Annotated in this window: 49 protein-coding genes, 1 tRNA gene and 1 other RNA gene (2 of these 51 cut by a window edge); 32 read left to right on the forward strand and 19 right to left on the reverse strand. The window is 71.1% G+C overall.

Features of this window, described 5'->3' with window-relative positions; genetic code table 11:
- The 5 genes in view from AC4D2O_RS00800 to AC4D2O_RS00820 are tightly spaced (at most 58 nt apart) and all read left to right on the forward strand, a layout consistent with a single transcriptional unit that may run on beyond the window.
- Positions 1-4,230, forward strand: partial view of an Lhr family helicase gene (locus tag AC4D2O_RS00800; RefSeq protein WP_490904606.1) — the 3' portion only. Its footprint begins 732 nt before the window's first position; only the last 4,230 of its 4,962 coding nucleotides appear in the window; its start codon lies off the left edge, out of view; its stop codon occupies positions 4,228-4,230.
- Entirely contained in the window at positions 4,223-5,041 is an 819-nt protein-coding gene (locus AC4D2O_RS00805; protein WP_490904607.1) for an Fpg/Nei family DNA glycosylase, read from the forward strand. Before AC4D2O_RS00800 ends, AC4D2O_RS00805 begins: the two co-directional genes overlap by 8 nt.
- Positions 5,042-5,080: 39 nt before the next feature.
- Positions 5,081-5,989: a pseudouridine synthase gene (locus AC4D2O_RS00810; RefSeq protein ID WP_490904608.1), complete on the forward strand. Its 909-nt coding sequence runs from the start codon at positions 5,081-5,083 to the stop codon at positions 5,987-5,989.
- A 58-nt stretch (positions 5,990-6,047) separates the two neighbouring features.
- A complete protein-coding gene (locus AC4D2O_RS00815) occupies positions 6,048-6,683 on the forward strand; it encodes a DedA family protein (RefSeq protein ID WP_490904609.1) in 636 nt (211 codons plus the stop codon).
- Positions 6,646-8,073 carry a TspO/MBR family protein gene (locus tag AC4D2O_RS00820; protein WP_490904610.1) on the forward strand — a complete coding sequence of 476 codons (1,428 nt, stop codon included), beginning with the start codon at positions 6,646-6,648 and terminating at the stop codon, positions 8,071-8,073. Before AC4D2O_RS00815 ends, AC4D2O_RS00820 begins: the two co-directional genes overlap by 38 nt.
- Positions 8,074-8,125: 52 nt before the next feature.
- On the opposite strand, the gene AC4D2O_RS00825 is transcribed toward AC4D2O_RS00820, so the two are convergent.
- The 4 genes from AC4D2O_RS00825 to AC4D2O_RS00840 form a co-directional block, all read right to left on the reverse strand.
- Entirely contained in the window at positions 8,126-9,058 is a 933-nt protein-coding gene (locus AC4D2O_RS00825) for an NADP-dependent oxidoreductase (protein WP_490904611.1), read from the reverse strand.
- A 128-nt stretch (positions 9,059-9,186) separates the two neighbouring features.
- On the reverse strand, positions 9,187-12,024 hold the full coding sequence (gene ppc, locus AC4D2O_RS00830; protein WP_490905160.1) for a phosphoenolpyruvate carboxylase: 2,838 nt from the start codon (positions 12,022-12,024) through the stop codon (positions 9,187-9,189).
- A gap of 160 nt (positions 12,025-12,184) precedes the next feature.
- A complete protein-coding gene (locus tag AC4D2O_RS00835) occupies positions 12,185-13,348 on the reverse strand; it encodes an acyl-CoA dehydrogenase family protein (RefSeq protein WP_490904612.1) in 1,164 nt (387 codons plus the stop codon).
- A 50-nt stretch (positions 13,349-13,398) separates the two neighbouring features.
- Positions 13,399-14,184: an SDR family NAD(P)-dependent oxidoreductase gene (locus tag AC4D2O_RS00840; RefSeq protein WP_490904613.1), complete on the reverse strand. Its 786-nt coding sequence runs from the start codon at positions 14,182-14,184 to the stop codon at positions 13,399-13,401.
- A 143-nt stretch (positions 14,185-14,327) separates the two neighbouring features.
- Here AC4D2O_RS00840 and AC4D2O_RS00845 point away from each other — a divergent pair, with 143 nt between their 5' ends.
- Complete coding sequence (locus tag AC4D2O_RS00845) at positions 14,328-15,338, forward strand: glycoside hydrolase family 76 protein (protein WP_490904615.1); 1,011 nt, start codon at positions 14,328-14,330, stop codon at positions 15,336-15,338.
- Here AC4D2O_RS00845 and AC4D2O_RS00850 read toward each other — a convergent pair.
- On the reverse strand, positions 15,335-15,928 hold the full coding sequence (locus AC4D2O_RS00850; RefSeq protein WP_490904616.1) for a YdeI/OmpD-associated family protein: 594 nt from the start codon (positions 15,926-15,928) through the stop codon (positions 15,335-15,337). The genes AC4D2O_RS00845 and AC4D2O_RS00850 overlap by 4 nt on opposite strands.
- Before the next feature lie 200 nt (positions 15,929-16,128).
- Here AC4D2O_RS00850 and AC4D2O_RS00855 point away from each other — a divergent pair, with 200 nt between their 5' ends.
- From AC4D2O_RS00855 to AC4D2O_RS00895, 9 genes are all read left to right on the forward strand, one after another.
- A complete protein-coding gene (locus AC4D2O_RS00855; protein ID WP_490904618.1) occupies positions 16,129-16,851 on the forward strand; it encodes a VOC family protein in 723 nt (240 codons plus the stop codon).
- Between the two features lie 29 nt (positions 16,852-16,880).
- Positions 16,881-17,420 carry an NUDIX hydrolase family protein gene (locus AC4D2O_RS00860; RefSeq protein ID WP_490904620.1) on the forward strand — a complete coding sequence of 180 codons (540 nt, stop codon included), beginning with the start codon at positions 16,881-16,883 and terminating at the stop codon, positions 17,418-17,420.
- Between the two features lie 100 nt (positions 17,421-17,520).
- On the forward strand, positions 17,521-18,381 hold the full coding sequence (locus tag AC4D2O_RS00865; RefSeq protein ID WP_490904621.1) for a DUF6707 family protein: 861 nt from the start codon (positions 17,521-17,523) through the stop codon (positions 18,379-18,381).
- 96 nt (positions 18,382-18,477) lie between these two features.
- Entirely contained in the window at positions 18,478-19,740 is a 1,263-nt protein-coding gene (gene tgt / locus AC4D2O_RS00870) for a tRNA guanosine(34) transglycosylase Tgt (protein WP_490904623.1), read from the forward strand.
- 92 nt (positions 19,741-19,832) lie between these two features.
- Positions 19,833-20,498 (forward strand): TetR/AcrR family transcriptional regulator, encoded by a 666-nt coding sequence (locus AC4D2O_RS00875; protein ID WP_490904625.1) that lies wholly within the window; start codon positions 19,833-19,835, stop codon positions 20,496-20,498.
- The gene (locus AC4D2O_RS00880; protein ID WP_490904626.1) at positions 20,495-20,947 is read left to right on the forward strand and encodes a hypothetical protein; all 453 of its coding nucleotides are present in this window, start codon (positions 20,495-20,497) and stop codon (positions 20,945-20,947) included. The genes AC4D2O_RS00875 and AC4D2O_RS00880 overlap by 4 nt, the downstream gene beginning before the upstream one ends.
- Positions 20,931-21,914 (forward strand): TIGR01777 family oxidoreductase, encoded by a 984-nt coding sequence (locus AC4D2O_RS00885; RefSeq protein WP_490904628.1) that lies wholly within the window; start codon positions 20,931-20,933, stop codon positions 21,912-21,914. Before AC4D2O_RS00880 ends, AC4D2O_RS00885 begins: the two co-directional genes overlap by 17 nt.
- A gap of 4 nt (positions 21,915-21,918) precedes the next feature.
- On the forward strand, positions 21,919-22,740 hold the full coding sequence (gene thiD, locus AC4D2O_RS00890) for a bifunctional hydroxymethylpyrimidine kinase/phosphomethylpyrimidine kinase (protein WP_490904630.1): 822 nt from the start codon (positions 21,919-21,921) through the stop codon (positions 22,738-22,740).
- A gap of 18 nt (positions 22,741-22,758) precedes the next feature.
- Positions 22,759-23,370 carry a DUF6328 family protein gene (locus tag AC4D2O_RS00895; protein WP_490904631.1) on the forward strand — a complete coding sequence of 204 codons (612 nt, stop codon included), beginning with the start codon at positions 22,759-22,761 and terminating at the stop codon, positions 23,368-23,370.
- A 36-nt stretch (positions 23,371-23,406) separates the two neighbouring features.
- Here the strand turns inward: AC4D2O_RS00895 and AC4D2O_RS00900 are convergent, their stop codons facing one another.
- The 3 genes from AC4D2O_RS00900 to AC4D2O_RS00910 all read right to left on the reverse strand — a co-directional run bounded on the left by AC4D2O_RS00900 (position 23,407) and on the right by AC4D2O_RS00910 (position 25,436).
- Complete coding sequence (locus tag AC4D2O_RS00900) at positions 23,407-24,114, reverse strand: LytR C-terminal domain-containing protein (protein WP_490904633.1); 708 nt, start codon at positions 24,112-24,114, stop codon at positions 23,407-23,409.
- Positions 24,107-24,406 carry a type II toxin-antitoxin system VapB family antitoxin gene (locus tag AC4D2O_RS00905; RefSeq protein ID WP_490904635.1) on the reverse strand — a complete coding sequence of 100 codons (300 nt, stop codon included), beginning with the start codon at positions 24,404-24,406 and terminating at the stop codon, positions 24,107-24,109. The genes AC4D2O_RS00900 and AC4D2O_RS00905 overlap by 8 nt, the downstream gene beginning before the upstream one ends.
- A 106-nt stretch (positions 24,407-24,512) precedes the next feature.
- Positions 24,513-25,436: a ribokinase gene (locus AC4D2O_RS00910; protein ID WP_490904636.1), complete on the reverse strand. Its 924-nt coding sequence runs from the start codon at positions 25,434-25,436 to the stop codon at positions 24,513-24,515.
- Positions 25,437-25,544: 108 nt separating this feature from the next.
- On the opposite strand from AC4D2O_RS00910, the gene AC4D2O_RS00915 reads away from it, so the two are divergent.
- Positions 25,545-26,465: a Cof-type HAD-IIB family hydrolase gene (locus AC4D2O_RS00915; protein ID WP_490904637.1), complete on the forward strand. Its 921-nt coding sequence runs from the start codon at positions 25,545-25,547 to the stop codon at positions 26,463-26,465.
- A gap of 12 nt (positions 26,466-26,477) precedes the next feature.
- Here AC4D2O_RS00915 and AC4D2O_RS00920 read toward each other — a convergent pair whose 3' ends face one another.
- Complete coding sequence (locus AC4D2O_RS00920) at positions 26,478-26,981, reverse strand: glutathione peroxidase (RefSeq protein WP_490904639.1); 504 nt, start codon at positions 26,979-26,981, stop codon at positions 26,478-26,480.
- Between the two features lie 168 nt (positions 26,982-27,149).
- Here AC4D2O_RS00920 and AC4D2O_RS00925 point away from each other — a divergent pair, with 168 nt between their 5' ends.
- On the forward strand, positions 27,150-28,067 hold the full coding sequence (locus AC4D2O_RS00925; protein WP_490904640.1) for an oxygenase MpaB family protein: 918 nt from the start codon (positions 27,150-27,152) through the stop codon (positions 28,065-28,067).
- Positions 28,068-28,116: 49 nt separating this feature from the next.
- Here the strand turns inward: AC4D2O_RS00925 and AC4D2O_RS00930 are convergent.
- Positions 28,117-28,201: transfer RNA gene (locus AC4D2O_RS00930), tRNA-Ser, on the reverse strand.
- Between the two features lie 125 nt (positions 28,202-28,326).
- Here AC4D2O_RS00930 and ffs point away from each other — a divergent pair.
- From ffs to recR, 4 genes are all read left to right on the forward strand, one after another.
- Positions 28,327-28,422: signal recognition particle sRNA small type (gene ffs / locus AC4D2O_RS00935), an RNA gene on the forward strand.
- A gap of 27 nt (positions 28,423-28,449) precedes the next feature.
- The gene (gluQRS, locus tag AC4D2O_RS00940; protein ID WP_490904642.1) at positions 28,450-29,415 is read left to right on the forward strand and encodes a tRNA glutamyl-Q(34) synthetase GluQRS; all 966 of its coding nucleotides are present in this window, start codon (positions 28,450-28,452) and stop codon (positions 29,413-29,415) included.
- Positions 29,412-33,002 carry a DNA polymerase III subunit gamma and tau gene (locus AC4D2O_RS00945; RefSeq protein ID WP_490904644.1) on the forward strand — a complete coding sequence of 1,197 codons (3,591 nt, stop codon included), beginning with the start codon at positions 29,412-29,414 and terminating at the stop codon, positions 33,000-33,002. Before gluQRS ends, AC4D2O_RS00945 begins: the two co-directional genes overlap by 4 nt.
- 174 nt (positions 33,003-33,176) lie before the next feature.
- Positions 33,177-33,773 carry a recombination mediator RecR gene (recR, locus tag AC4D2O_RS00950; protein WP_334208587.1) on the forward strand — a complete coding sequence of 199 codons (597 nt, stop codon included), beginning with the start codon at positions 33,177-33,179 and terminating at the stop codon, positions 33,771-33,773.
- 118 nt (positions 33,774-33,891) lie between these two features.
- Here the strand turns inward: recR and AC4D2O_RS00955 are convergent, their stop codons facing one another.
- The gene (locus AC4D2O_RS00955) at positions 33,892-35,022 is read right to left on the reverse strand and encodes an ABC transporter permease (protein WP_490904646.1); all 1,131 of its coding nucleotides are present in this window, start codon (positions 35,020-35,022) and stop codon (positions 33,892-33,894) included.
- Complete coding sequence (locus tag AC4D2O_RS00960) at positions 35,019-35,951, reverse strand: ABC transporter ATP-binding protein (protein WP_490904647.1); 933 nt, start codon at positions 35,949-35,951, stop codon at positions 35,019-35,021. The genes AC4D2O_RS00955 and AC4D2O_RS00960 overlap by 4 nt, the downstream gene beginning before the upstream one ends.
- Positions 35,952-36,179: 228 nt before the next feature.
- Here AC4D2O_RS00960 and AC4D2O_RS00965 point away from each other — a divergent pair, with 228 nt between their 5' ends.
- Positions 36,180-37,466 carry an aspartate kinase gene (locus AC4D2O_RS00965; RefSeq protein WP_490904648.1) on the forward strand — a complete coding sequence of 429 codons (1,287 nt, stop codon included), beginning with the start codon at positions 36,180-36,182 and terminating at the stop codon, positions 37,464-37,466.
- Positions 37,467-37,679: 213 nt separating this feature from the next.
- On the opposite strand, the gene AC4D2O_RS00970 is transcribed toward AC4D2O_RS00965, so the two are convergent.
- Positions 37,680-40,865, reverse strand: coding sequence for a S8 family peptidase (locus tag AC4D2O_RS00970; RefSeq protein ID WP_490904649.1), 3,186 nt, complete (start codon positions 40,863-40,865; stop codon positions 37,680-37,682).
- A gap of 218 nt (positions 40,866-41,083) precedes the next feature.
- On the opposite strand from AC4D2O_RS00970, the gene AC4D2O_RS00975 reads away from it, so the two are divergent.
- Positions 41,084-41,965, forward strand: coding sequence for a 3-methyladenine DNA glycosylase (locus AC4D2O_RS00975; protein ID WP_490904650.1), 882 nt, complete (start codon positions 41,084-41,086; stop codon positions 41,963-41,965).
- Between the two features lie 94 nt (positions 41,966-42,059).
- Positions 42,060-42,650 carry an SSI family serine proteinase inhibitor gene (locus tag AC4D2O_RS00980; protein ID WP_490904651.1) on the forward strand — a complete coding sequence of 197 codons (591 nt, stop codon included), beginning with the start codon at positions 42,060-42,062 and terminating at the stop codon, positions 42,648-42,650.
- A 34-nt stretch (positions 42,651-42,684) separates the two neighbouring features.
- Here AC4D2O_RS00980 and AC4D2O_RS00985 read toward each other — a convergent pair whose 3' ends face one another.
- Positions 42,685-43,179, reverse strand: a complete 495-nt coding sequence (locus AC4D2O_RS00985; protein ID WP_490904652.1) for a hypothetical protein — start codon at positions 43,177-43,179, stop codon at positions 42,685-42,687.
- Between the two features lie 182 nt (positions 43,180-43,361).
- Here AC4D2O_RS00985 and purS point away from each other — a divergent pair, with 182 nt between their 5' ends.
- From purS to purL, 3 genes are read left to right on the forward strand one after another with little or no spacing between them, the layout of a single operon-like run.
- Positions 43,362-43,622 carry a phosphoribosylformylglycinamidine synthase subunit PurS gene (gene purS, locus AC4D2O_RS00990; RefSeq protein WP_490904653.1) on the forward strand — a complete coding sequence of 87 codons (261 nt, stop codon included), beginning with the start codon at positions 43,362-43,364 and terminating at the stop codon, positions 43,620-43,622.
- 17 nt (positions 43,623-43,639) lie between these two features.
- On the forward strand, positions 43,640-44,407 hold the full coding sequence (gene purQ, locus AC4D2O_RS00995) for a phosphoribosylformylglycinamidine synthase subunit PurQ (RefSeq protein WP_490905161.1): 768 nt from the start codon (positions 43,640-43,642) through the stop codon (positions 44,405-44,407).
- Positions 44,408-46,708, forward strand: a complete 2,301-nt coding sequence (gene purL / locus AC4D2O_RS01000; RefSeq protein WP_490904655.1) for a phosphoribosylformylglycinamidine synthase subunit PurL — start codon at positions 44,408-44,410, stop codon at positions 46,706-46,708.
- Between the two features lie 101 nt (positions 46,709-46,809).
- Here purL and AC4D2O_RS01005 read toward each other — a convergent pair whose 3' ends face one another.
- The 3 genes from AC4D2O_RS01005 to AC4D2O_RS01015 all read right to left on the reverse strand — a co-directional run bounded on the left by AC4D2O_RS01005 (position 46,810) and on the right by AC4D2O_RS01015 (position 49,413).
- Positions 46,810-47,520, reverse strand: a complete 711-nt coding sequence (locus AC4D2O_RS01005; RefSeq protein ID WP_490904656.1) for a class F sortase — start codon at positions 47,518-47,520, stop codon at positions 46,810-46,812.
- 93 nt (positions 47,521-47,613) lie between these two features.
- Complete coding sequence (locus tag AC4D2O_RS01010; protein ID WP_490904658.1) at positions 47,614-48,570, reverse strand: hypothetical protein; 957 nt, start codon at positions 48,568-48,570, stop codon at positions 47,614-47,616.
- 276 nt (positions 48,571-48,846) lie between these two features.
- Positions 48,847-49,413, reverse strand: a complete 567-nt coding sequence (locus tag AC4D2O_RS01015) for a DUF1990 domain-containing protein (protein WP_490904659.1) — start codon at positions 49,411-49,413, stop codon at positions 48,847-48,849.
- A 135-nt stretch (positions 49,414-49,548) separates the two neighbouring features.
- On the opposite strand from AC4D2O_RS01015, the gene AC4D2O_RS01020 reads away from it, so the two are divergent.
- The gene (locus AC4D2O_RS01020) at positions 49,549-50,442 is read left to right on the forward strand and encodes a DUF1206 domain-containing protein (protein ID WP_490904660.1); all 894 of its coding nucleotides are present in this window, start codon (positions 49,549-49,551) and stop codon (positions 50,440-50,442) included.
- Positions 50,443-50,470: 28 nt separating this feature from the next.
- Here AC4D2O_RS01020 and AC4D2O_RS01025 read toward each other — a convergent pair whose 3' ends face one another.
- Entirely contained in the window at positions 50,471-50,887 is a 417-nt protein-coding gene (locus tag AC4D2O_RS01025; protein ID WP_490904662.1) for a CoA-binding protein, read from the reverse strand.
- Positions 50,888-51,169: 282 nt separating this feature from the next.
- Between AC4D2O_RS01025 and AC4D2O_RS01030 the strand changes: the two genes are divergently transcribed.
- From AC4D2O_RS01030 to acs, 4 genes are all read left to right on the forward strand, one after another.
- Positions 51,170-51,982 (forward strand): ABC transporter ATP-binding protein, encoded by an 813-nt coding sequence (locus AC4D2O_RS01030; protein WP_490904664.1) that lies wholly within the window; start codon positions 51,170-51,172, stop codon positions 51,980-51,982.
- Between the two features lie 100 nt (positions 51,983-52,082).
- Positions 52,083-53,120 (forward strand): aliphatic sulfonate ABC transporter substrate-binding protein, encoded by a 1,038-nt coding sequence (locus AC4D2O_RS01035; protein ID WP_490904666.1) that lies wholly within the window; start codon positions 52,083-52,085, stop codon positions 53,118-53,120.
- On the forward strand, positions 53,117-53,995 hold the full coding sequence (locus AC4D2O_RS01040) for an ABC transporter permease (protein WP_490904668.1): 879 nt from the start codon (positions 53,117-53,119) through the stop codon (positions 53,993-53,995). The genes AC4D2O_RS01035 and AC4D2O_RS01040 overlap by 4 nt, the downstream gene beginning before the upstream one ends.
- 35 nt (positions 53,996-54,030) lie before the next feature.
- Entirely contained in the window at positions 54,031-55,932 is a 1,902-nt protein-coding gene (gene acs / locus AC4D2O_RS01045; RefSeq protein ID WP_490905162.1) for an acetate--CoA ligase, read from the forward strand.
- Positions 55,933-56,037: 105 nt separating this feature from the next.
- Here acs and AC4D2O_RS01050 read toward each other — a convergent pair whose 3' ends face one another.
- Positions 56,038-56,593, reverse strand: the 3' portion of a protein-coding gene (locus AC4D2O_RS01050) for a LysM peptidoglycan-binding domain-containing protein (protein ID WP_490904669.1). 440 nt of this gene lie beyond the right edge of the window; only the last 556 of its 996 coding nucleotides appear in the window; the start codon falls outside the window, past its right edge — the gene reads right to left on this strand; it ends in the stop codon at positions 56,038-56,040.

Here is a 56,593-nt window from a genome sequence, read left to right on the forward strand (position 1 = left end):
ATCGTGGCCCCGCCGTCCGAGAAGAAGTGGGATCTCACCGTCACCGTGCCCGTGGAGGACATGACGGAGCTCGGCGGGGCGGCCTCGAACACCGAGGACGACGGCGATCCGGTGCCGCAGGCGAGCATCTGGCCGCACGTCGAGGAGAAGATCGTCGACCTGATCGAGCAGAACCGGTCCACGATCGTGTTCGCGAACTCGCGCCGGCTCGCTGAACGCCTGACCGCGCGGCTGAACGAGATCCACGCGGAGCGCCGCGAGCGCGACGCGGTGTGGGCCGCGGGCGGCAACCCGGCCGCCGTCGAACCCACGGCCGCGCCGTCGTTCGCCCACACCACGGCGACCCCTGCCCAGATGATGGCGCAGGCCGGGCAGACCAGCGGCGCCGAGCCGCTTCTCGCGCGGGCGCATCACGGCTCGGTGTCCAAGGACCAGCGCGCGCTCATCGAGGACGATCTCAAATCAGGGCGGCTGCGCTGCGTCGTCGCGACGAGTTCGCTGGAGCTGGGCATCGACATGGGCGCGGTGGACCTCGTGGTGCAGGTCGAGTCGCCGCACTCCGTGGCGAGCGGCCTCCAGCGCGTGGGCCGCGCCGGCCACCAGGTGGGCGAGGTCTCGCAGGGCGTGCTGTTCCCCAAGCACCGCGGCGACCTCGTCAACACCACGGTCACGGTGGAGCGCATGCTCGCCGGGCAGATCGAACCCCTCTACATCCCCACCAACCCGCTGGACATCCTGGCGCAGCAGACCGTCGCGGCCGCCGCGCTCGGCACCATCGACGTCGAGGAGTGGTTCGACGTCGTCCGCGCCTCCGCGCCGTTCGCCACCCTGCCGCGGTCCGCGTTCGACGCGACCCTCGATCTCCTCGCCGGCCTGTACCCGTCCGACGAGTTCGCCGAGCTGCGCCCGCGCATCATCTGGGACCGCGTGGAGGGAACCATCACGGGCCGACCCGGGGCGCAGCGTCTGGCGGTCACCTCCGGCGGTACCATCCCCGACCGCGGGCTGTTCGGGGTGTTCCTCGTCGGGTCCGAGGGCGAGGGCCCGCGCGCGGGCGGCCGCCGCGTCGGCGAGCTCGACGAGGAGATGGTGTACGAATCGCGCGTGGGCGATGTCTTCGCCCTCGGCGCCACCAGTTGGCGGATCGAGGAGATCACCCACGATCGCGTGCTGGTCTCCCCCGCCTTCGGCCAGCCCGGCAAGCTCCCGTTCTGGAAGGGCGACTCCCTCGGCCGGCCCGTGGAGCTCGGCCGCGCCCTCGGCGCGTTCAACCGCGAGATGTCGGGGTCCACGCCGGAGAAGGCGCAGGAGCGGTGCGAGAGGATCGGCCTGGACGCGTGGGCGTCCGGCAATCTCATCACCTACCTGACGGAGCAGCGCGAGGCCACCGAGGTGGTGCCGAGCGACCGGACACTCGTGGTCGAGCGGTTCCACGACGAACTCGGCGACTGGCGCGTGGTGCTGCACAGCCCCTTCGGTATGCCCGTGCACGCGCCCTGGGCGCTCGCCGTCGGCGCCCGGCTCGAGCAGCGGTACGGCATGGACGGCGCGGCGATGGCATCCGACGACGGCATCGTGCTGCGGGTGCCGCTCATGGAGGACGAGCCCCCCGGCGCCGACCTCTTCCTGTTCGACCCCGAGGAGCTCGACGGCATCGTCACCGCCGAGGTCGGCGGTTCCGCGCTCTTCGCGTCCCGGTTCCGCGAGTGCGCCGCCCGCGCCCTGCTCCTGCCACGGCAGAACCCGAGCAAGCGCACGCCCCTGTGGCAGCAGCGGCAACGGTCGGCGCAGCTGCTCGACGTCGCCAAGAAGTATCCGACGTTCCCGATCGTGCTCGAGACGGTGCGCGAATGCCTGCAGGACGTCTACGACCTGCCCGCGCTGAAGGAGCTCGCCGCGTCCATCGAGCGCCGGGAACTGCGCATCGTCGAGGTCACCACGCAGCAGCCCTCACCCTTCGCGCGGTCCATGCTGTTCGGCTACGTGGCGTCCTTCCTGTACGAGGGCGATTCACCGCTGGCCGAACGGCGGGCCGCGGCGCTCTCGCTCGACCCGACGCTCCTCAACGAACTGCTCGGCCGGGCCGAGCTGCGGGAACTGCTGGATGCCCGGGTCATCGCCGAGACGGAACTCGAGCTGCAGCGCCTCCGGCCCGACCGCCTGGCGCGGGGGCTCGAGGGCGTCGCGGACCTGTTGCGCCTGCTCGGACCGCTCACCGTCGAGGAGATCGCCGAGCGGCTCGAGGCCCCCACGGACGAGCAGCCCGTGACCGTCGATGCCGCCACGCGTCCGGGCACCGAGTCCCCCGACGCTTCCCCGGACGGGGATGCCTCCGACGAGGCGCTGATGGCCGGCTCCCCGGCCCCGGCCCGCGGCCGCGCGTCCCTCGAGGTGGTGGGCCGCCATGTAGCGGCACTCGTGAAGGCGAACCGTGCCCTGACCGTGCACATCGCCGGCGCCGAGCGGATCTCGGCCGTCGAGGACGCGGCCCGCCTGCGCGACGCCCTCGGCGTCCCGCTGCCCATGGGTATCCCGCTGGCGTTCATCGAACCCGTCGACGACCCGCTCGGGGACCTCGTGGGCCGCTACGCGCGCACGCACGGTCCGTTCACCGCCGCCGAGGCCGCGGCCCGCCTGGGCCTCGGCGTCGCCGTCGTCGCCGGCGCGCTGCAGCGCCTCGCCGGCGCAGGGCGCGTGGTGGAGGGCGAGTTCCGCCCCGCAGAGTCCGTGCCCGTCCTCGACATCTCGGCAGCCTCGGGTGCCGCCCCGGGCACCATCACCGTGCATGCGCCCGCAGCGAGCGAGTGGTGCGACGCCGAGGTGCTCCGCCGCCTGCGCCGCCGGTCGCTCGCCGCGCTCCGGCAGGAGGTGGAGCCCGTCGACCCGGCCGCGTACGGCCGGTTCCTGCCCGCCTGGCAGCACATCGGCTTCGGCCTGCGCGGCCTCGACGGCGTGATCACGGTCATCGACCAGCTCTCCGGCGTCCCGATCCCCGCCTCGGCGTGGGAACCGCTCATCCTCGCGCAGCGCGTGGCCAACTACGCACCGGCGATGCTCGACGAGCTGACGGCGACCGGGGAGGTGCTGTGGTCCGGTGCCGGGTCACTGGCCGGCAACGACGGCTGGATCGCGCTGCACCTCGCCGAGAACGCACCCCTGACCCTGCGGCCGGATCCGGCGTTCGAGCCGACCGCCCTGCACACGGCGCTGCTGGACCTGCTGGCCGGCGGCGGCGGCTACTTCCTGCGGCAGCTCACCAACCTCCTCGACGTGCAGGAGGCGACCCCCGACACCGCCGTCGTCACCGCCCTCTGGGACCTGGTGTGGGCCGGCCGGATCAGCAACGACACCTTCACGCCCGTCCGTGCACTGCTCGCGCACGGCAAGACGGCGCACAAGCAGAAACCGGTCCCGGCCCGGGCCCGGACGTCACGGGCGGGGCGGCTGGGCCGCGCACCCGGCAAGTCCCTCACCGGGGCGTCGATGCGCCTGAGCGCCGCGGCGGACGACGGCGGCAGCTACCAGCGGCCCACCCCTCCCCTGGCCGCCGGCCGCTGGAACATGCTGCCCGGGGTGGAGGCCGAGACGACGCTGCACGCCCACGCCACGGCGGAGCTGCTCCTCGACCGGTACGGGGTCGTCACGCGCGGCGCCGTGGGACAGGAGGGCATCCCCGGAGGGTTCGGCCTCATGTACAAGGTGCTGGCACGCCTCGAGGAGATGGGCCGGTGCCGGCGTGGCTACTTCATCGAGCATCTCGGTGCCGCCCAGTTCGCGGTGCCCGCCACGGTGGACCGGTTGCGCTCGTTCAGCGCCGACAACCAGTTGCCCACGGCACAGGACGTACTGGGCGGCGAGGCCCCTCCCCTGAAGGCCGTCGCGCTCGCGGCCACCGATCCCGCCAATCCCTACGGTGCCGCGCTGAGCTGGCCTCAGGCCGACGGCGGACACCGGGCGGGGCGGAAGGCGGGCGCCCTCGTGGTGCTCGTGGACGGAGCGCTCGCCCTCTATGTGGAGCGCGGCGGGAAGACCTTGCTGACCTTCACGGAGGACGCCGATGTCCTGCGCGCCGCCGCCCTGTCCCTGGTCACGATCATCCGCCGGGGCGCCGCGGACAAGATGGCCCTCGAGAAGGTGAACGGCGGGGAGATCCTGGACACGGACATCGGCCGCGCACTGGCCGCCGCCGGCTTCCATTCCACACCGAAAGGGCTGAGGATCCGTGCCTGAGGGGGATACCGTCTGGCGGGCCGCCCGCGAGCTGCACCGCGCCCTTGCGGGGAAGGTGCTCACGCGCTGCGACATCCGCGTTCCCCGCTTCGCCACGGTGGACTTCACCGGCGACACCGTGCAGGAGGCCGTGGCCCGGGGAAAACACCTGCTCATCCGCGGCGGGGGCGACGACGGCTGGGACATCCACTCGCACCTCAAGATGGAGGGCCTCTGGCACGTCTACGCCCACGGTGAGAAGTGGCGGCGTCCCGCGTTCAAGGCGCGGTGCATCCTGGAGACGGAGGACGCCGTCGTCGTGGGGTTCGAGCTCGGGTTCCTGCGGGTCATCCCGCGCGCCGAGGAGGAGGGCGCCGTCGGCTACCTCGGACCCGACCTCCTGGGGCCCGACTGGGACCCGGACGAGGCGCTGCGCCGGCTGCTGGAGCAGCCCGAACGGCCCATCGGCCTGGCGCTGCTCGACCAGCGGAACCTCGCCGGGATCGGCAACGTGTACCGGTGCGAGCTGTGCTTCCTCGCCGGGGTGCATCCGCTCACGCCCACGGGCGAGGTGCCGAACCTGCCGCGCATCGTCGAGCTGTCGAAGAAGCTCCTCGAGGCGAACAAGGCGCGCAGTACCCGGGCCACCACGGGGCAGCTGCGCGGCAACACGCTCTGGGTCTACGGGCGGTCCCGTCGCGGATGCCTGCGCTGCGGGACGCCCGTGGCCCTCGAGCAGCTCGGCGACCGGGAGACCGAACTGCGCGAGCTCTACTACTGCCCGCACTGCCAGCCGCGATTGGGAACCCCGGCCGGGGCGGCACTACCCTGACGGGGTGGACGGCGACGGGCGGGTGATGCGGTGATGGCGATGCGCTCACCCCTGCCCGTCCGCAACGGCGTCAACGCGACCCGGCTCAGGCTACCCACCGAGGGTCCCTGGGAGACGGCGCTCGAGTACATCCTGGACCGGTTCGACCACGTGGATCCCGAGGGCATCGGCGAGCGCTTCGACCGCGGCGAGGTGGTCGCGCTCGGCGGCGAGGTCCTCACGCGCACCACACCGCTGGGCGAGCACACCTTCGTCTGGTACTACCGGGAGCTCCCGGTGGAGGAGCGGCTCCCGGTCGAGCTGACCGTGCTGCACAGGGACGGGCACCTGCTCGTCGTCGACAAGCCGCATTTCCTGCCCACCACCCCGGGCGGGATGTACGTCGCGGAGTCCGCCCTCGTCCGGCTGCGCGTGGAGTTCGGCCTCCCGGACCTCATCCCCATGCACCGCCTGGACCGCATGACGGCGGGCATCCTCATGTTCTCCGTCGATCCCGAGACGCGCGGCGCGTACCAGCTGCTCTTCGAGAACCGGCGCATCAGCAAGGAGTACCGTGCGGTGGCGCCCGTACGGCCCGAACTGCACCTGGACACAGAGCCGCTCGACGTGCGGAGCCGGATCGTGAAGTCGCGCACCTACCTCCTGGCGCAGGAGGTGGAGGGGCCCGCGAACACGCACACCACCGTCAGCCTGCTCGAGCAGCGCAAGGACCGGGGACTGTACCGGTTGCAGCCGCACACGGGCAAGACGCACCAGCTGAGGCTGCACATGGCCTCGCTCGGGCTCGGCATAATCAACGACCCGTTCTACCCCGTGCTCCACCCGCAGGCACCGGACGACTACACGCGGCCGCTGCAGCTGCTCGCGCACAGCATCGCGTTCCGCGACCCGCTGACCGGCGCGGACCGGCAGTTCGAGTCCGGCCTCGCCCTCAGCGAGTTCACCTGACCACCCTGACCCCGGGCAGCCCGGGACCGAGGTAGTGACCGGGCGGTAGATTTGCAGGGTGGACCTGCCCGGCACGGACATCCCAGCACCGCTCTACCTCCTCGTCATGTTCGCCGTCATCGTCGTCGACGTCGTGCTTCCCGTCGTGCCCTCGGAACTCCTCGTGATCGGCGCCGGCACCATGTCCGCCCACAGCGGGCTCCTGCTCCCCTTCGCCGTCCTCACCACGTTCGCCGGGAGCTGGCTCGGCGACGTGGCGATCTTCCTGCTGTTCCGGCGCCGGCTCACCCACTTCCTCGACCGCTTCCGGTGGGGCCGCGCGATCCATCGTGGGCTGCGCAACGCCATCGAGAAGGCCGGCACCTCACCCACCTACGCCGCCGTCGTCGCCGTCCGTTTCCTCCCCGGCGGACGGACCGCGAGCGTGGCAGCGGCGGGCATCGCCGAACTGCCCGTCCGCCCGTTCATGCTCGCCGCCGCCGGTGGTGGCGTGCTGTGGACCGCCTGGCTCATCGGGCTCGGCTTCGTCGCGGGCGCATCCACCGGGCTGCCCGCGGGCGTCAGTGCCCTGCTCGGGATGGCGGTCGGTACGCTGGTAGGAGCCATCACGGCGGCAATCCTCGCCGTGAAGAAGCACCGGAAGGCCCCCACAGCGCATGAGCACCCCGAAGACCCCGGGACCCCGGCTTCCTGAGAAGCCGGTCCGGCCGCCGACGATCGCCCGTCGGACGCCCGCGGCCGAGCCGCGCACCGACACGGCGAGCGTCCTCGACCGCCTTCGGGCGGCGCGACCCCGCACCACGGCCGCGCACGAGGACGAACAGTCCGGGACGACGTACGATCCCGGTGCGCCGGCCCCGGCACCGCAAACCGGCTCACCGGACGGACGCGTCACCCCTGCCCGCAGCGCCGCTGCCGAACCTCGGCCCGGAGGCGCCGTCAGCGGACCGCCGACACCCTCCGGCCGCGGCGGCACCGGCTTCAGTGGCACCGGCTTCAGTGGCACCCGGGTGCGCGGTGCCGATTCGGCCGATACCGGCTGGAGCGACGGCTCCAGCCCGGAGGGCGCCGGCGGCACACGCTCTTCCGACCGACTCCGCATCGCGGCCGAGAAGGCGAGAACCGCCGCGGATGCGACCTACGGTGCCGCCCGTCGCGGCAGCACCGCAGCCGCCGGTGCCGCCCGTCGCGGCAGCACCGCAGCCGCGCGCCACGCCCGCACCTGGGATCAGGACATCGTGCGGCAGATCGTCGTCACCGTCTGCGCTGTGGCGTGCATTCTCGGCTCGGCCGCGGGCGTCGGGGCCTTCGGCGGTCCGTCGATCAGGGACGCCGCGGGCGGGCTGTTCGCTCCGGACGCGACGCTGCTCGCGCCGTCGTCGTCCGCGTTCTCCATCTGGAGCGTCATCTACGCGGGACTCGTGGCGTTCACCGCGTTCCAGTGGCTGCCGTCGCAACGCCGGACGGGACGCCAGCGGCGCCTGGGCTGGATCGTCGCCGCGTCGATGCTGCTGAATCTCGCCTGGATCCTCAGCGCCCAGGCCGACCTGCTGGCCCTGAGCCTCGTGGTGATCATGCTGCTCTTCTTCACCCTCCTCGCGGCCGTTCGGACCATGAACAACCATCCGAACGGGACGCGGCTCGAAGGCGCACTCGTGGATACGCCGATCGGCCTCTACCTCGGGTGGGTGCTCGTGGCGGCGGCGGCCAATGCCGCGGCGGTCCTCACCGCCGGCGACGTCGACCTCTTCGGCTGGGGAGGCAGGGTGTGGGCCATCCTCGGGATCGTCGCGGTCCTGATGACCGCGGCCGTGATCTGCTCGACCGACCGCGGACGCCTCGCCGTCGCCGCTGCCACGTCCTGGGGATTGCTGTGGATCGCCGTCGAGCGGGTACTCGGGCAGCCGTTCGCGGTGAACGTGGCGTTCGTGGCAGTCCTCGCCATCTTCCTGCTGCTCATCACCGCGGGCTCCCGCCGGCACCGGGTGGATCACGCCTACCGGCGCTGGCTGCGCGCCCAGGAGGACGCGCAGCGCGACCCGATCGACCTCACCGGCGACGACTACGAGGAGTCACGCTACTAGGCGTACCCCGGCCGGAGCGCGAGGAGTCTGCAGAGCCGAGCGGGCTCCCGGATCAGCCCTGCTCACCGACCGTGACGGCGATCTTGCCCCGCACATGGCCATCCATGCTGCTGCGGAAGGCGTCCGCGGCGCGCTCCAGCGGGAAGCTCTCCGCGAGGACGGGCTTCACGCTGCCCGCTTCGACGAGTTCGGTCAGCGCCAGGAGATCGGCCGGGTTGGGCCGGACGAAGATATAGCGGCCACCCTCGTCCTTGACCTCGGCATCCGTGACGGACGCGACCCGCTCAGGGGACTTCAGGTGCTCGAGCGATACAACGCGGTCCTCCCCGCCCACGAAGTCGACGACGGCATCGAGCCCTTCCGGTGCCACCTCGGCGAGGCGACCGGAGAGACCCTCGCCGTAGGTCACCGGTTCGGCGCCCAGCGAGCGCAGGAACTCGTGGTTCTTCTCGGACGCGGTGGCCAGGACGCGGGCACCCCACGCCTTCGCGATCTGGATGGCGTAGGTGCCCACTCCGCCGGCGCCGTTGTGCACCAGGACGGTGTCACCCGCCCCCACCCCGACGGCCTGCAGCGACTGGTACGCGGTGAGCCCTGCGAGAGGCATGGTCGCAGCCTCGGCCCAGGACACGTTCTTCGGCTTGCGGGCGAGCGCCCGCACGGGGGCGGCCACCTGCTCGGCGAAGGTGCCGAGCCCTACGGTGTCCATGCGGACGTACCCGATGACCTCGTCACCGGCCTGGAACTCCGTGACGGACGGGCCGGGCTGCACGACGACGCCGGCCACGTCCCAGCCCGGGATCACGGGGAAGTACGTGGGCAGTGCTCCGTCGAGGTAGCCCGCGGTGATCTTCCAGTCCACGGGGTTCACCGAGGATGCGCGGACGTCGACGAGCACCGAGTCCGGCCCCACCTTCGGGTCGGGCTGCTCGCCGTACTGCAGCACGTCGGGATCGCCGTACTGCTCGTAAAACACTGCCTTCATGGTGCTCCTCCTCGGGGTGGTCCGGCCGATGCCGCTCGGCTTCCAGAGGCGGCAACAGGCACCGGTCGGCACCTATTCCGAAGGGGCCCCACCGGCGGGACGGCGACCAGGACCCGGGGACACCGCGATCAGCCCGTGTTGCGCATCCCCGCAGCGACACCGTTGATCGTGATCAGCATGGCCCGCTGGATCTGCTCGTCGGGCCGTCCGCCGTCGGACTCGGCCCGCACGCGGCGCAGCAGTTCGACCTGCAGGTAGGAGATCGGGTCGAGGTACTGGTCGCGGACGGCGAGCGACCGCTTGAGCACGGGCTGGTTGTCGAGCAGTTCGTGTTCGCCGGTGAGCCTCCGGATCTCGGCCAGGGTCAGCGCGTACTCCTCGCGGATCACGCCGAAGAGGTGCTGCAGTTCGCCGGGCACCAGGGCCTCGACGTAGTGTGCGGCGATGTCGAGGTCGGTCTTGGCGAGCGTCATCTCGACGTTGGAGACGACGGTGCGGAAGAAGTGCCAGCGCTCGAGCATCTCCGTGAGGAGCTCCCCGTGACCCGCCTCCCGTGCGGCCCGCAACCCGGAGCCGACGCCGAACCAGCCCGGGACGATCTGCCGGGACTGCGTCCACCCGAACACCCACGGGATGGCGCGGAGCCCGCCGAGGCCGCTTCCCGAGTCGGGGCGCTTCGACGGGCGCGAGCCGATGTTGAGGGACCCGAGCTGCTCCACCGGCGTCGAGGCCAGGAAGTAGGCGGGCAGGTCCTCGTGGTCGATCAGGGAGCGGTACCGGGCGAACGCGGCGTCGGACACGGTCTCCATGACCTCGGCCCAGCGGCCGCGGTCGTCGTCGGACGTGCGGGGCGTGCGGTGCAGCGCCGAGCCCTGCATGACGGCGGCCAGCGAGAGTTCGAGGTTCTCGCGGGCCAGGGCCGGCAGCGAGTACTTGTCGCTGATGACCTCGCCCTGCTCGGTGAACTTGATCTCGCCCTCGAGGACGCCGTTGGGCTGCGCGAGGATGGCGTCGTACGTGGGTCCGCCACCGCGGCCCACCGATCCGCCGCGGCCGTGGAACAGGCGGAGGCGTACACCGTGTTTGGCGGCGACGTCGCGCAGGCGGCGCTGGGTCTTGTGGATCTCCCACAGGCTCGTGAGCACGCCGGATTCCTTGTTGGAGTCCGAGTAGCCGAGCATGACCTCCTGCAGGTCCCCGCGCAGGCGCACCACCTCGCGGTACGTCGGGTCGGACAGCAGGGTGTCCACGATGTCGGCGGAGACGCGGAGCTCGTCCACCGTCTCGAGGAGCGGCGCGAAGCCGATCTTCGCGAACGCCCCGGAGTCCGGGCCGCCGGAGCCGTCACCGACGACGTCGACCAGCCCCGCCTCCCGGGCCAGCACCACCGGTGCGAGCACGTCGTCCGCCCCGCGGGTCATGGACACGATGTACGTCTCGATGACGTCGGGGCCGTACGTCTCCAGCGCCGAGCCGACCTCGCGGAAGACGTCGAACGTGCGCCGCGCGCCGTCGTCGAGCGGTGGGGTGACCGAGGCGAGCGGCCGCCGGGACGCCAGTTCGCGGGACAGTGCCCGGAGGCGGTCCTCGCGCGTCAGCTCGAGGTAGGGCACGTCGAGCTCGCCGAGTCGGTCGGTCAGCTGGGCGACGACGTCGTGGTGCATGTCCGCGTGTTCGCGGATGTCGAGCGTGGCGAGGTGCAGGCCGAAGGAGGAGATGACGCGCGACGCCGTCGCGAGCGCGCCGTCCGCTGCGAGCCCCGCCGAGTGCTGCCGCAGGGAGTCGCCGACGAGCCGGAGGTCCGCCAGCACCTGATCGGTGCCGGCGTAGTCGCGACCGGGCTCGTGCGCCGTCTGGTTCTGCACGCGGGCCGCGGTGTTGAGGAGCTTCGCCTTCACGCACGTGAGCTTGAGCCGGTAGGGCTCCTGCGCATTGAGTGCGAGGACCCGCTTGTCGAGCCGCGGCAGGTTCGCGAGGTCGCGTTCGATGGACGCGCCCAGCTCCGCGGACGCCGCGACGATCGCCGTCGAGGACGACAGCGACGAGATCAGGCGGTCGATGAAATGGATGGCGATCCGGACGGCCTGCTGGTTCTGGATCTGCAGGATGTCCCGGGTGACGGCCGCCGTGACGTTCGGGTTCCCGTCGCGGTCACCGCCGATCCACGACCCGAACCGCAGCGGCGCGCCCTCGGCCGGCAGGGCGACACCGTGCTCGGCCAGGAGGTCCGAGAGGTCCTCGAGCAGTTCGGGCATGGACGTGGTGAGGATGTCGCCGAGGTAGTAGATGGCATTGCGGGCCTCGTCGATCGGCGTGGGCCGCACCTGGCGCAGCTCGTCGGTCTGCCAGATGAGGTCGATCACCTCGGCCAGCCGCCTGTCCTGGCGGCGTCGCTGCTGCGAGCCCTCCGCCGTCGTGTCCGCGAGGATGTCGGAGAGGCGGCGCAGCTTGTCCAGGACGGAGCGGCGGGAGGCCTCGGTGGGGTGGGCCGTGAACACCGGGCGGACGTCGAGGGCCTGAACCACGTCGGCGAGGGCTTCGGGACCGGCATCGGCCGCGATGCGCGATACGGTCTGCGCCAGCCAGCCGTCCTCCTCCGACCGTGTCCGCAGCCCGCGCACGCGGTGCACCTGCTCGGCGGCGTTGGCGAGGTGGAAGTAGGCGGCGAAGGCCCGGACCAGTTCCGTGGCCCGGTCGATGGGGAGCGCTGCAAGCAACTCCCGCACCTGCTCCGTCAGGGCTGCCCGCTCACCGGCATCGGCACCGGCGCCCGATTCCTTGGACTGCTTGGTCAGCCGGCGGACACGCTCCACGAGGTCGAGGAGCTCCTGGCCGTGCTGCCGCACGAGCGATTCGCCGAGCAGGGTGCTCACGCGCCGCACGTCGGCGCGGAGGTCGGAGCTGAGATCGCCCGCAGCACCCCCGAAGGGGTCGGCGGCCTGCAGAGGGGACACTTCGAGGGGCACTGTCACAACGGCCTGCTTTCAGGGCACGGAAAACGGGGCGTATGCGGCACTGGATACGACGGATTGCTGTTGGGATCCTACCCAGTAATGTGGCGGCCGCCTCACCTCGTCCGTCATGTGGCCGGGAGACCGCTCCCGGGGCCCTTCCCTGAGGGACGCGTCAGGCGAAGGCGGAGAGGCCCGTCAGCGCCCGGCCCACGATGAGGCTGTTGATCTCGTAGGACCCCTCGTAGGTGTAGACGGCCTCGGCGTCCGCGAAGATCTTGGCCATCCCGTACTCCGTGACGATGCCGTTCCCGCCGAGGATGCCCCGCCCGAGGGCCACCGTCTCGCGCATGCGCGCCGTCGTGAAGGACTTCGCGAAGGCGGCCTGGGGCATGTCGGACACGCCCTGCTCCTGCAGCTGGGCGACGCGCGCCATCACGGCCAGGCTCGCCGTGGTGTTGCCCATCATGGTGACGAGCTGGTCCTGGATGAGCTGGAATCCGGCGATCGGCCGACCGAACTGGTGGCGCTCGACGGCGTACTGCCGGGCGACGTCGAACGCGGCCAGCTGTTGGCCCACGGCCTGCCAGCCGACGAGGATCCGGGACCCGAGCAGGAGCTGGCGGGTGTCGTCGAAGGACTCGATACCGGCGAAGCGGTCGGCCTCGGCGACACGGACATCCTGCAGGAGGATGTCGGCATTCTGCACCGTCCGCAGAGCCGTCTTGTTCGCGATGGCAGTCCGGGTCACGCCGGGCAGGGTGGCGTCCAGGATGAAGCCGCGCACTCCCCCGGTGTGCGTGTCCCGCGCCCAGAGGAGCATGTAGTCGCAGAAGGTCCCGTTGCCGATCCACCGCTTCGCACCGTTGATGACCCAGGTGTCGCCGTCGCGCGTGGCTGTGGTCGTCATGCCGCCGGCGACGTCGGACCCGTGCAGCGGCTCCGTGAGCGCGAAGGCCCCGGTGATCCTCAGGTCCATGGCGTCCTGCAGGAGCCGCGCCTTCTGGTCGTCGCTGCCGAAGGTGTGGAGGGCCTCGACGAACAGGTCGTGGTGGACCATGAAGAACGTCGCGATCGAGGTGTCGGCCCGGGTCAGCTCGGCGATCACCATGCCGCTGAACAGGTGGCTGTAGCCCTGCTGCACGGGTGTGCTGAGGTTCAGGCCGGCGAGCTTCGGGAGCAGCTCGTGGGGGAACTCGGCACGGTTCCACCATTCGACGGCGCGCGGCGAGACCTCCTTGGCGAGGAAGTCCCGGACGTCCCGTAGCTTCTCCCGCTCGTGTCTGGTGAGGAGGGATTCGAAGCCGAGGAAATCGGCGGTGGGCAGCTGGCTCTCCATCGAGCCGTCCTTTCGATTGAGACCGGGGCGTCGAGACCGGAGCGTGTGTTCTACTTCGGCGCCATGCGGATGGCGCCGTCGAGGCGGATCGTCTCGCCGTTGAGCATCTGGTTCTCGACGATGTGGGCGGCGAGGGCCGCGTATTCGGCAGGCTTGCCGAGGCGTGAGGGGTGGGGTACCTGGGCGCCGAGGGAGTCCTGGGCCTCCTGCGGCAGGCCGGCCATCATGGGCGTCTCGAAAATGCCCGGGGCGATCGTGACCACGCGGATCAGGGATCGCGCGAGCTCGCGGGCGATCGGCAGCGTCATCGCGGCGACGCCGCCCTTCGACGCCGAGTACGCGGGCTGGCCGATCTGCCCGTCGAAGGCCGCCACGGATGCGGTGTTGATGATGACGCCGCGCTCGTCGGACCCGCCGGGCCCGGCCACCGTAGGGGTGGCCGTCATGGCCTCCGCTGCGAGCCTGATGACGTTGAACGTGCCCACGAGGTTGACGGTGACGACGCGGGCGAACTGCTCCAGCGGGAGGACGCCGTCGCGCCCGAGGACCTTGCCCGGCGTGGCGATGCCTGCGCAGTTGACGACGATGCGCAGCGGACCGAGCTCGGCCGCGGCGGCGACCGCCGCCTGCACCTGCGCCGGGTCGGCGACGTCGGCGGCGACGAACCGCGCGCGGGCACCGGAGGGGTCGAGGCCTGCTGCGGCGTCCGCGCCGGCTGACTGCGGCAGGTCGACGAGCACCACCGAGGCGCCGTCGTCGAACAGTCTGCGGGCCGTGGCGAGACCGAGTCCCGAAGCGCCTCCGGTGACGAGCGCCACCGCTCCCCTGATGTCCATGCTGTTCCTTCCGCGGCGGGAGGACCGCCATTGGCCACTCCTTCGCCCAGACTACTGTGACGTGGCCCACTGCGCACCCGGCGGGCCTCCGATTGCGCATCCTGCCCAATCCCGGGGGAGGCGGGCGTGGTTAGGGTGGTCACATGCCCACCCCCGACGACGCCGCCTCCCGCGCCGCGAGCAGCATCCGGCGCCTCTACGCGCGCCGGAGCATGCGCGTGCCCGGGACGAGGCTCGGCGCGATCGCCTTCCCGCCGCCGACCGACCCCAGGAGCCACTGGCACTACTGGTGGCAGGCGCACTACCTCGACTGCCTCCTGGACGAGCACCTGCGCGATCCCGCCGGAGGCGCACTGGCCGACGCAAAGAAGCTCGCCCGCGGGATCTGGCTGCGGAACGGCGGCCGGTGGCGCAACGCCTACTACGACGACATGGCCTGGCTGGCGCTGTCCCTGCAGCGCCTCGACGCGGTGGAGGGACGACGGCGGCCGCGGCGCCGCGTGCGGATCCTCGGACGCGCACTGGCGTCGGCGCACACCCAGGACCTGGGCGGTGGCGTCTACTGGAACACCACCCGCGATTACAAGAACACCCCCAGCACCGCTCCGGCCGCACTCTTCTTCGCCCGTGCCGGGGACACCCACCGGGCCCAGGAGCTGCTGGACTGGCTCCGGGCGCGCCTGCATGACCCGACGACGGGGCTGTACCTCGACGGCGTGAAGGCGGACGGCAGTCCCGAGGGGACGGTGGAACGCACCGTCCACACCTACAACCAGGGCACCGTGCTGGGGGCCCTGGTCGCGACGGGCGGCGGGACGAACCTCGGGCACGCAGCGGACCTCATCGAGGCGGTGTCCCGGAACCTCGCCGACGACGACGGCGTCCTGCCGCTCTCCGCGGGCGGCGACGCCGGGCTGTTCACCGGGATCCTCGCGCGCTACCTGGCGCTCGGCGTCTCGACCCCGGGGATCGCTCCGGAGGCCGCATCGACGGCCCGGGCCCTCCTGGGCGCCACCGCGGAGCGGCTCTGGGCGGACCGCTCGGAGGTGGATCCGACCGCGCTCGTCTTCCCGCCGCGCCAGGACGGACCCGTGAGCCTCTCCTCGCAGCTCCAGGCGTGGATGGTCCTGGAAGCGGACAGGGCGTGCCGCTAGCCGTCTCCCTTGCCCTGCGGGTAGAAGGTCTCGCCCCGGGACAGCATCGCGACGAACCTGGTGATGTTCCTTTCCTTCGCCGCGTCGGTCTTCAGTTGGGTCAGGCGGAAGATCATGGCGTACCGGTTCTGCGACGACAGCGTGCGGTAGGTTGCGAGCGCGCCGGCGTCGGCCTCGATCGCGGCCATGAGCTCGGGGGGCATCTCGGCGGTCGCGGGGCCGGCGTACGCGCGCTCCCATCGGCCGTCGGCCTGGGCTGCGGCGACGGCCCGCTCCCCTGCCTCGCGCATCCGTCCCTCGGCGCGCAGCCTGTCCACGTAGGTCCGGTTGCGGATCGACCACATGCTCCGCGGGCCGCGGGGGGTGAAGCGCTGCAGGTAGCTGCCCTCGTCGCGGGTCTTCGCCTGGCCGTCGATCCAGCCGAAGCAGAGCGCCTCGTCGAGGGCCTGCGCGTAGGTGAGGGTCGTCGTCGTCCCGCCCTTCTTGTGCTCGATCAGCCAGACGCCCGGCGAGGACTCGTGGTTGTCCTCCAGCCAGCGGTGCCAGGCGGCGGCGTCGGGCATCAGGAGTTCGGGGAGTTCGGCCTTCATGCCAACACCCTAGGGCCGCACTCCCCGGGCGGCTACCGGAGTGCCGACATCCCGGTGGCGACCGACGCACCCACGGCGCGGGTCGACGCGCGCTTGCCCCCGGACCTCGTGCGCGAGCTCGAGCACCGCAGGATCGATGAGACCCTGAGCCTGTCCGCGGTCGCGTAACAGGACCTCCGCACCTACCCCAGGGAGAACCGATGCTCCGCGTGCGCCCCCTCGTCCATACCTCCGACCTCCCCGGCGCGGCGGACTTCCTCCGGGCCCTCGGCCTCGCCCCTGCCCCGGAGGAAGTCCCCGGCGACTCCTGTGCCGTGTTCGACGCCGGCGGCGGCCGCGTGGCCCTGCGCTCCTGCCGGCCGGGCAGTGCGGACGACGGCCGAGCCGCCCTCGCGTTCGAGGTCGGTGATGTCCGGGAGTTCGCCCGGCGGACGGAGGAGTCCGGGACCGCCGTCGAACTGTCCGAGGAGGGTCATGGCCTGGCCGCGCGGATCACCGCCCCGGACGACGTGTCCTTCCTCGCGGATGCCGGCCCTCGCGACACGGGCGCCCTGCCGTCCCCGCTGTCGGTCCTTGCCGTCTGGCACACACCCGAGGTCGGCCCGGCCGCCGAGGTATTGCGGGGCATCGGGGCGAAAGCGAGGATCAGCTCCGCTGCGGTCACCCGGCACGACTTCCGGGCGAAGAACGGCGGCCTCGTGACCGTTCATGCCGCCGAAAGCAGGGAAGTGGAGCTCGCGTTCGAGTACGACGGCGACGTGCGGGATCTGGTCGGGGACCTCACGGGCGGCGGTTTCGAGCCCGTGGTGATCGACGAGGGCTTCGGGAGGTCGCTGCGGGTCCGCGCTCCCTGGGGTGCCGACGTGTGGATCAGCGAGTGGCTGCGGGATTTCGGCGGGCACACGGTGCACCGACAGGGCTGAGCCCGGGCGGCGTCTGCTTAACTGGGGGTATGAACGTACGCACCCCTGACCCCAACCCGGGCTGGCTCTCCGAAGAAGACCTGTACGAGGCCCGCCGCCGTCTGCCCATGGTCTACGTCGAGGCGATCCCGGTGCGCTGCGACGCGCTGGGCTACGTCAACGAGGTGGGTCTGCTGCTGCAGGCGAACGAGCAGGGCGAGATGCTGCGGACCTTCGTCTCCGGCCGCGTCATGTACCGGGAGACCATCCGGGCCGCGCTGCTGCGCCACCTCGAGAAGGATCTGGGGCCGCTCGCCCTGCCGCAGCTGGCGCCGTCGCCCCTGCCCTTCACGATCGCGGAGTACTTCCCGTCCCCCTCCGAGACCGGCCTGACCGACGACCGTCAGCACGCCGTCGCCCTCGCGTACATCATCCCCGTGACCGGCGAGTGCGCCCCGCGGCAGGACGCGCTCGAGCTGTCCTGGCTGACGCCCGCCGAGGCGCTGGGCTCCGCTATCCAGTCCGAGCTCTCGGGCGGGCGCGGCGATCTGCTGCGCCAGGCGCTCGCGCACGCCGGCTGGGGCCGCTGACGGGCACCCGCCGGCGCCCGCGTTACCGTATCGTGAAACGGGCGCGCGGGCGCGCCGCAGAAGATCCAGGGGGCTACTGGCAGAGGTTGGCACGACGCACATGATGGACAAGACAGGCAGGACAGGACTGCGCGCGGTCCCGGCGGAGGCGCTCAGGGCAGGTGACGTCCTGGCACTCCCCGACGGAGGCGAGCTGGCGGAGGTCTCGACCGTCGCGGTCGAGAACGACGATTTCGGGGTACCCGCGCTCGTCGTCGCGACGATCGACGGAGGCCGCCGCATCTCGATCGCCACGGGCTCGATGGTCTACCTCGAACCCGCCGACGCGGAGATCGGTGTATCCGCCGTCGCCGCCGACCACGGCTCCCCCGAGGCGCTCGTGGCGCAGATCGCGCTGGCGCACCCCGACAGCGACGCGATCCAGAAGGTGGCGGGGCGCCTGGCGCGCGGCATCAACCTCAAGTCCGGCAGCAACCTCCAGGACCTGCACCAGCTCGCGCTCGCCCTGCTGATCGACGAGGGCGACACCGCGTCGGCGCTGACCGTCGCCGACCTCCTCGCGGAGCTGCCCTTCGACGGCAACTTCGGGCGGTGGAAGTGGATCGAGGGAGGCCTCGCGATCGCCGCCTACCTCACACGGCACGACGACGCCCGCTCGGCCAGGTACTCCGCCGCGATCCGGGCAGCCGATGACGCCGAGACGGACCCGCTGCGCGCCAAGACCTCCGCGATGTACCGGCAGCGTCAGCTCAACGAGCCGAACGTGTACGACCCGGAGATCCTGCGCGCCTCGGCGGCGGGGAAGACCGATGTCGAGCGCGACTGGCGGGTGCTGCGCATCGGTGTGCTGCTCTACCTGCGGGCCCACGGCGGGTCCGAGACGCTCAGCCGCGACGTCCTCGAGCGGAGGATCGCCGCCGAGCTCGCCGCCGTCGGGGCGCTCAACGACCAGCTCGCATAGCCGGGCGTCACGTGCGGTACGCCCCTTGCGGGCGGCCGTACGGTCCGTTCGCGGCTGCCGGTCGGCCCGCCGCCGCGGGGCTGGCAAAATAGGGTGGTGCATCCACAGTCCCAGCAGTCCTCGTTCTCCTTCACCGTCTCCAGCCGACTCGAGGAGACGACGCCGGGGGCCGGCAGCGGCGCCCGGCGGCACGGGCGCACCGGGACCATCACCACGCCGCACGGCGAGATCCGGACGCCGGCCTTCATCCCCGTCGGCACGAAGGCGACGGTGAAGTCCGTGCTCCCCGGCGCCATGGCCGAGCTCGGCGCCCAGGCGCTGCTGGCCAACGCGTACCACCTGTACCTGCAGCCCGGCGCGGACATCCTCGACGAGGCCGGAGGGCTGGGCGCCTTCATGAATTGGCCGGGTCCGACCTTCACCGACTCCGGCGGCTTCCAGGTCATGAGCCTCGGCTCGGGGTTCAAGAAGGTCATCACCATGGACGTCCCCGTGGACGCCGACCACGCCGGAGCGGACGACCGGGTGGCCGTCGGCAAGGAGCGCCTGGCCCATATCGACGACGACGGCGTCTGGTTCAAGAGTCACCTGAACGGCGACCGCCACCGGTTCACGCCCGAGATCTCGATGCAGGTGCAGCACCAGCTCGGCGCGGACGTGATGTTCGCCTTCGACGAGCTCACAACGCTCATGAATTCGCGCGGCTATCAGGAGGAATCGCTCGAGCGGACGCGGCTGTGGGCCCTGCGCTGCATCGCCGAGCACGAGCGGCTCACGGCCGAACGCAGCCACCGCCCCTACCAGGCACTCTTCGGCGTCATTCAGGGCGCGCAGTACGAGGATCTGCGCCGGAAGGCATCCGCCGACCTCGGGGGCATGGACTTCGACGGCTTCGGCATCGGCGGGGCCCTCGAGAAGGAGAACCTCGGGACGATCCTCGGCTGGTGCAGCGACGAGCTGCCGGAGAACAAGCCGCGGCACCTGCTCGGCATCTCCGAGCCGGACGACCTCTTCACCGGCATCGAGAACGGTGCGGACACGTTCGACTGCGTCTCCCCCACCCGCGTGGCGAGGAACTCCGCGTTCTACACGCCGGACGGCCGCTGGAATCTCTCGAACGCCCGGTTCCGCCGTGATTTCACGCCCCTGGTCGAGGGCTGCGACTGCTACACGTGCACCCACTACACCCGCGCCTATATCCACCACCTCTTCAAGGCCAAGGAGATGGTGTCCGCGACGCTGATCTCCATCCACAACGAGCGCTTCGTGGTGCGGATGGTCGACGATGCGAGGGCCGCCATCGAGGACGGCACGTTCTACGACCTGAAGGCGGAGGTGCTGGGGAGGTACTACGCCTAGCGGCGGCCGGCCCGACCGGTGCAGGAGGCTGTATTTGAACGCGTTCAAATAAGGGCTACACTCCGAATTGAACACGTTCAGACAGGAGCCCGATGCCCACGCCGACCGCCAAGAGCGAAGCCACGAGGGAACTGCTGGTGTCCACCGCGCTCAGGCTCTTCCGCGAGGCCGGGTACGAGAAGACCACCATGCGCGCCATCGCCACGGCCGCGAACGTCTCGACCGGGAGTGCGTACTACTACTTCGCCTCCAAGGACGACCTCGTGCACGAGCTCTACCGCAGCCTGCAGGAGGAACACCGGGCCCGTGTGCTGCCGCTGCTGCGCGAGGGCCAGAACCTCGGGGAACTGCTGCGTCTCGTGCTCAATACGGGGGTCGACGTCATGGCGCCGTACCACGACTTCGGCTCGAACTTCATCGGCATCGCCATCAAGCCCTCGGCGACGACGAGCCCCTTCGGCAGTGAATCCGCCGTCGCCCGCGCCCGCGCCATCGCCCTGTTCCGGCAGGCCGTGGCCCTGTCGCGGCCGCAACCGCCGCTCGCCATCCGCGACGACCTGCCCGAGCTCCTCTGGTACGCCTACATGGCCGTGACCCTCTTCTGGGTCTACGACTCCTCCCCCGAACAGGCCCGCACGCGCCGGCTCATCCATCAGGCCGCGCCGCTGATCTCGAAACTGGTGATCCTCTCCCGGCTCCCCGTGGTCCGGAAGATCGTCGAGGACATCGTGCAGCTGATCCGGGGGACACGCGAGTGAGCGCGGGCGACGCGCCCCCCGGGGACGGGGGGACAGCGGACGACGGACGGCCCCCCGCGCATCCGCGCGTCACCTTCGGGCCGGGCGGCGTCGCCGTCGGGTTCCTCGTGGGCCTCACCGCCCTGGCGCTCGCGTTCGCCTCCTCTTGGGGGGCCGACGCTCCGCGCGTCTTCCTGCTGGCACTCTGGTACGGCCTCGGCGTCGGCCTGATCACCGGCCTGCCCGTCGCGATCGTGCTGGGGCTGCTCCTCCGCCCGGTACGCAACCAGTGGGTCCATGTGGGGGTCTTCTTCGCCGGGTTCGCCCTGGTGGCCTTCCTCGTCACGACGCTGCTCTCGCCGTCCACCCTCCTCGGGGACAGCCTGCCCACCGCCCTCATCATCGGAGGCGCGGCCGCCCTGGCCCGCGCCAGTATCTGGAAGCTGGTCCGCCATGAGCACCACCCCTGACATCAGCCCGGACATCAGCACGGACATCAGCACGGACATCACCACCGTCGTCATCGCCGGGGCCTCGGGCTTCATCGGCAGCCACCTCGTGCGCCGCTTCACCGATGCCGGCGTGGAGGTCCGCACCATCGGCCGCGCCGGGCCCACCGTGTGGGGCGACACGCAGGGCATCGCGACGGCGCTCGACGGCGCCGACCTCCTCGTCAACCTCGCCGGGCGCAGCGTGAACTGCCGCTACAACAAGCGGAACGCGGACGTGATCTTCTCCTCCCGCGTGGACACCACGGAGGAACTCGGGCGTGCGCTCGCCCGGTGCCGGGCGGGTGGCGGCACACCTCCACCGGTCTGGATCAACGCCAGCACCGGCACCATCTACCGTCATGCGATGGACCGGCCGCAGACGGAGGACGACGGCGAACTCGGCACCGGCTTCTCGGTCTCGGTGGCTCGGGCCTGGGAGAGGGCGCAGGCCGACGCCGACGTGCCGGGCGTCCGGAAGGTCGCACTGCGCATCTCGATCGTGCTCGGCCCCGGCAGCGTGATGACGCCCCTGACGGTCCTCGCCCGCACCGGACTCGGCGGCCCCATGGGGACGGGGTCGCAGAAATTCAGCTGGGTGCACCTCGAGGATCTCTTCCGCGCGGTTGTCTTCATCGCCGTGACGCCGTCGCTCTCCGGTCCCGTGAACGTCGCGGCCCCGGAGGTGGTGACGAACGCGGAACTCATGGCGGCCGTGCGGCAGCGCCTGCACGTCCCTGCCGGGCTGCCGACCCCCGCCTGGCTCCTGGGTCTCGGGGGCATGATCATCCGCACCGAGGCCGAGCTCGTGCTCAAGAGCCGCTGGGTGAGCCCGCGGAGACTGCTCGACGCCGGATTCCACTTCACCTACCCCACCCTGGGTCCTGCGCTCGACGACGTCCTCGCCCGCGATTGGGTGGCCGCCCCGGAGCCGGTTCGGGCAGACTAGGAGGATGTCCGAGACCCAGACTCCCGTGTCCCCCGCTGTCACCCTGACCATCGCCGGATCCGAGGCGACGGGTGGTGCCGGCGCACAGGCAGACCTCAAGACCTTCCAGGAGCTCGGCGTCTACGGCGTCGTCGCCCTGACCTGCATCGTCTCCTTCGACCCGAAGAACGAGTGGCAGCACCGCTTCGTACCCGTCGACCAGCAGGTGATCGCCGACCAGCTCGAGGCCATCCAGTCGTGTTACCCGCTCCGTACGGTCAAGCTCGGGATGCTCGGCACCCCCGCGACCATCGACACCGTGGCCACCGCCCTGCAGAGCCAGGAATGGGACAACGTGGTCCTCGACCCGGTGCTCATCTGCAAGGGGCAGGAGCCCGGGGCAGCGCTGGACACCGATCAGGCGCTGAAGGCGAACATCCTGCCGCTGGCCACCTTCGTGACCCCCAACCACTTCGAGGCGGAGTCCCTCTCGGGTATCACCATCGAGACGATCGAGGATCTCGAGGAAGCCGCCCGGATCATCCACCGCCAGAGCGGCGCCGTCGTCCTCGCCAAGGGCGGCGTGCGGCTCGAGGGACCTGACGCCCTGGACGTGTACTTCGACGGCGAGACCCTGGAGGTGCTGTCCGCACCGAAGGTCGGAGAGGTCGCCGTCAGCGGTGCCGGCTGCACGCTCGCCGCGGCCATCGCCGCCGAGCTCGCCAAGGGCGCGGCACCCCTCGACGCCGCCCGGACCGCCAAGGCGTTCGTGACCGAGGGGATCCGCAACCGCGTGGCGTCCAACGCCCCGTTCGACGCCGTATGGCAGGGAAGCGCCCGCTCCTAGCGGGCAGGGAGGCGCATCGTGAGCACCGCGGCGGACCAGCACGAGCCAGGCGTGGACCGCGACGGTGTGCACGGTAAGGGCAGTGCCGCTGCTGAGGACGACGTCGTCGGTGACCCCGCCGCGGGCCCCGCGACGGACCCCACGACGGACGACGACGGGCGCGGGGAGAGCAGCAACCAGCGGCTCGACCGGAACTGGCAGGAGATGCTCCAGGAACTGCGGGTCATGCAGACCGGCATCCAGATCCTCACCGGATTCCTGCTGACCCTGCCCTTCCAGAGCCGGTTCGACGAACTCGACGACACGCAGGTGCTGGTCTACCTGTGCCTGGTCTGCCTGTCGGCGCTGATCACGGCCCTGGTGCTGTCATCCGTCAACCTGCATCGCGTCCTCTTCGGTCTGCGCGTGAAGGCGACCCTCGTGCAGCACACCGCGGTCATCATCCGCGTGACGATCGCGCTCGTGGGGCTCGTCCTCGCGGGCACCGCGTGGCTGATCTTCGACCTCGTGGTCGGCCGGACCGCGGGCCTCGTCGTCGCCGGATCGATCCTGCTCGTGGTGCTCCTGCTGTGGGTCGTCTATCCGTTCGCCCTCCGGCGTCGTGTCGTGCGGACCCGCGCCGCTCCCTGACCGGCGGTCGAGGAACCCCGGCAACCCCGGCGCAGCCTAGGGCGCGGCGGGCGCCGGGGTGGGGGTCGCGCCTTCCTCCGGCGCGCAGCTGAGTCCCGCCGGCGTGATGTCCACGAGCTCCGGCGGCACGAGCCCGGAGTAGGAGGGGCCCAGGATGACGTCGACCGTCCTGTCCTCGCGCTCGTCGGGCACGTAGACGGAGTCCGGGAGGGTGCGCTGCAGCGTGAACGCGTTGGCCCGCCCGCCCTCGCCCGAGACGACGACCGCGGCCCCGGCCACGGAGACGCCCTCGCGGTTGCCGATCTCGCGCACCGCGAAGGCACGCCCCCGGAGCTGATCGGCCGCGGTACCGGCGAGCCCGTCGATGGTGGTGCTGTTGTAGACGTTGACGGTGATCGCGCTCGGGTCCTGGTAGTCGAACGGACCGGCCGGGCAGGTGGAGATGGGCTCGGGGACGACGTCGGAGGACCCGAGGGTGATGTCGCCGCGCGCCAGGCCGAGGGCGACGACGACACCTGCCGCCACCAGTCCGACCAGCAGCACCAGGACCACCCCGTGCCGGATCCGGCGCATCGACGAGCGCCGCCGGCGGGCGGCGTCGTCGACCTCGAAGGCCGCCCCGAGGTCGGTCTCGGTGACGATGCGGTGGCCATGCCACTCGGTCGGGTCGCGCTTCGCCTGTGCGCGCTGCCGGCGGGGCGAGTCCTGCTCCCGCTGACGCCGCGACGATTCCTGCTCAGTCATCGAGCACGAGGACTCTCGCGTGCAGGATGCTCCGCTGGTGCAGTGCGGTCCGGACCGCACGGTGCAGGCCGTCCTCGAGGTACATGACGTCGTTCCAGACCACGACGTGCGGGAAGAGGTCGCCGAAGAACGTCGAGTCCTCGGCGAGGAGCGCCTCGAGGTCGAGGGTGGTCTTGGTGGTCACCAGTTCGTCGAGTCGCACCTGCCGGGGAGGTACTTCCGCCCAGTCCCTGGGGGTCACGTGTCCGTGGTCCGGGTAGGGCCGTCCGTCGCGTACTGCTTTGAAGATCACTGCTACAGCCTAGGTTGTTGCTTCAGCCAAAGGGAATGCGAGGGGACCCGGGCGGCGATCTCGTGGCCCAAAGGTTATGCCGCGGCGTGCGCAGGACGTCGGGGCGTCAGACGTCGACACCCTGGCCGTCGCCGGGGAGCACGTCGTCCAGCGACGGGTAGGAGGGCTGCGCTCCCGCGTGCTGGACGGCGTAGGAGCCCACCCGCACGGCGAACCGGACGGCGTCCTCGAGCGGGTCTCCGGCCCCGAGCCGCGCGGCGAGCGCTCCGACGAAGGCGTCACCTGCACCCGTGGTGTCGACGGGGGTGACCCGGGGCGCGGGCACTGCCCGGACGGGACCGCCGTCGGACACCAGTGCGCCGGCTGCACCGAGCGTCATCACCACCGACGCGAAACCGCACCCGAGGAGCGCCTCGACGACGGCCGCGTGGCCTGGTGCGTGCCCGGCGCCCAACTGGGCGAGGACCAGGGCGCCCTCGTGCTCGTTGACGACCAGCGGATCCGCGCGCAGGAACACCTCCGGGTCGACCGCGACGACCGGTGCGAGGTTCACGATCACGCGCCCGGACGCGGCGCGCACGGCCGCCTCGGTCGCAGCCGCGGGCACTTCGCCCTGGACGACGACGACGGCCGCCGCCCCGATGACGGCGGCCGACGCCGCGACGATCCGGGGCGTCATCTCCCCGTTGGCGCCGGGCAGCACCACGATGGTGTTCTCGCCGTCGTCGGACACCTCGACGACGGCCACGCCTGTGCCGCCGTCCGTCCGCTCGAGGGAGCTGAGGTCCACACCCGCCGCGGCCAGGGCCGAGAGCGCGGTGTCCGCGTAGGCGTCGGACCCGACGGCGCCGACGATGAGGACGTCGGCGCCCAGGCGTGCCGCGGCGACCGCCTGGTTGGCGCCCTTGCCGCCGGGCAGCACCGTCATGGAGCGGCCCAGCACGGTCTCGCCCGGTCGCGGGTGCCGTTCGAGCGTGACCACGAGGTCCGCGTTGATCGATCCGACGACGACGATGCCCGGCCTGCTCATGCCCAGCAGTCTTCCATGCGGCCGCCCGGTATCCGGCGGGCAGCTGCCGGACGGCGGCCGGCCGGGGACGAATACGGGGAGCGAGCACCTCGGGAACATAATGGGAGCATGCCTACGGACGCCCCCATCGACCTGCTCCCCGACGCTCCCCCCGCCCCCGGGCCGGGTGGTGCACGGCCCGCGCAGGGCCTGCTGCTCGACGTCGACGGCCCTGTCGCGAGCCCCGTCACGCGGACCGTGCCGACGAGGATCATCGCGGACCTGCTCACGCTCGCCTCCGCGGGGTGGCCGGTGGTCTTCAACACCGGGCGCTCCGACGCCTTCATCAGGGAGCAGGTCATGGCTCCGATGCTCGCCCAGGGCATCCCGGCCGGGATCACCTTCCACGCCGTCTGCGAGAAGGGCTCCACCTGGTTCTCGTTCACGGCCGACGGCGCGGGACAGGTCTTCGTGGACCGCGCGCTCGCGCTCCCGGCCAGCTTCGCCGACGACGTGAGGGACCTGGTGGAGGACAAGTACGCGGACCTGATGTTCTTCGACGAGACCAAGCTCGCCATGGTGTCCGTGGAGCAGTCCCTCGACGCGGCGAACGCCGACTACCTCGAGGCGCAGCTCTCCTTCGACAGCGACGCCCTCGACATCATGCACAGCCACGACATGGGTGCCTGCCGGCTGGACCGCGAGGAACCGGACAGCAACGGCGACATCGACTACCGCGTGGACCCCACGATCATCTCCACCGACATGGAATCGGTGCGGGTCGGCAAGGACCTCGGCGCCGAGCGCGCCCTCACGCTCATCGCCCCGCTCCTGGAGATCCCGCGGACGTGGCGGACGGTCGGTGATTCCCGCACCGACTACGCCATGGCGGACTACCTGCACGACCAGGGGTTCGACGTCGCGCACGTCGATGTGCGGCCCGCCGACGGCATCCCGGCGAAGCCCTACGAGGTGATCACGGAGGGCTCGCTCATCCACGAGGAGGCGGGAGCCGCGTTCCTCGCACGCTGCGTCGCCTCGCTCGGCTGACGCCGCGACGGCTCAGGCGGCGGGACGCGCCAGGACGTCCTCGATCGCCGCGACGACCTCGGGGGCATCCGGCTCCACGGTGGGGGCGAAACGCGCGACGACGTCCCCCTCGCGGTCGACGAGGAACTTCTCGAAGTTCCACTTCACGAGACCGGGCAGGACGCCGTTCCTGAACTTCGTCAGCTCCCCGTACAGCGGGTGCTGGTCCTTCCCTCGGACGTCGCCCTTGGACAGCAGCGGGAACGTCACACCGAACGTCGTGGAGCAGAACTCGGCGATCTGGCCGTCGTTCCCCGGCTCCTGGCCCATGAACTGGTTGCTTGGCATGCCGAGCACCACCAGGCCCTCCTCGGCATACGTCCCGTAGAGCTTCTCGAGGCCCGCGTACTGCGGGGTGAACCCGCACCTGGACGCCACGTTCACCACCAGGACGGGCCGCCCGCGGAACTCGCCGAAGGACCTAAGCGTGCCGTCGTTCATGGTGAGGTCGATCTCGTACAGGTCGGACGAGGACATTGCTGCTCCCTGATAGGTGATGGTCTCCCTGCTTCGTTCCGCCCCGCCGCACGGATGGCGGCGGGATCGGACGCGGCAGGAGCAAACGGACGCGGCGAAACGTTGGAAGGAGGGGTGGCCGCGCAGGCCTCCGCTCCACCGCAGGTCATCAACAGGATAGGGCGTGGCATGGGAATCATCGACACGTGGAAGCTGCAGCTCAGAACCACTTTCACGGACGGCGACCCCACCATCCCGCAGTGGCAGTTCGAGTTCGAGAAGGGCGATGACGCGGGCTACTTCCCCGTCGGGTCCGCAGTCTGGACGGTGCACAGCTCGATGACACCCACTGTTGCAGGCATCAGGGCCCTGCTGCTGCAGGCGCTTCACCCCGGCGCGATGGCGGGTGTCCACGCGCACTCCAGTTTCCGCGAGGAGCCGCTCGGTCGGCTGGCGAACACCATCCGCTGGATCTTCACCGTCACGTACGGCTCGAAGGTCGCAGCCCAGGAGGGGTCGGCGTTCGTGCAGCACCTCCACACGCGCGTCAAGGGTACGTACACCGACAGCCGCGGAGCCGAACGCCCCTATTCCGCAGCCGATCCCGACCTCGTGCGCTGGGTGCACCTCGCGTTCGCGGACGCCTTCGTGGCCGCCCACGCCGCATACGGCGGCCCGATCCCGGGCGGCGCGGACCGGTACGTGGAGGAGTGGGCGCACGCGGGGCACCTGATGGGTCTGGAGGCCCCCCCGCGGTCCGTGGCCGAGCTCCGGGCGCAGCTGACCGCGTTCGACGGCGAACTGACGAACAGCGACCAGGTGCAGGAGGCGCTCACCTACGTCCGCCGTCCCCCGCTCCCCCGCTCCCAGCGCCTCGGGTACCAGGTCCTGTTCGCGGGGGCGGTAGCCACCCTCGAGCCCAGGCACCGCGAGCTGCTGGGGCTCGAAGTGCCGTCCCTCGGGCCGATCCCCCTGCCCATCCGCACGGCGGTCCGGCTCGTCCTCGGCGTGATCCGGCTGGGGCTCGGCCCCGAAGGCCCCGCGGAGGCGGCGGCGAAGAAACGCATCCGACGAGTGGCGGGGACCGCGGACCCGTCGGTCGCTTAAAGCAGCTGAACCCCGGCCGAAAGGCCAGGGTTCAGCTGTGTGCATCGAGCGGAGGATGGGGGATTTGAACCCCCGAGGGCGTTAACCCAACACGCGTTCCAGGCGTGCGCCATAGGCCGCTAGGCGAATCCTCCTCCTTTGGAGCAGATACCAGAATACCCATACAAGCGGATCCTGCCGAATCGTGCCCGGCGCGGGCCTCCCAGCGCCCCCTCCCCCGCCGATTCGAAAGCCGCGCATGCTCCTGTGTAGACTATTTCCCGGCCCCTCATGTGGTGTCATCCTGTGAACTCCCCCAGGACCGGAAGGTAGCAAGGGTAAGCGGGCTCTGGCAGGTGCATGGGGGGTCTTCACTTTAAGCGAGCACGGCGGGAGGTCGGACGTGGCAGGCAGAGGCGCCGGCCGGTTTGCCCCCAGCCCCTCCGGGCAGCTGCACATCGGCAATCTCCGCACCGCCGTCGTCGCCTGGCTCTTCGCCCGGTCCACGGGCAGGACCTTCCTCCTCCGCGTCGAGGACCTCGACCGCGTGCGGGCCGGTGCCGAGGCGGAGCATCTGGCCGAGCTGGCCGCGCTGGGCATCCTCTCCGACGGGCCCGTCGTCCGCCAGAGCAGGCACGCCGGCCGCTACGAGCAGGCTCTGGGCCGGTTGCAGGCGGAGGGCCTGGTGTACGAATGCTTCTGCACGCGCCGGGACGTCGCCGAGGCCGCGAGCGCCCCGCACGGCCGGCCCGGCTTCTACCCGGGCACCTGTCGCGGGCTCGCCGAGGACGAACGGGAACGACGGCGGGCGCAGCGGCGACCGGCGCTGCGCCTCGCAGCCGGCGTCGGGACCTGGGACATCGAGGACCTGCTGGCCGGGCACGTCACCGCCCCGGTGGACGACTTCGTGCTGCAGCGGAACGACGGCGTGATCGCCTACAACCTCGCGGTCGTGGTCGATGACGCCGCCCAGGGGATCGACCAGGTGGTGCGGGGCGACGACCTGCTCGAGTCCGCTCCGCGGCAGGCCTACCTCGCCTCGCTGCTCGGCCTGCCGGTCCCCACGTACGCCCATGTACCCCTGGCCGTCTCGCCCGAAGGCCGCCGCTTGGCAAAACGGGACGGCGCTGTGACACTGGAGGACCTCGCACGGCTGGGCTGGTCACCGCACGCGGTGCTGGACGTCATCCTGGCGTCGCTGGGCCTTCCCGAAGGGTCGCTCGAAGCGGCTCTCGCATCATTCGACCCCACCCGGCTGCCCCGTGATCCGTGGGTCGTTGACCCTGCAGTCCTGTCCGCCGGCCCGTTCCCGACCCCCGCCGGTCCGGCATGCAAACCGTCAGCACCAACCGATAAGGTTCTTCCGTGAGTACAGCCCTCTACCGCCGCTACCGTCCCGAGACCTTCGCGGACGTCATCGGCCAGGAGCATGTCACCGAACCCCTGATGGCGGCCATCGACAAGGACCGCATCAACCACGCGTACCTCTTCTCCGGGCCCCGCGGGTGCGGCAAGACCACCTCTGCCCGCATCCTCGCCCGCTGCCTCAACTGCGCCCAGGGCCCCACCTCCACCCCGTGCGGCACCTGCGACAGCTGCGTCGAGCTCGCCCGCAACGGGTCCGGCAGCCTGGACGTCATCGAGATCGACGCCGCCAGCCACGGCGGCGTGGACGACGCCCGTGACCTCCGCGAGCGCGCCACCTTCGCACCCGTGCGTGACCGCTTCAAGATCTTCATCATCGACGAGGCCCACATGGTCACGTCGGCGGGCTTCAACGCACTCCTGAAGATCGTCGAGGAGCCGCCGGAGCACATCCTGTTCATCTTCGCGACCACGGAGCCGGACAAGGTGATCGGCACCATCCGCTCCCGCACGCATCACTACCCGTTCCGCCTCGTCCCGCCCGAGCCCCTCATGGCCTACCTCGAGCAGCTCTGCCGGCAGGAGAACGTGCCGGTGGCACCCGGCGTGCTCTCGCTCGTCATCCGCGCCGGCGGCGGCTCGGTGCGCGACTCCCTCTCCGTGCTCGATCAGCTGATGGCCGGTGCGGGCGAGAACGGGCTCGACTACGAGCTCGCGGTCTCGCTCCTGGGCTACACGCATGCCACGCTGCTCGACGACGTCGTCGAGTCCGTCGCCGCCGGGGACGCCGCCACGGTGTTCAACGCCGTGGACCGCGTGATCCAGACGGGGCACGACCCGCGCCGTTTCGTCGAGGACCTGCTGGAGCGCTTCCGCGACCTGATCGTCATCAACGCCGTCCCCGAGGGTGCGGCGTCGATCCTCCGCGGCGTCCCGGACGACCAGCTGAACCGCATGCGCTCCCAGGCCAACCAGCTGGGTGCGGGCGAGCTCTCCCGCGCAGCCGATGTCACCAACACGGCCCTGACCGAGATGACCGGTGCCACCTCGCCGCGCCTGCACCTCGAACTCCTCTGCGCCCGGCTGCTGCTCCCGGCCGCGGACGCCACGGTCCGCGGCACCCTGGCGCGGGTGGACCGCATCGAGCGCCGCCTCGAGTACGCCGCCGGCACCTCCGCTGCGGAAGCCTCGGCGGAGGCCCCCGCCGAGGAAGTGCCGAAGACACCGGCCCGTCCCCGCCTCGATGTCCCCCGGACGGCGGAGGAGGCCGCGGCCCGCTGGTCGCTGCCCGCAGCCGACCCGGCCGCTCCCGCCGTCGCTGCCGCAGGACCGGGCGCGCACTCCCCCGCCGTCCCCGGAGCGTCCCGCGGCGACCGGCCGGGCGCATTGCCTGCCGACTCGTCCCCCGACTGGGGTGGCAGCTGGGGCGTCTCCACGGATTCCGCGTTCGCGGAGTCCGAGCCGTCGAAGGGCGGACCGGCGAAGCAGCCCGCAGCGGGCGGATCCTCGAGTCCCTCCGGTCAGGCCCCGGCAGCGCCGGCCACGTCGCCTGCCGCTCCCGGGCCCGGGTCTCCGGCGGAACGGCCGGCGAGCGGCCACGCTCCCGCCGCGGCCGATGCTGCGGTGCCTGCTGCGTCGTCCTCGGCGCAGCCTGCCGCGCCGGCTCTCGGCGCACCGCAGCAGGACGACGGACGCGCTCGATCCGGTGGCGGCGAGCGGCAGCCGCCGGCCGATCTGCAGGCCGGGACCGAACGCGGCCCGCGTCCCGACGCCGTGGGTGGTCCGTCGAACGGGGCCCCCGCCCACGAGGGGAACGCGCCGTCCTGGGGTGCGCCCACCCAGCCGCAGGACGGACCGCACGAGCCTGCCCAGGGCACCCCGCAGGAGCCGGCGCGAGGACCGGTCCAGGGCGGACCGCAGATGCCTGCCCAGGGCACCCCGCAGCAGGGGCAGCCTCAGCAGGAGGCCCGCCGCCCGGACCAGGGCCAGCCCGGCCAGCCCGGCCAGCAGAGCCAGCCCGGTGCGTCCGGCGCCTCCGGCGGCAGCGTCGAGATGATCCGCCGTGCATGGCCCGAGATCATGGACGAGGTCGCCCGGATCAAGCGGGCCACGTGGCTGATCGTCAACGTCTCCGCGAAGCCGCGCTCCTTCGAGGGCAACCAGTTGGTGCTGGCCTTCGCCAACCAGGGCAACGCCATCGGCTTCCAGCGCGGCCCCCACGTGGACAACGTGAAACAGGCCATCCACACGGTCCTCGGGCTCACGTGTTCCATCGAGGCGGTCCACGACGCCGGCGGGGCAGGTGAGTCGGGCCCAAAAGTACCGGCCAGTCAGGCGGCCCCGGGCAGTAACCCGGGCCTCGGCACTCCCGCGCCGTCGATCGCTCGCAGTGGCGCTGACGGTGCCCGCACCGGTGGGGTGAACTCTCCTGCCGTTGGACCCGCCACTCCGCCGTCGCCCGTCACGGCGACCGTGGCCGGGGCGGAAGCCCGGCCCCCTGCCGCTGAGCGGTCGGCGGCTCCGTCGGTGCCGCCATCAGTGCTCGCAGCGGGGACCCCTTCCGGGGACGCCCTGTCCACCCGCGAGCAGGCTCAGCCGCCCTCCGCATCCACCCGCAACGGCAGCCACCCGGCAACCCGTCCCGTGGTCCGAGGCGTCGAGCCCGGCCGCACCCCGGACCGGCCGGGCGGCACTCCGGGGAACGCCCCGCAGGGCAGGCCGGGCAGCACAGGCTCCCGCCGGGCGGACACCCGTGGACCGGGCCGGGCCGCCGCGCCCACCGACGGTCCGGGGTCGGAGTCCGTCAGCGCGTGGGATCCCTCGATGTCGGACGACTCATGGGCGCTCGTCGAGCCTCCCGAGGAAGCCTTCGACCCCGGGAACGACTGGGGGCAGGTGCCGGACGATCCCTACGAGCGGCGCTCCCGGGAACCGCAGGCAGCGGCAACGCGTCCTGCCCCTGCTCCCTCGCCGGCTCGCAGCGGCGTTCCGGCTGAGCCCGCGTCGGCGCCCGCACCGCAGCGGGTGCCAGGACCCACCCCTGCGGCACAGGTTGCCGAACCGGCACCGTCCCGGTCGGTGGTCTGGAGTCCTCCCGCAGCCACGTCGCCGCCCGCTTCCCCGGCCGCGACCGCGACCGCGCCGGCGCCCGCGCCGCCCCGCGGCCTGGCAGGCTCGGGTGCACGCGGCCCCGTACCGGACCGGTCATCAGGATCCGCCGCATCCACCGATCCCGCGGGGTCCACCGGAGCTGCAGGAGTTGCAGGAGCCACGGCCGGCAACGGCACCGGGTCCACCCGGTCCGTCGCCCCCTCCGGATCGGTTGGAACCGCTGCCCCTGATCGTCCGGCTCCCGCCGGGACCATCCGGCCGAAGCCGATCAGCCGCTATCAGCAGCTCCTCGACGAGGCCGAGCGGAAGCGTGCCGAAGAGGCTGCGGCCGCCCGCGGTGCCGTGGACAGGCGCTTCGTGGTGGACGAGCCCAGCGCGGATGACGAGACCATCGAGGAGTCCGGACTCGTGGGCCGCACGGCGATCGAACGTATCCTCAACGGTCGGCTCGTCGAGGAACGCAGCATCGACGGTCAGTGACGCCGCCCGGCGCGTAAGGGCATGCCGAGGGCGGAATCGGTCTGCCGTGCGACCTGCCGGCGGCCGTGCAGGGCGGACAATGGAGGGGCGCTCCCGTGCCCGTCGCGGGGTGGCGAGCAGCATGCCGACGGCCACGACGAAGTCGGTCAACCAGACAGCAGAAAAGGGACCATCGTGTACGAAGGTGCAGTGCAGGAGCTGATCGACGAGCTCGGACGCCTGCCGGGGGTAGGACCGAAGTCGGCCCAGCGCCTCGCGTTCCACATCCTGGAGGCGGACGGCGAGGACATGAAGCGCCTCGTCACCGCGATCACCACGGTCAAGGAACGCGTGAAGTTCTGCACCATCTGCGGCAATGTCGCGGAACAGGACAAGTGCGCCATCTGCCGCGACCCCCGCCGCGACCCGTCCATGATCTGCGTGGTCGAGGAGTCCAAGGACGTGATCGCCGTCGAGCGCACACGCTCGTTCCGTGGCCGGTACCACGTCCTCGGAGGCGCGATCAATCCCATCGCCGGTGTGGGCCCGGACCAGCTGCGCATCCGCGAACTACTGTCCCGTCTCTCGGACGAGCAGGTCCAGGAGATCATCATCGCCACCGACCCCAACCTCGAGGGTGAGGCGACGGCCACCTACCTGGTGCGCATGCTGAAGACCATCGGCATCCCGGTGACCCGCCTCGCCTCCGGCCTGCCGGTCGGCGGCGACCTCGAATACGCCGACGAGGTCACCCTCGGACGGGCCTTCGAGGGCCGCCGCGCCATGTCCTGACACGAGACCCGGCCCCGAGACCCGACGTCAGCCCCGACGAAGGCCCGACGCGGGGCGACCCTGGTCCGTGCGGATCGGGACGCCCCGTCGGACAGCGAGCGTCAGGACACGGGGACCGTCAGGCGATGCGTGTCCCCTGCGCCAGGCGCCTGGCCGGCATGGTCAGTCTCCGGCGACCGACGAGCAGGAGCCCTCCGGCCAGCAGGAGCTGGAGTCCGAGGCCCAGCGGCCAGATCGGCACGCCCTGCGGCAGCGGCTGGCGCCCGCCCATCGACTCCTCGCAGGTGACCTCGAGGTCCGGCCCCGCCTGGGCCGAGCGCACCCCCTGGCTGACCGTCTCCATGACGCCCGGCGCGTAGTAGCCGCCCGCCATCCCGCCCGGCGCCGGGTCGGCGTCCGCTTCGGGAAGGTTGTACGGCACGGCGTCGGCGACCACCACGAACGGGTTCGCCGCGAGCAGCCACGTGATGTACTGCGTGTCGGGGAGGTCGGAGGTGTAGGTCTGGGTCTGGCACACCGCCTCGGCGCCCTCTTCCGGGATGCCCATGCTGTCGAGGCTGCTCTCCGGATAGGTGTAGTACGAGGACCGCACGGTGCGTTCCTCCATCACGAGCGTGGTGCTCAGCCCGAAGACGATCACGGTGCCGACCGCCAGCAGCGCCACGAGCATGTACGTGCTGACGATCGAGAACAGGGGCCGGTTGGCCAGCGCCGAGACGCCCACGCCGATGGCGCAGACGACGCCGAGTTCCATCGCGAGCATGACGAGCGAGACCAGCGCCTCCGCGGCGTTGACCCCTCCCAGCGCCAGGGCCCAGAAGATGAAGGGGCTGCTGAGGACGAGGAACGCGAGTGATCCCACCCAGGAAGCGAGCCATTTGCCGATGAGCAGCTGCCCGGGGGTCAGCAGGGTCACCTGGAGGATCGCGAGGGTGCCGCCCGCCCTGTCGCCGTTGACGGCGTTCGCGGACAGCCCCGGAGCGACGAGGAGGCCGAACAGCAGCACGAAGCCGACCACCAGGTCGAACAGGATTCCGCCCTCGTTGCCGGTCGCCCCGAGGAACGCCGTCCCGAGCACGAAGATGAAGGCAATCACGACGAACCAGATGGCGAGCATCCAGTACCAGCCCCTGCCCCGCAGGCGCTGGCGCATCTCGAGGGAGAATACGGTCATGACGGCGGACCGGAAGGGCAGCCTCGCGGAGGACCGGACGGGCTGCGGTGAGGAGGGTTCGGTCACAGTGCTCATAGTCGGTCCGTATCCAGGCTCATGTAGGTCTCTTCGAGGGCGCCTCCTGCGGGCGCGAAGGCGGTGACGACGACATCGGCCATCACCAGGGTGCGCAGCAGCCAGGAGGCTTCCGCCGTGCTGCCGAGCTGGACGAGGAACTCCTCACGCCGGGAGTCCCCGCGCCTCTCGAAGCGCACCCCGTAGCTCTGCAGTGCCTCCGCGAGCGCCGCCATGGGCTGTGCCTGGACGTAGTAGCGGCGGGTCTGGCTGCCGGCCTCGTCGAGCGTCTGGCTCTTGACGGACTGCCCACGGCTGACGAAGACGGCACGGTCGGCGATCTCGTCGAGCTCCGACAGGACGTGGCTGGACACGACGACGGTCTTGCCCGCCGCGGCCAGCGCGCGCAGGAGGGATCGCAGTTCCACCCGCGATCCTGGGTCGAGCCCGGACGCGGGCTCGTCGAGGAGCAGTACCTGCGGGTCGTGGATGAGGGCCCGGGCGAGGCTGAGCCGCTGTTGCTGTCCCCTGGAGAGCACGCGCGCCGGCCGCCGGCCGAATTCGGTGAGGTTCACGGTGACCAGCAGCTCTTCGGCGCGCCGGGCGCTGTCGGCGCCGCTCATGCCGTAGAGGGCACCGACGGTCCTCAGCACTTCGACGGCGGTGAGGGACTCCCACACACCGAGCGTGTCCGGCATCCACCCGATCCGGCTCCGCACCTCCCCCGGCTGCGTGACGGGATCGAAACCCGCCACGCGCACGGTACCGAGATCGGGCGCCAGCAGGCTCGCCATGATCAGCATCAGAGTCGTCTTGCCGGAGCCGTTGGGACCGATCAGAGCGGTCACTTCCCCGGGCGGAGCCACGAAATCGATGTCGCGGATCGCCTGCACCGAGCCGAAGCTCCGTGCAACCCCCTCGACAACGATTCCCCCAAATTCGTCTGTCATGGTACGAGCGTAGGCGACACCGCCGCATCCGGGCCGCAGGGCGGCACGAAAAGGCCGCCCTGCGGGGCTGTTCTTAATCCGACCCGGACTTTGAGCGCGCAAACGGCCCGCCGCTACACTGGCACGGGTGTCGGATTCCCGTCCGACGTCCCCGAGGCGCCGGTGCTGCCGGCCCTGGATTCCAAGTCAGCACGGCGAGGTCCGCCGTCGTCCCCAGTGAGCGAGTGCATGAGCCTCATAGTCCAGAAATTCGGCGGATCCTCCGTAGCCGACGCCGAGGGCATCAAGCGGGTCGCGCGGCGCGTCGTGGACACGCAGGCCGCGGGCCACCGAGTGGTGGTCGTCGTCTCCGCCATGGGTGACAGCACCGACGAGCTGCTCGACCTCGCCGCCCAGGTCAGCCCGACGTCGGACGCCCGCGAGATGGACATGCTGCTGAGCGCGGGCGAGCGTATCTCCATGGCACTGCTCGCCATGGCCATCCACGGGGCCGGCGCCTCCGCCCAGTCCTTCACCGGCAGCCAGGCCGGCATGATCACGGATGCGATCCACGGCAAGGCGCGCATCATCGCCGTCTCGCCCCACCGCATCCTGACCGCCATCGAGAAGGGCGACATCGCGATCGTCGCCGGGTTCCAGGGCATGAGCCGTGAGAGCAACGACATCACCACCCTGGGCCGCGGCGGGTCCGACACCACCGCCGTCGCGCTCGCTGCAGCCCTCGACGCCGACGTCTGCGAGATCTACACCGACGTCGACGGTGTCTACACCGCGGATCCGCGCGTCGTCGCGTCCGCGCAGAAGATCGACACCATCTCCAGCGAGGAGATGCTGGAGATGGCCGCCTCGGGCGCGAAGATCCTGCACCTGCGCTGCGTCGAGTACGCGCGGCGCTTCGGGGTGCCCCTCCACGTCCGCTCCTCCTTCAGCCACAACGAGGGCACCTGGGTGCTGCCCAGCCCTGACGACCAGATCAAGATTCAAGAAGGAGAACCATTGGAACAGCCCATCATCTCCGGTGTAGCCCACGACCGCTCGGAAGCGAAGGTCACCGTCGTCGGCGTGCCGGACATCCCCGGTAAGGCGGCGGAGATCTTCGGGATCGTCGCGGGTGCCAACACCAACATCGACATGATCGTCCAGAACGTCTCGACCCACGGCTCGGGCCGCACGGACATCTCGTTCACCCTGCCGATCGTCGACGGCGCCGAGGCCCTCGCCGCGCTCGGTGCAGCGCAGGACCGCGTGGGCTTCGAGACGGTGGAGTACAACGAGAAGATCGGGAAGCTCTCCCTGATCGGCGCGGGCATGCGCTCCAACCCCGGTGTCTCGTACCGGTTCTTCCGCGCCCTGTCCGATGCCGGCGTGAACATCGACATGATCTCCACGTCGGAGATCCGCATCTCCGTGGTCACGGGCGCCGATCTGCTCGACGACGCCGTCCGCGCCGTCCATGCCGCCTTCGAGCTCGACGGCGACACCACGGCCACCGTCTACGCCGGCTCCGGGCGCTGACACCACCCGCTCCGCCGGCGCCGGCGCCGGCCCGACCTTCGCCGTTCCTGGTTCTCGACACCGGTGTGCGTGTCGGAGGCCGACGCGCGGGGGTACCCGGACACTCGCCGGTGAAGGCAGGAACGACGACGGCGCCGACATGACGAAGGCCGGTGGATCGATGATCCACCGGCCTTCGTCATGGGCCCTTACGGGCGGTCACTGCTGCCGGTGCTACTTGCCGCCGGTCGGAGTGGTCGCCTCGCGAGGACCGGTGACGAGCTTGTCCGCCGGGCTGACGGTGGGGAGCTCGGCCGCAGGCTGAGCGGCGGGCTGGACCGCAGCGGTGCCCTTCCCGTCGACGACGACCGTCACGTAGGTCACGGCCGAGGAACCGTCGTAGGTCACGCGGCCCACGTAGGAGCCGGCGGCGAGGCCGGTCCAGTTGAGGGTGACGGAACCCTTGGTGCCGTTCGCCAGGGCGAGCGGGTTGGGCGTCAGGGTCGCGTTCTTCTCCGCGCCCGTCAGGATCGCCGCGTCGATGCTACCGGCGGTCGGCGCGTTGCCGGTGCTGGCGTACAGGTTGGCGATGATCCGGTAGTTGCCCGGTGCCGGGTTCTCGAGCGTGATGGTCTCGCTCGCGTCCGACGTCGCCACCTGGGTGACGGTGCCGGCCGGCGTGACGAGGAACATGTCGAAGTCGGCAGTCGGGTCGCTGGAGAGGACGGAGAACTTCGCGACCGGGGCGCCTGCGGGGACGGTGACGTCCTTGACGGCGTTGGAGGCGTCGTTCCCGTTGACCAGGCCACCGGGAACCAGGTTGATGGCCGAGGAGTCCGCCTTGGCGAGGCCCTGCAGCGTCATCCTGATCGGGGTGTTCGTCCCCGAGGTGACCTCGAACGTTCCGCTGCCGTCGGGGCCGGCGGAGGTGAAGGCCGCCTCGGCGGGAGCGTTGACGGCCTGGGGGCGGACGGCCACCGGTGAGGTGACGGTCTTGCCCTGGCCGGCCCAGGTGAGCGAACCGGCGGCGAACTTGCCGAACGGCGCTCTCTGGTTCTCGAAGGAGACCTTGAACGTGCGCGTCTCGCCGGCGGCACTGAAGTTGAGGATCGACGGCGTGACCGTGACCTTCACTCCGGGGACGTTGGCGGTGGCGCGGTAGAGGCCGGGCGTGACAGCGGTGACCGTGCGGGTCACCTCGGTGCGACCGGTGAGGTTCCCGAGCGCGAACGACGGGACGTTGGTGTCCTTGGCGGCGACGGGCGGGAGGCCCGGGATGCCGAGCTCCACACCGGTGCCCGCGATGAAGCGCAGGTAGTCATCGGCGTTCTGGTCGTACACCAGCCCCGGACTGAGGACGGAGGCCGGGTTGATGTGGCCGGCGCCCACGGCGAGGACGTCGGTCTCGACGCCGCCGGTGGCGGTCTTCAGCGGGGTGGCCGTGGTCATCATGGCGGACTTCACGGTCGCCGGCGACCAGGTGGGGTTCTTGCTCAGCACGAGTGCGCCGAGACCGGCGACGTGGGGCGACGCCATGGAGGTTCCGGACAGGAAGCCGAACTGTGCGCCGTTGGAGCCCACCGTGGAGACGCCCGCGAGGACGGCCACGCCGGGAGCCGTGACATCGGGCTTCAGGAGATCGGAATCGGTGGCGAGCAGCGGGCCGCGCGAGGAGAACCCGGCGACCTGCGGGGTGGGAGGCAGCGGCTTGCCCGTGGTGTCCGTGGGCTTCAGGGCGACCGTGATCGACGGGTTGGCCGCGACCTTCGCCTTGAGCTCGAGGGCCTCGGGAGCGTTGACGTGCACCGTGGGGATGACGTGCTGGTCGGTGTCCGTCGAGGAGTCGACCAGGTTCACGAGGATCATGCCCACGCCGCCGCCGCGCTTGACCTCGGCGCTCTTGGCGGTGCGGTCGACGACGCCCCGGTCGCAGACCACGATCTTGCCGGCGATCTTCGCGGGATCCAGGGTGTTGGGACCGCAGAGGTTCGGGTTGACGGCACCCGGGGCTGCGACGTTCGCGGCGACGACGACCGGGCTGGCCGGGACGCCGGTGCGCATGATCGAGGCACCGCGGTACTTGGAGCCGTCGGAGAACTCGGCCGTGCCCTGCAGTTCGTAGTTGAACGTGCTCGCGGCGACCGTGGTCATCCAGGGAGCGCCGTGGTTGACGGTGCTCGGGGTGGGGCCGGAGTTGCCGGCGGATGCGGCGACGAAGATGCCCGCGGACGTGGCCGAGAGGAAGGCGAGGGACACGGGGTCGGTCGTCGTCGTCGTGCTGCCCGAGATGGAGTAGTTGAGGACGTCCACGCCGTCGAGGATGGCCTGGTTGATGGCCGCGATCGATGCGGAGGAGTAGCAGCCACCGGTGCTGGCGTCGTTGTCCTCCCAGCAGGTCTTGTAGACGGAGATCTTGGCGGCCGGGGCCACACCCGAGGAGACACCGAAGTTCCGGCCGTCGACGGTCTGCGTGACGCCCGCGTTGCCGGCCGCCGTGCTGGCGGTGTGCGTGCCGTGGTTGTCGATGTCCACGGGGGAGATGACTTCCTGGGGTGCGCGGTCCTCTTCGGGGACGCTCGCGAGGAACGTGTCGGCGAAGTAGCGCGCCGAGATGACCTTGGAGTTGCAGAGGCTGCCGTCGAAGTCCTCGCCGACCTGGCAGTCACCGACGAAGGTGCTGCCGTCCGACTTCAGCATGGCGATCTCGCCGGCTGCGTTGAGGTAGGGCTCGCCCACCTTGGGCTTGGAGTTGCCCTTGAGCGGCTTGACCGGGCTGCCGGCGAAGAAGGGGTTGTCGGGCGCGTAGCCGGTGTCGATGACGCCGACGACGGTGCCCGCACCGGCGTTCTTCTCGCCGCCGAACTGGCTCTTCCAGATGCCCTTGTTGCCGTTGAGTCCGAGGAAGTCGATGCTCGAGTAGTCCGGGGCATTCTCGACGTCCGGTGCCACGAGCAGGACCTTGTCGCTCTTGGCGAGTTCCACGGCCTGGTCGGTGCTGAGGTCCGCGGCGAAGCCGTTGAGCGCGGCCGTGTAGGTGTGGTTGATCTCGATGTTCTTCTCGGCGGCCACCTCCTGCTGCTTGGTCTCGAGGAACTCGGAGTACTGCTGCACGTTCTCAGCGGCGGCGTCGAGCTTCGTGCCCTGCTGCGGCTTGGTCGGCGCGATGCCTTCGACGCCGCCCTCGTAGGTGGCGACCGGCTTGTCGGCGAGCACGACGATGTACTTGCCATCCGGGTACTGCGCGGGGTCGAGCTCCTTGGCCGGCGCCTTCTGGGGCGTGACCGAGGTGGCCGGAGCGGGGGCTGCGAAAGCAGCCGGCGCCACGGCCGTCGATGTCACCAGCAGCGGCAGACCAAGAACGATAGCCGTGGCAGTGCGCAGGGTGCTGCGCCCCGGCCCGGCTTTTCTCCGTTGTGTCATTGGAAGGTAGTGCCTCTCGTGAAAGTGCGGGCCGGCCGTGACCGTTCCCCCTACGCCGTGGACTCCTGGATAGGATCCCCCGCTTGTGATCATGATCACAACCGCCACAGCAGTCACAACTTACCTGAGGCAACACACCGTGACCAGTCCGCCGCGGGCATGTTTCCCAGAATTTGCACAGGCCATGTACCAATCGGGGGCGGGGTGATAATGGAACAATGCACGCCGGCCTCCTGACCCGCCTCCCCGAGGCCGAGTGGCAGGAGCGCGAGCGGGAGCACCAGGTGCGGGTGGCCCGCTTCTCCGGGCCCTACCTGGAGCGGCGGTCGCGCGGGGAGAAGCACCCCGTGGAGGACTTCCTCTTCACCTACTACAACCAGAAGCCGGGTCAGCTCCTGCGCTGGCACCCCGGCGCCGGTGTCGTCCTCACGGGACCGGCGGCAGCCGAGCGCGGCGGCTGGAAGTACTACACCGCCGACGACGGGATCCGGGTGGACGTGGGGCGGTTCGCCCGCGAGCGCCGCGACGCCATCGACTTCGCCCGGCTGATCCTGGGCCGCACCGCAGCACGGCCCGCGCAGTTCGGCTGCTTCGGGCTGCACGAGTGGGCCATGGCCTACCGGTCGTCCGTCAACGGCGTGCGGCACGAGTACCTGGAGCTGCGCCTCGGTGCGGGAGGCACGGACGCCGTCGTCGACTCCTCCCGCATCCGCTGCACCCACTTCGACGCCTTCCGCTTCTACACCCCGGAAGCCGTCCCCCTCAACGAGCACGCCCCCACCCGCGAGACCCAGCGCGACCTCGAGCAGCCCGGCTGCCTCCACGCGAACATGGACCTGTACAAGTGGGCGTACAAGCTCACGCCCCTGCTGCCGAGTGATCTCGTCATGGACTGCTTCGAGCTGTCCTGGCGCATCCGCACCATGGACATGCGGGCCTCGCCGTACGACCTCGACGCATGGGGCTACACGCCGATCAGGATCGAGACGGCCGAGGGCAAGGCGGAGTACGTGCGCCTGCAGCGCGGGTTCGCCGAGGAGTCGCAGTCGCTCCGGGGGACGCTCCTCCAGCACCTCGAGCAGGCACTGGCCCTCGTCTGACGACGGGAAGGACGATGGCGGGACTCCCTGCCGTCGTCCTTCGTTGTGCTTCCACCAGCCGCTACGCTGGAGGCCAGCCGAAGGGGACCCACTGATGACACCCGACCCGACATCGACCAGACGTCGACCCAGCCGCGCCGTCGCACGCCTCAGCCTCCCCCTCGCGGCTCTCTCCCTCGCCCTGTCGGCCTGCACCCAGGGCGGGCCACCGGCCGAACCGACAGATCAGGAAACCGCCGTGCAGTCCTCCACTCCCCAGCCCTCGCCCACCGGCACCCCCACGGCGGACGGCAGCCCGACGCCCGCCGCCCCGACCGACGCGCCCTCGACGCCGGCCGCCGCCGCGGACAATGCCCTGCTCACCATCTCCCTCCAGCAGGACGCCGGTGCGGAGCCCGTGCAGTACGTCCTCGAGTGCGTCGACGGCGCACCCGGTCCCGCCTCGACCCTCCCGGGCGCCGAGGCGGCCTGCGCGGCCCTCTCCCGGCTCGGTACGGCGTTCTTCACGGCGCAGCCGAACAAGGACGTCATGTGCACGCAGCAGTACGCCGGGCCGCAGACCGCGAGCATCACGGGTGACTTCAACGGCACGTCCGTCCTCGCGTCCTTCGCCCTGACGGACGGCTGCGAGATCTCCCGCTGGGACAAGGCCCGCGACCTGCTGGGGGCACCCGGGACGCTGTAGGGGATCGGGTCGGGCTTCCGCGGGCACGGGTTACTCAGCGGAGCACCTCGACGAGGGCGACCCAGGAGAACAGGATCCCCCCGACGACCGCGAGGACACACCCCACGGCGAGCCACGCGAGCCCTGGGCCGGGAGCCCCGACGAGAAGCAGCGCCGCACCGGCTGCGAACGGGCCGAGAGGGAGCGCCCCCGTGAGGATCTTCACTGCACGTTCGGTGCGCGTCCGGCCCTTCTCGGCGGTGATGAGGCGGAGGGCGTGCACCTCGAGGCCGAGCACGACGAGGAATGCGGCGAGCACCTCGAGTCCGTGAGCCCAGGCCGGCTGGGCCGGGGCGAGCCCGATCGCACCGACCACGATCGCGAGTGTGAGCGTGCCGATCGCCGCGGCGGCGCGGGCCGGCAGCGCCGGCGACCCGATGATCGCGGAGATGTTGACCGACATGGCCACGATGAGCAGGCCGGCGAGCGCCGCAGTCGCCCCGACCATGGCGACATTGAACTCCGACCACGCCTCGAGGGACTCCGCCATGGCCCGCATCCTACGGCAGGGCGGCGGCGCGGGCCCGGCGGGCACGGGTGCCCGGCGAAACCCCGGTAGACTGGACGCGCAAGCTCGCGGAGCGCCGGTGTCGACCCAGATGGTCCCGACACGGCGTGAGACGGCACTTCCGGGCTACTGCTTACCCACTGCTCACTCACAGGAGTTGCCGGATGCCCCGGATTGTTGTCGACGTCATGCCCAAGCCCGAGATCCTCGACCCGCAGGGTAAGGCGATCGCAGGGGCACTCCCCCGGATCGGCCTCACCGGTTTCGCCGGCGTCCGCCAGGGCAAGCGGTTCGAGCTGACCGTGGACGGGGAGGTCACCGACGAACTCCTCGAGCAGGCCCGCCACGCCGCCACCACGCTGCTCTCCAATCCCGTCATCGAGGACGTCACCCGCGTGGAGGTTCTCGAGGAGGACGACCAGTGAGCGTCGAGACTCCCCTGATCGGTGGACCCCAGCCGCTCGCTGCCGACAGCGGGAACGGCCCGCTCGACGGCGTCACCGTCGGCGTCGTCACGTTCCCCGGCACCCTGGACGACCGCGACGCGGCCCGTGCCGTGCGGATCGCGGGCGGCAGCGCCGTCCAGCTCTGGCACGGCGACCACGACCTGCGGGGCGTCGACGCCGTCATCATCCCCGGCGGCTTCTCGTACGGCGACTACCTGCGCGCCGGCGCCATCTCCCGCTTCGCGCCGCTCATGGAGCAGATCACGGCAGCGGCCTCCGGCGGCACGGACGCCCTCCCCGTGTTGGGCATCTGCAACGGGTTCCAGGTCCTCACCGAGGCGCACCTGCTGCCCGGGTCGATGATCAAGAACAACTCCCTGCACTTCCTCTGCCGCGATCAGCGCCTGCGCGTCGAGAACGCCGACACGATGTGGACCTCGGAGTACGCGCAGGGCGAGGAACTCGTCATCCCGCTCAAGAATCAGGACGGGCAGTTCGTCGCCGACAACCGCACCCTCGACGAGCTCGAGGGCGAGGGCCGCGTCGTCTTCCGCTACGTCGACGGCAACCCCAACGGCTCGCGCCGGGACATCGCCGGCATCTCGAACGCCGCCGGCAACGTCGTCGGGCTCATGCCGCACCCCGAGCACGCCGTCGAGGCGGGCTTCGGCCCCGACTCCTCGGCGCGCGGCGCCGTGGACGTGCGCGGCGGCACCGACGGGCTCGGCATCTTCACCTCGGTACTCAAGAAACTGGTGGGCTAAATGACTGCGGAGACCACGCAAAAGTTCAACATCGACACGGTCGCGAACGCGGAGACCACCCCGGGGCAGGCGCTCCCCTGGGCCGAGCTCGGCCTCAAGGAGAACGAGTACAGGCGCGTCGAGGAGATCCTCGGCCGCCGCCCCACCGGCGCCGAACTCGCCATGTACTCGGTGATGTGGAGCGAGCACTGCTCCTACAAGTCCTCCAAGGTGCACCTGCGCCAGTTCGGCGAGAAGGTCACCGACGCCATGAAGGAGCACCTGCTCGTGGGCATCGGTGAGAACGCCGGCGTCGTCGACATCGGTGACGGCTGGGCCGTGACCTTCAAGGTGGAGAGCCACAACCACCCGTCCTTCGTGGAGCCCTACCAGGGCGCTGCGACCGGCGTCGGCGGGATCGTCCGCGACATCATCTCGATGGGTGCGCGCCCCGTCGCGGTCATGGATCCGCTGCGCTTCGGGGCGATCGACCACCCCGACACCGCACGCCTCGTGCACGGGATCGTCGCCGGCATCGGCGGCTACGGCAACTCCCTCGGCCTGCCGAACATCGGCGGCGAGGTGGTCTTCGACTCCGTGTACCAGGGCAACCCGCTGGTCAACGCCCTCGCCGTCGGCGTGCTGCGGCACGAGGACATCCGCCTCGCCAACGCCTCCGGTGCCGGCAACAAGGTGGTCCTCTTCGGTGCCCGTACCGGCGGGGACGGCATCGGCGGCGCCTCGGTGCTCGCGTCGGAGTCCTTCGACTCCTCGAAGCCCTCGAAGCGCCCCGCGGTGCAGGTGGGCGACCCGTTCGCCGAGAAGGTGCTCATCGAGTGCTGCCTCGAGCTGTTCAAGGCCTCCGTGGTCGAGGGCATCCAGGACCTCGGCGCAGCGGGCATCTCCTGTGCGACGTCGGAGCTGGCCTCGAATGGCGACGGCGGCATGCACGTGGAGCTCACCAACGTGCTGCTCCGCGATCCGTCGCTCACCCCCGGCGAGATCCTCATGTCGGAGTCGCAGGAACGCATGATGGCCGTGGTGACGCCCGAGAACGTGGCCGCGTTCGAGGCGATCATGGACAAGTGGGCCGTGGAGTACTCCTGGCTCGGCGAGGTCACCGACACCGGCCGCCTCATCATCGAGTGGGACGGCGAGAAGATCGTCGACGTCGACCCCCGCACCGTCGCACATGAGGGGCCCGTCTACGAACGCCCCTATCACCGCCCCGAGTGGCTCGACGGCGTCCAGGCGGATGCCTTCACCACCTCGCCTGCGGGCTCCGGGCGGCCCGCCGACCTGCGCGAGGCCGTCCTCGAGCTCATGGCCTCGCCGAACATGTGCGCGAAGGACTGGGTGACCGACCAGTACGACCGCTACGTCCAGGGCAATACCGCGCTCGCGATGCCCGACGACGCCGGCGTGGTCCGCGTCGACGAGGAGACCGGCCTCGGCGTCGCGATCTCCACGGACGCCAACGGGCGGTACTCGTACCTGAACCCGTACGAAGGCGCGCGCCTGGCTCTCGCCGAGGCGTACCGCAACGTGGCGACCTCGGGTGCCGTTCCGCTCGCCGTCACCGACTGCCTGAACTTCGGTTCCCCCGAGGACCCGGAGGTCATGTGGCAGTTCGCCGAGACCGTCCGCGGGCTCGCGGACGCCTGCCAGGAACTCGGGGTGCCGGTGACCGGCGGCAACGTCTCGCTCTACAACCAGACCGGCGGCGTCGCCATCCACCCGACCCCCGTGGTCGGCGTGCTCGGCGTGTTCGACGACGTCGCGCGCCGCACGCCGTCGGGCTGGCGCGAGGACGGCCAGGCCGTCTACCTGCTGGGGACGACGGCGGACGAGCTGGACGGCTCGGAGTGGGCCAACCTGCGCGGCCACCTCGGCGGGCAGCCTCCGGCACTGGACCTCGCCGCCGAGAAGACGCTCGCCGCGATCCTCGTGAACTGCTCGCGCGACGGCATGATCGACGCCGCCCACGACCTCTCCGAGGGTGGGCTCGCCGCCGGCCTGAGCGAGATGGCGCTTCGCTTCGGCGTCGGTGCGCGCATCGGCCTCGACGAGGTGTGCGAGCGTGACGGCATCGATGCGTTCACCGCACTGTTCAGCGAGAGCCAGGCCCGCGCCGTCGTCAGCGTCCCCCGCTCGGAGGAGGTCCGCTTCAACGACATGTGCACGGCCCGGAACTTCCCGACCATGCGCATCGGCGTGGTGGACACGGAGAACCGGGCGCTCGACGTGCAGGGCTACTTCAACCTGCCGCTGGACCGGCTCCGCGAGGCGCACGAGGGGACCCTGCCGAAGCACTTCGCCTGACGCCATGGCCTCCTGACGACGCTCACCCCGGCACGAACCGGTAGCCCATGCCGGCCTCGGTCAGCAGGTGCTGCGGCGACCCGGGGTCGCGATCCAGCGTGTCAGGTGACCTTCGGCATCGCGGTGACTACCACGTTCTTCCCCCAGGGGTCCTCGGTGTAGCAGCTGATGAGCACCACGCGGTTCGGCACGATGTTCCAGATCTCGCTGTCCTTCAGCGTGTCCTTGTCGTGCGTGGTCACGGAGTCGACGACGTAGGTGAGGTCCCCGGTCTCGGTCGTGAGGGTGAACTCGCTGCCCAGGAGGGACTCGTCGCTCAACCGGTTGAAGGGGGCCTCCTTGCCGTCCCAGCTGTGGCCGGCGATGTAGGTGGTGTTGTTCGAACCCGCACCGGGCACACCGTAGGACGTGAGCCAGTAGGCGTCGATCGTGAGCGGCGGCACCAGGGTCTGTGAGGCGAGATCCGCGTCGCTGGGGGTCAGCGGCAGCACGGTCATGTCGATCCCGGCGGCGGGGAAGGAGAAGCCGGTGGGCCGGGCGGCGGCCGGGCCGGGATCCTTCGCGGGCGCCACCGGGGCGGCGGACGGCGCCGTAGGAGCGGGCGGCGGTGTCGCCGCGGCGGAGATGGAGGACGACGGCGCTGCGGAGGGCGCTCCGGCGGAGTCCGGGGGCAGCACCGAGACGGCGAGCGCGAGGCCCGCGGCTGCCACGAGCGGGAGCGCCAGCCAGCGCCTGCCGCCGCGCTTCCGGCCCGGCACCTGTGCAGGCGCCGGCTCCTGCGCGGCGGAGAGGTCCGGCATCCGGTGGTCCATGTGCTGCGCCGTCCTGGGGTCGAGGAGAAGAGGGCCGCCCCGCACGGGGCTGCGATCCGTGGATCGCCGCCCCGCAGCGGAACGGCCGGGGTGCTAGCGCTGTACGCGCTCGAGGCGGCGCATGCGGGCTGCGGTCGCCACGGGAACCGCGACGCCGACTGCCAGCAGTGCCGCGAGGAGGGCGACAGCTGCGCTGTTGTCCTCGGTCACGACGGCGGTCTGCACGTTCAGGCCCTTGTTGGTGCCGGTCGGGGCCGTGGTGCCGGTCGGGGCGGTGACACCGGTGACACCGGTGACCGGGGCGGTGACACCGGTGACCGGGGCGACGGGTGCCTGGCCGACAGGGGTGACGACCGCGGGGACGACGGGGTCGACGCCGATGGCGCTGGCATCGCAGGCCGCGAGGAAGCCCTTGAACAGCTCGAGGAGCTCGGCCGCGAGGGCTTCGTTCCCGCTGAGCTGCGCGAGGAGGGCGTCGGCCTCCACAGCCGCAGCCTCCAGGGCGGTGGTTGCCGCCTGGATATCGTCCGTGGTGATCGCAGTCTCGTAGGCGACCGCAGCGAGCTCCGCGTTGTTCAGTGCCGTCGCCTGAGCGGCCAGGGCCAGCGTCAGCTCTCCCTGGGCCGCGACGACCGCGTCGTCATTCAACGGGTTTGCGTCGCCCTGCTGGTCAGTAGCAGTGGCGGCCGCGAGGGCGCTGTCGTACTGGCCCTGCTCCGTCACCACGACTGCCACGGCGGCCGTGTAGTCCGTCTCGGCCTGTACCAGCAGGGCTTCGGCGTCGATCGCTGCCTGCGAGGTCAGCGCGGCCTGCGTAGCCAGTTCGAGGTTCTGGGCGGCCGTGACGACGGCGGCCGTCGCCAGCTCGAACTGGTTGACGAAGGTGACGTCGACACCGGCAGCACCGAGCGCCGAGTTGAACTGGGTGGATGCCTGCAGGCAGGCGGCGTCGCCGGGTGCGGCGGAAGCCAGAGGTGCGCCGAGGAACAGTCCACCGGCGAGAAGGGTGGCCGTCGATCCGGCAGCAACCCATTTTTTAGCAGCGATCATTGTGCGCGTCTCCTGAAACACGTAGTTTCCCCCGGGTGATCCCCGACGGCGCAGCTTGCGGCCCCATACGCAAGCGGCGCCATCCTGGGAGGGGCGCCGCGCAGATATCCATGATCCGCTGATCGCCCGATGCGTTGAACCCCCGATCAACCTGGGACGACGCTGGACGACCGCTGTACTCCTCAACCTAGAGCGATTACGTGACCCGGGCAACGAAAAGTCCGACTTCCGTTGCATAACGGTTTGGCATCATCGGCGACCCCGAGGCCGGGGGTGCTATGCCCCGACCGCCAGCTCCCGCGCGGCCTTCACGTACCGGGACAGCACGTACCGCTGCGTCAGCCTGGTCACGGGCGAGGCGAGCCTGAAGACGGGTGTGGCCGGCACGCTGTAGGCGGAGCAGACGAAGAACAGGCGGTTGTCGGCGTTCAGTTCGGCATAGAAGCCCTCCTCCCCCTTCACCGGATGACCGGGCAGCGTGCCGTAGCCGAACCCCCCGCGCTGGCCGGGAACGGCCCGGCCGGCGCCGTCGAGCTGTGGCACCCGCGACCAGATCACGCGGCAGGGCGCCTTGATCCGTGCGGGCCCGACTCCGAAGCCGGACACGACGCGGACGCCGGGGGCGGCACGCTCGGCATCGGGCTGCATGGTCAGCCCGGCACGCCGGTGCAGGTCCCACGTCAGGATGCCCTCGGCCAGGGCGACGAACGCCGCGGAGGGGTCATCGGCCGGGATCTCGTGGGACTCCACCATCACGGTGTAGCCCGACGGCCAGCCGCCGTCGAACTGCTCGGGGAAGGGCCTGTCGGTGGCGCCGCGCTCGTCGTACGTGAACTGGTCCATGCGTACCTCTTCCCTGCAGCTGCGGCTCCGGGAAGTCGCCGCCCGGCTCTGCGAACAAACCTAGCCCGAAAGGGCGCGGACCACGGGAAGCAGTGGCAGGATGAAGGCCCGGACCCGCGAGGAAGGCGGACCACCATGGCATCAGGGATGGCGTCGAACAAGCAGAACAAGCACGACAGGAACGACAGGCACGGCAGGACGAACAGCGGCCACAGGGATGCGGGCGAGAAAGCGACGGATGCCGCCGAGGAGGCCGTGAACTCGAAGGGCTTCGAGCTGGCCGCCCGCGCCGGCTACGTGGCCGCCGGCGTCCTGCACTTCATGATCGGGCTCATCGCGCTCGGGCTCGCTCGCGGCGGTTCCGGGAGCGCTGACCAGAGCGGCGCCATCGGGCAGCTCGCGGGAAACCCGGGCGGGACGGCGCTCCTGTGGTTCTGCTTTATCGGCTGCGTGGCGCTCGCCCTCTTCCAGCTCAGCGAGATCTTCTTCGGTGCAAGTGGGCGGAGCGGCAGGGACAGGCTGAAGGCCCGCCTGAAGAGCGGTGGCCAGGCGGCGGCGTACGGAGTGATCGGCGCGGCGTTCGGTCAGTACGCGCTGGGCGGCTCGAGCAGCAGCAGCAGCAGCTCGCGGTCGATGAGCGCAACCCTGATGTCCAACCCGGCAGGCGCTACCCTCCTGCTCGCGATCGGTGTGGGCATCCTCGTGGTGGGCGGCTACTTCGTCTACAGCGGCACCACCCGCCGGTTCCGCCGGGAGCTCGCGAGCCTTCCGGCGGGCGGACCCGGAAAGGCCGTGGTGGTCCTCGGGGCCGTGGGCTACATCGCCAAGGGGTTCGCGCTGGGCGTCCTCGGAGTGCTCGTGGTCGTCGCCACCATCACGAACAGCCCCGAGCAGTCCACGGGGCTCGACGGCGCCCTGAAGACCCTGCGGGACCAGCCCTTCGGTATCTGGCTCCTCGGCGCCGTAGCGCTCGGCCTGATGGCCTACGGCGTCTTCATGGCGATCCGGTCGAAGTACCAGCGCCTGTAGGCACCCCGCCTGCAGGCACCCGCGGACGCTAGAGGCCGAGGGCCGGTGCCTCCATGACGGGGCAGGTGTCCATGACGACGTCGAGCCCCGCCTCCGCGGCGCGGCGGGCGGCGTCCTCGTCGATGACGCCCAGCTGCAGCCACACGGCCCGCGCGCCCACGGCGATGGCCTGGTCCACAACGGCGCCCACGCGCGTCGAGTTCACGAAGCAGTCGACGACGTCGATGGTCCCGGGGACGTCCGCGAGGCGGGTGTAGCCCTTCTGCCCGTGGACGTCGTCGCCCTTGAGGCTCACCGGGACCACCTGCATGCCGAGACGGTCCATGAGGAAGCGCGAGACGCCGACGGCGGCCCGGCGGGGATTGTTCGACAACCCCACCACCGCCCACCGGCCGGGCTCGGTCAGGAGCCTCTTGATTACCTGCGGATCGTTCACGTGCGCCACGGCGCCTCCTGCTCCTCGTGCGGTCCCCCGCGGCGTCCGCCGCCGCGTTTTGTTACAGCCTTTGTTACACGCCCTATTTTGCTCCTGATCCGCCGCGGGCGTTTCATGGGAGTGACCATCCCGAGCGGCCGAGAGACCTGGATCAGTGAAGCCGCAGCAACCCTGGTCGTCCGATGTCCCCTGACATCGGGCGATAACGAGGTCCGAGCCACGGGCACCACCGCGCAGCGGTGGTGAAGGCTCGGTCCGTAGGGTGCTACCGCCAGGACCGATGGAGACACCATGACCGCAGTTCTGGCACCCGGCAGCACCCATACCTCGACCAAGCAGGCCCTCGGCGTCCGCTTCGCCGGCCTCGGCCGCAGCTTCGGTTCGCCCGCGGACCGCCGCACCGTGCTGCGGGACGTCACCGTGGAGGTGAAGCCGGGCGAGATCCTGGCCATTCTCGGCACCAGCGGGTGCGGGAAGTCGACGCTCCTGCGCGCCGCGGCGGGACTCGACGTCCCCGACCGCGGTGAGGTCCTCATCGACGGGACCCCCGTCACGGGGATCGACGAGCGCTGTGCCGTGGCCTTCCAGGAACCCCGGCTGCTCCCGTGGCACACGCTGCAGGCGAACGTGGCGATCGGGCTGCCGAAGTCCTCCAGCGCAAGCGCGGGCAAGGCGAAGGTCCTCGAGCTGCTGAAGCTCGTGGGCCTCGACACCTTCGCCAAGCATCGTCCCCGCGAGGTCTCCGGGGGCATGGCCCAGCGCACCTCGCTGGCGCGTGCGCTGGCACGCAATCCCGGCGTGCTCCTCCTGGACGAACCCTTCGGCGCCCTCGATGCCCTCACGCGCATCAAGATGCAGGACCTCCTCCTCGACATCCACCGCGCCCAGCCCACCACGGTGCTGCTCGTCACCCACGACGTCGACGAGGCCCTCCAGCTCGCCGACCGCATCCTCGTCCTCGGACGCGGCGAGGACGAGGCGGCGGGCTCCAGCGTCGCCGAGCTCGTCGCCGTCCCCGGGAGCCGCCCGCGCGACCGCAACTCCGCGGACCTCGGGGCCCTCCGGAGCTCGCTGCTCTCCATGCTGGGCGTCACCGGGCACTAGCCCGGCTTCCCGCCCACCCGGTGCGGCCGTCGTCCGACGGCCGGCGCCACCCTGTCTCTCCCTGTCTCTCCCCTGCCGCTCCATCCAGCAAAGGACCACCATGAACCGCCGCGCTCTCCTGCCGAATCTCGCCCTCGCCACCGCCCTCTCGCTCAGCCTCAGCGGGTGCATGGCCGGCGAGAACGCCGCCGACACGCAGGCCGTAGCCGAGGGTGGCACACAGGGCGGAACCCTGAACATCGACTTCGCCACCTACAACCCCCTCAGCCTCATCATCAAGGAGCAGGGCTGGCTGGAGGACGAACTCGCAGCGCAGGACATCACGGTCAACTGGATACAGTCGGCCGGTTCCAATAAGGCCAACGAGGCGCTCCGGGCCGGCGCGATCGACGTGGGCTCGACGGCCGGCTCCGCGGCCCTCCTCGCACGCTCGAACGGCTCCCCCATCAAGGCCGTCGACATCTACTCGCAGCCGGAGTGGGCTGCACTGGTGACGCTTCCCGACTCGGGCATCACCAGCGTGGAGGACCTGCGGGGCAAGTCCATCGCGGCGACCCGCGGTACGGACCCGTACTTCTTCCTGCTGCAGGCCCTGGAGTCCGCCGGGGTGGACCAGTCGGAGGTCACCATCGAGAACCTCCAGCACGCCGACGGCCGCGCGGCCCTCGCGAGCGGCGCCGTCGATGCGTGGTCCGGCCTCGATCCGATCATGGCGGCGGCCGAACAGGACGGGGCGCAGCTGTTCTTCCGCGACATCGACTTCAACACCTACGGCTTCCTCAACGCCACGGAGGACTTCCTCGCCGAGAAGCCCGATGTCGCACAGACCGTGGTGAGCACCTACGAGAAGGCCCGGGAGTGGGCCAAGGAGAACCCCGAGGAGACCGCCGCGATCCTCGCGGAGGTCGCCGCGATCGACCCGGCCGTCGCCAGCTCGGTCATCATCGACCGCACGAACCTCGACGTCGATCCCGCTCCGGGCGATGCGCAGCGCGGCGTCCTCGAGAAGATCGGCCCCGTGTTCGTCGAGACCGGTGACGTGCAGAGCCAGGAGCAGATCGACGAGGCACTGGACACCCTGTTCGACGCCTCGCTCGTCGAGAAGGCCGATCCGGCGTCCATCGGCTCCGACTCATGAGTGCTGAGCATCTGACGGGACGCAGTGCCGTTCCCATCAGCAAGGAGGGCCTCGCGTCCACCGGGTCTCCGCTCACCGGCTCGGACGGAGGCGGCAGGACTCCGGGCAGGACCGGCACGGCCGGTCGGCGTGTGGTCATCGTGTTGCTCGGGCTCATCGTCCCTGCACTGATCCTGCTCGCCTGGCACCTGAGCACCGCCTCGGGGTTCTTCCGACCCTCGCAGCTCCCGTCGCCGGCGTCGGTGCTCGCGGCCGCCGTCGACCTAGTGGAGCGCGGCCAGCTGGCCACGCACATCCTGATCTCGACGCAGCGCGTGGTCCTCGGGTTCCTCATCGGCTCCGTGCTCGGCGTGCTGGCGGGCGCGCTGCTGGGCCTCTCCCGCATCGCGGACGTCCTGCTCACCCCGACCGTCGGCGCCCTCCGGGCCGTGCCGTCCCTGGCCTGGGTTCCCCTGCTGGTCCTCTGGATCGGGATCAACGAGGACTCCAAGGTCACCCTGATCAGCATCGGTGCGTTCTTCCCCGTGTTCACCACGCTCTATCTCGGGCTGCGGCACGTGGACCGCAACCTCGTCGAGGCGGCGCGGGCCTTCGGCCTGAACGGCGTGCGGCTGCTGACCACGGTGCAGCTGCCCGCCGTGGTGCCCGCCCTGTTCTCCGGCCTCCGCCTGGCCCTCGCGCAGTCCTGGCTGTTCCTCGTCGCCGCGGAACTCATCGCCTCGTCGATGGGCCTCGGTTTCCTCCTCACGGACTCCCAGCAGACGGGCCGCGTGGACCGCATCATCCTGGCGATCATCCTGCTGGCCGTGATCGGCAAGACCACGGACGCACTCCTCGGCGTCGCCGAGCGCTGGGCGGTGCGCCGGTGGGCGTGAGTGCGACGGGCACGACGGCGGCAGACCGGCCGGCGATGGCGCAGGACGAGGCCGACCGCCTCGCATTCTGGGCGGAGCAGGCACAGCGGCTCGAGTGGGACACCCCGTGGCACACCCTGCACACGTTCGAGAAGGCCGTTCCCCAGGAGGACGGGACACTCACCGTGCCCGTCATCGAGTGGTTCGCCGGCGGTACGCTCAACGTCGCCGCGAACTGCGTCGACCGGCACGTCCGGGCCGGCAACGGCGACAGGGTGGCCCTGCACTTCGAGGGCGAGCCGGGTGACCGCCGCAGCGTGACCTACGCCGAGCTGCAGGACGAGGTGTCCCGCGCCGCCAACGCGCTCCTCGGGCTCGGCATCGGGACGGGTGACCGCGTGGTCGTCTACCTGCCCGTGCTCGTCGAGACGGTGGTCATCACGCTCGCCTGCGCCCGGATCGGGGCCGTGCACTCCCTCGTGTTCGGCGGGTTCTCGGCCGAGGCGCTCCGCTTCCGTGTCGAGGACACCGCGGCCAAACTGCTCGTCACCACCGACGGCCAGTACCGCCGGGGCACCGCCGTCCCGGTCAAGGACAACGCGGACGCCGCCGTCGAGGGTGTGGACAGCATCGAGCACGTCCTCGTGGTCCGCCGGACGGACTCCGCCGTCGCGTGGACCGGAGGCCGCGACGTCTGGTGGCACGACGTCGTCGACCCGGCCTCACCGCACCACACGCCGGAGGCCTTCGACGCCGAGGCACCGCTGTTCATCATGTACACGTCGGGGACCACCGGGAAGCCGAAGGGCCTCGTGCACACCTCGGGCGGGTACCTGACGCAGGCGTCGTCGAGCTTCGAGCACCTCTTCAGCAACCCCGATGCAGCGCAGCGGGACGATGACGTGCACTGGTGCACCGCCGACCTGGCCTGGGTCACCGCGCACACCTACGAGCTGTACGGGCCGCTCTCCAACGGCGCCACGCAGGTCATCTTCGAGGGCACCCCGAACACGCCGCACCCCGGCCGGCACTTCGAGATCATCGAACGCTACGGTGTCACGAGCTACTACACCGCGCCCACCCTGGTCCGCTCGCTCATGGGCTGGTTCCCTGACGGCATCCCGCGCGGCTACGACCTCTCGAGCATCCGCGTGCTCGGCACGGTGGGCGAAGCCGTCAACCCCGAGGCATGGCGCTGGTTCCGGAGGCACCTCGGCCGCGACGAGGTGCCCGTCGTCGACACCTGGTGGCAGTCGGAAACCGGCGCCACGGTGCTCTCCCCCAGCCCCACCGACACCGACTTCAAGCCCGGCTGCGCGGCGCGCGCCCTGCCCGGGGTGAGCACGCGCATCGTCGACGAGGACGGCCGGACCGTCCCGCCCGGCGAGCAGGGGCTGATCGTTGTCGACCGGCACGGTCCCGCCATGGCCAGGACGGTGTGGGGGAACCCGCAGCGCTACCTGGACGCCTACTGGCGGATGTTCGCGCGGCAGGGCTGGTTCCTCGCGGGCGACGGTGCCCGGTACGACGACGACGGCGACACCTGGATCCTGGGCCGGGTGGACGACGTCATCAACGTCTCGGGGCACCGCCTGTCCACCATCGAGATCGAGTCCGCGCTGGTGGCCCATCCGCTCGTCACCGAGGCGGGTGCCTGCCCCGTACCGGATCCGCTGACCGGCCACGCCATCGCGGCCTTCGTGGTGCTCGCGGCGGGTGCGGACCCGGAGGCCGACGTCGTCGCGGTGCTGCGCGCCCACGTGGCGGAGGCCATCGGCCCGATCGCGCGGCCCTCGGCCGTCGTCGTCGTGCCCGATGTCCCGAAGACGCGGTCCGGGAAGATCATGCGGCGCCTGCTCACGAAGCTCTACGAGGGCGCGCCGCTCGGGGATACGACGTCGCTGCAGAACGAGGGGTGCATCCCCGGGATCCAGGACGTGCTGGCCGCGCGGGCCTGACGGGTCCGTGCCCGTCAGGCCCGCCGGCGCCCGTTATTAACGCAAGGAAGCGGCAGGTGCCCCGTCCAAGCACCTGCCGCTTCCCGTGTGTGGTCCGCCTAGGTGTTATACCCGGACGAAGGATGCTCCCGGGAGGTCCGAGAGGGGGTGCTGCATGGTCAGGTTCGAACCGTTCATGCCGCTGCTGATGACCTGGCCGCCACCGGCGTAGATGGCCACGTGGCCACCGGTGATGACGATGTCGCCCGGGGCGGGGGTCGCCACGGTCGAGCCGAACTGGAAGAACTGCGACGGGCCGAGGTCGCCCGCGGCGATACCGGCGGCGCGCAGCGCGTTCTCCACGAGCACGGTGCAGTCATAGACGGCTCCGGCTGCAAGCTGTCCCTGCGCCGAGGCCAGGAGGGTCGCACCGACGCCGCCGGCTGCCGGGGTGGCGGCGGCCGAGGCCAGGTAGACGCCCGAACCCGGGTCCGTCGAGACGGCCGGAGCCGGAGCCGGAGCTACGGCTGCTGCCTGCTGCACGACCGGAGCCGGAGCTACGGCTGCTGCCTGCTGCACGACCGGCGCCGGGGCGACGACCGCTGCCTGCTCCACGGGAGCGGCAGGAGCGGCGGGAGCGACGGCGACAGGGACGGAGACCGTCGGCGCCGGGGCCGATCCA

The sequence above is a fragment of the Arthrobacter sp. TJ-238 genome, assembly GCF_058269215.1.

Excerpts from the sequence above, each read along its gene's own strand:
- AC4D2O_RS00810 (WP_490904608.1), top strand. The coding sequence starts at position 5,081 with ATGCGCTCACCCCTGCCCGTCCGCAACGGCGTCAACGCGACCCGGCTC.
- AC4D2O_RS00820 (WP_490904610.1), top strand. The coding sequence starts at position 6,646 with ATGAGCACCCCGAAGACCCCGGGACCCCGGCTTCCTGAGAAGCCGGTC.
- AC4D2O_RS00825 (WP_490904611.1), bottom strand. The coding sequence starts at position 9,058 with ATGAAGGCAGTGTTTTACGAGCAGTACGGCGATCCCGACGTGCTGCAG.
- AC4D2O_RS00835 (WP_490904612.1), bottom strand. The coding sequence starts at position 13,348 with ATGGAGAGCCAGCTGCCCACCGCCGATTTCCTCGGCTTCGAATCCCTC.
- AC4D2O_RS00840 (WP_490904613.1), bottom strand. The coding sequence starts at position 14,184 with ATGGACATCAGGGGAGCGGTGGCGCTCGTCACCGGAGGCGCTTCGGGA.
- AC4D2O_RS00845 (WP_490904615.1), top strand. The coding sequence starts at position 14,328 with ATGCCCACCCCCGACGACGCCGCCTCCCGCGCCGCGAGCAGCATCCGG.
- AC4D2O_RS00850 (WP_490904616.1), bottom strand. The coding sequence starts at position 15,928 with ATGAAGGCCGAACTCCCCGAACTCCTGATGCCCGACGCCGCCGCCTGG.
- AC4D2O_RS00855 (WP_490904618.1), top strand. The coding sequence starts at position 16,129 with ATGCTCCGCGTGCGCCCCCTCGTCCATACCTCCGACCTCCCCGGCGCG.
- AC4D2O_RS00860 (WP_490904620.1), top strand. The coding sequence starts at position 16,881 with ATGAACGTACGCACCCCTGACCCCAACCCGGGCTGGCTCTCCGAAGAA.
- AC4D2O_RS00865 (WP_490904621.1), top strand. The coding sequence starts at position 17,521 with ATGATGGACAAGACAGGCAGGACAGGACTGCGCGCGGTCCCGGCGGAG.
- AC4D2O_RS00875 (WP_490904625.1), top strand. The coding sequence starts at position 19,833 with ATGCCCACGCCGACCGCCAAGAGCGAAGCCACGAGGGAACTGCTGGTG.
- AC4D2O_RS00885 (WP_490904628.1), top strand. The coding sequence starts at position 20,931 with ATGAGCACCACCCCTGACATCAGCCCGGACATCAGCACGGACATCAGC.
- thiD (WP_490904630.1), top strand. The coding sequence starts at position 21,919 with ATGTCCGAGACCCAGACTCCCGTGTCCCCCGCTGTCACCCTGACCATC.
- AC4D2O_RS00900 (WP_490904633.1), bottom strand. The coding sequence starts at position 24,114 with ATGACTGAGCAGGAATCGTCGCGGCGTCAGCGGGAGCAGGACTCGCCC.
- AC4D2O_RS00910 (WP_490904636.1), bottom strand. The coding sequence starts at position 25,436 with ATGAGCAGGCCGGGCATCGTCGTCGTCGGATCGATCAACGCGGACCTC.
- AC4D2O_RS00915 (WP_490904637.1), top strand. The coding sequence starts at position 25,545 with ATGCCTACGGACGCCCCCATCGACCTGCTCCCCGACGCTCCCCCCGCC.
- AC4D2O_RS00920 (WP_490904639.1), bottom strand. The coding sequence starts at position 26,981 with ATGTCCTCGTCCGACCTGTACGAGATCGACCTCACCATGAACGACGGC.
- AC4D2O_RS00925 (WP_490904640.1), top strand. The coding sequence starts at position 27,150 with ATGGGAATCATCGACACGTGGAAGCTGCAGCTCAGAACCACTTTCACG.
- AC4D2O_RS00955 (WP_490904646.1), bottom strand. The coding sequence starts at position 35,022 with ATGAGCACTGTGACCGAACCCTCCTCACCGCAGCCCGTCCGGTCCTCC.
- AC4D2O_RS00960 (WP_490904647.1), bottom strand. The coding sequence starts at position 35,951 with ATGACAGACGAATTTGGGGGAATCGTTGTCGAGGGGGTTGCACGGAGC.
- AC4D2O_RS00965 (WP_490904648.1), top strand. The coding sequence starts at position 36,180 with ATGAGCCTCATAGTCCAGAAATTCGGCGGATCCTCCGTAGCCGACGCC.
- AC4D2O_RS00970 (WP_490904649.1), bottom strand. The coding sequence starts at position 40,865 with ATGACACAACGGAGAAAAGCCGGGCCGGGGCGCAGCACCCTGCGCACT.
- AC4D2O_RS00975 (WP_490904650.1), top strand. The coding sequence starts at position 41,084 with ATGCACGCCGGCCTCCTGACCCGCCTCCCCGAGGCCGAGTGGCAGGAG.
- AC4D2O_RS00980 (WP_490904651.1), top strand. The coding sequence starts at position 42,060 with ATGACACCCGACCCGACATCGACCAGACGTCGACCCAGCCGCGCCGTC.
- AC4D2O_RS00985 (WP_490904652.1), bottom strand. The coding sequence starts at position 43,179 with ATGGCGGAGTCCCTCGAGGCGTGGTCGGAGTTCAATGTCGCCATGGTC.
- purS (WP_490904653.1), top strand. The coding sequence starts at position 43,362 with ATGCCCCGGATTGTTGTCGACGTCATGCCCAAGCCCGAGATCCTCGAC.
- purL (WP_490904655.1), top strand. The coding sequence starts at position 44,408 with ATGACTGCGGAGACCACGCAAAAGTTCAACATCGACACGGTCGCGAAC.
- AC4D2O_RS01005 (WP_490904656.1), bottom strand. The coding sequence starts at position 47,520 with ATGGACCACCGGATGCCGGACCTCTCCGCCGCGCAGGAGCCGGCGCCT.
- AC4D2O_RS01010 (WP_490904658.1), bottom strand. The coding sequence starts at position 48,570 with ATGATCGCTGCTAAAAAATGGGTTGCTGCCGGATCGACGGCCACCCTT.
- AC4D2O_RS01015 (WP_490904659.1), bottom strand. The coding sequence starts at position 49,413 with ATGGACCAGTTCACGTACGACGAGCGCGGCGCCACCGACAGGCCCTTC.
- AC4D2O_RS01020 (WP_490904660.1), top strand. The coding sequence starts at position 49,549 with ATGGCATCAGGGATGGCGTCGAACAAGCAGAACAAGCACGACAGGAAC.
- AC4D2O_RS01030 (WP_490904664.1), top strand. The coding sequence starts at position 51,170 with ATGACCGCAGTTCTGGCACCCGGCAGCACCCATACCTCGACCAAGCAG.
- AC4D2O_RS01035 (WP_490904666.1), top strand. The coding sequence starts at position 52,083 with ATGAACCGCCGCGCTCTCCTGCCGAATCTCGCCCTCGCCACCGCCCTC.
- AC4D2O_RS01040 (WP_490904668.1), top strand. The coding sequence starts at position 53,117 with ATGAGTGCTGAGCATCTGACGGGACGCAGTGCCGTTCCCATCAGCAAG.
- acs (WP_490905162.1), top strand. The coding sequence starts at position 54,031 with ATGGCGCAGGACGAGGCCGACCGCCTCGCATTCTGGGCGGAGCAGGCA.